The following is a 44279-nucleotide window of genomic DNA, read 5'->3' as shown; positions in this document are numbered from 1 at the left end:
TGGATCAGGCCGCTGAGGGCATGAAAGCCAAGTACACCGTCGCGCTGCCAAAAGCTAGCGCGCTGCATCAGCAGGGTGCTGAGGTCGGGGATGTTGCCGCCGCTGGCCCTAAGGTCTAGGCGCCAGGGCTCGTGCAGGGTTTGGCGGTAGTGCCAGTGGGTGATGTGAAGCAGGGGGTGGTCGGGGCCTAACTCCAGGCCGACTTGGGCTTGGTTGGAGGGGCCAGTCGCGCCCAGTCCTTGCTCCGCTAACTTACTCAGTTGGCTGCGGATACGTGCGCCGAGTTCGGCGGCGGAGTAGGAGGGCTGATTGGGGCGCGAAAGGCTCATGGCTGGGGCACGGGGTTGGCGGGCAGGTTTTGAGATCGAAGGGGCTGACGGGGCCGGGTTTCAAATGGCCCCGCCAGCGTTTGACCTCGCCTTACTTCTTGTCCTTGGGCATTTGCGAGACCAGCGAGAGGCTGACGTCCATGCCTTCGATCTGGAAGTGCGGCATCACAAAGAGCTTGACGCTGAAGAAGCCGGGGTTGTCCTCGATGTCTTCCACCACAACGCGAGCGTCACGCAGGGGGAACTGCGCGCGCACCTCGTCGCTGGGGTCGTTCATCTCGGTCACCAGGCCACGAATCCACTTGGTGAACTCGGCCTCCAGCACCTTGCGGTCCTTGGTCATGCCGATGTTTTCGCGCTGCATCACCTTGAGGTAATGGGCCAGGCGCGAGATCAGCATGATGTAGGGCAGGCGGCTGTTGGCGCGGCTGTTGGCCGTGGCCTCCTTGGTGTCGTAGAGGGCTGGCTTTTGCGCGCTATTGGCGCTGAAGAAGCAGGCGTAGTCGCGGTTTTTGTAGAAGGACAGGGGGATGAAGCCGAGGTTGGCGAACTCGAATTCACGGGTCTCGGGGATCAGCACCTCGGTGGGGATCTTCACCTGTGCGCCGGTGCCCAAGTCGTAGAGGTGGATGGGCAGGTCTTCAACCAGGCCACCGGCACGCGGGCCACGGATCTGCACCGACCAGCCGTTACGTACATAGGAGCGCACCATGTTGGCGGCCAGTGAAAAAGAGGCATGGGTCCACAGGTATTTGCTGTGGTCCGGGCCCTTGACGGCTTCTTCGTAGTTGAAGCTGCGCACCGGCAGGGTCTGCGAGCCATAGGGCAGGCGGGCCAGCACCCTGGGCAGGGTCAGGCCGACATAACGCGAATCTTCGGTGTCACGGAAGGACTTCCATTTGGTGAATTCAACACGTTCCATGTACACGCCGATGTCCTGAATGGAGGCCACCTCATGCATGGTTTCCTTGCCGAAGAAGGCCGGACCCACCGAGGCGAGGAAGGGGCAGTGCGAGGCAGCCGCCACCTTGGAAACATTGCGCATCAGGGTCAGGTCTTGCGGGCTGCGGTCAAAGGTGTAGGCCGAGACCATGGCGGCAAAGGGTTCGCCGCCGGGCTGGTCGTATTCCTGCACATAGGTGTGGTTGTAGAGGCCGCTTTGGATGATCTCGGGCGTGTCTTCGAAGTCCTGGCGCAGATCGTCTTTGGAGACGTCGATCAGCTCGGTCTTGACGTTCTTGCGGTAGTCGCAGCGGTCCACCAGATGCTTGAGGCCGCGCCAGGAGGACTCCACGCGCTGGAATTCATCGTGATGCATGATTTCATCGAGCTGGGTGCTGATGAGCTGGTCGATGCGGGAGATGTGGAAGTCCAGCAAGGCCTTGTCCAGGCGGTCCACATGTTGGGCGGACTTCTGGATGGATTCCAGCAAGACGTTGACGGCGACGGTCAGGCGGTCGTCCAGCGAGGTCTCGCTGAGCTTGTCGTTGTCGGTAAAGGTGTCCAGCCCGGAGGAATTGCTCACCGGCTTGAGGTTGACCTTGCGGAACAGCGATTCGTAAACGGTTTCGGCACCGGGTTTGGCGGCGACGGATGCGGTTTGTGTGGTCATGGGGTTCTCCGTATAGGTGTTTGCTTAGGCTTGGGGTTCGCTGGCGTCAGTGGCGGTGGCTGCCTTGGTGGCCGTTTTTGCGGCGATGGCGTCCAGGTCGCCCTTCAGCGCGGCCAAGGTTTTTTGGTCTTTGACGATGCCTTCGAGTTCGCGGCGCAGGGTGGCGTTATCGAGCAGGTTGGACTTCAAGTCCTTGAGCAGATTGCGCGTGGCCATGAGCTTGGAAAGCTGGGGGATCTTCTTGGCCACTTGCTCGGGGTGGAAGTCCTTCATGTTCTTGAAGTCCAGCTTCACCGGGATCTCACTGCCGTCGCCCGCGATGGTGTCTTTGACGCCAAAGCTGACGCTGGGGTTGAGGTCGGCCAGTACCGCGTCAAAGTTGTTCTTATTGACATTGATCTTGGCGCGTGACTGCACGCTGCCCTTGGTCTTGCCATTGGAGAAGTCGCCGAGAACCAGCATCTTCAAAGGCAATTCAACCTTTTTCTGGGCGCCGCCGGTATGAACGTCAAGCTTGATATTGACGCGTGCTGCTGGGATTTCGGCTTGAAAACTATTGGACATGGTCTTGCTCTCCTCTGTGCTTGACCCGCAGGTCGTGGTTTAAAAATGGGTGATGCGGATGGATGACGTTAGGGTTGGGATGGGGCCGGTTCATGAGCTGTCGAAGTGCGCCGTGGCGCTGGCCTCAGCGCAGTTGCGCACCGTCACATTCACCACCGGGGGCAGGGCGCCGGACAGAAAGCTGGTCCAGCCCAGGCGCATGCCGCCGCGCCGCAGCTGTGCCGGGGGCAGGCCGGCGGTGATGAGCTGGAAGCACAAATCAAATTCGACGTGGGCGCCCAGATAAAGGCGTATCAACGCAGCCAGGTCGTCAAACTCTTTACCGCCAGGCATGCACTCAAAAAAGCGCTTGACCTGCAGGGGCCCGATCACGATGCGCACCTTGCCCGCCGGGTGCAGAACGCGCCGCCCGAGTACCACGTTATTGCCCAGGCACAGCTCGCCGCCACGCGCGTGGGAGGCCAGGTGCGCAACATCGGGCACGCTCACCCAATGAGCCACCAATTGGTCAACCCGCACGTCACGGCTGTCCAGATACTCGGCCACCACGGCGCGCAGGCCTTCGGCATTGCGCACCCGCTGTGAGAAGGGGCCGATATAGGCCAGCAAATGCCCCAGCGGCAGCTTGATTTGCGGCTGTGTGCCGTCCAGCGCAAAGCCGCCCAGGCCCAGCAGGCAGCGCGAGATGCGGTCACTGGCCTGGGCCTGGTACTGCTGGGCATAGCGGTACTTCTTCCAGACCTGGTACTGCAGCAGATAGAGGCGGTGGTTGAAGATGTCCAGGAAGGAGGCCAGCACCTCGCTGCCCGGCGCCTTGCGGGCAATGTCGTCCAGGAAGTGATAGGGCAGGGGTGACTGCACGCCGTAGAGCCCGCCAAAGGTGACGCGCATCTCCGTCCAGGGGGGGTGCCAGGCTGACAACCCCTCGCCGCGCGCTGCGGGGCGGCCAAAGTGGCTGATGTCGGCGGCGGGGTAGCGCAGGGCCGGGTCGGGCAGCACGCGCAGGGGCTCTTGCTGGGGCGTGGTGTCCAGGCCCAGGCGCAGGCCTGAGGGCAGTTTTTGTTCAATCAGGCGCAGCAGCTGAAAGTAGTTGTACTTCCAGAAGGGCAAATGAGGCACAGGGAGGTCTCCGCCGATGCGCAGCTGCAAGCGACCTGTGTTGTTGCCATGCGAGGCGGCACCCGAGTCGTGCCCGGGCGCGGGTACGGTCTTGCTGACGGGGTAGGCGATGCTCATCTCACCCTCACATCACACTCATGGCGCCGATGTCGCATTTCCAGTGCAGCTTGTTGCCGCGCGGCAGCACGTTCAGGGTCAGGTCGGCATAGGCATTGATGGGGACATAGAGGCGGAAGAACTCGCACAGAATGGCGCCGAACAGGCGCAGATCCCCCTCGTCCGCAAAGTGGCTGCCCTGCAGATCGAGCTGGATGGCGTAGCCGCTGATGATGGCGCCCTTGTGCATGCGGTGGCTGCGCTCGCAGCTGAGCTTGCGCACGCCGTCGATGCGGCGCCGGTTCGCCTCTTGCTCGCTCCAGTCGTAGAGGGCCAGCGTGCTGCGCATCACCTCGGCGTCGATCAAGGACATCAGGCTGGGCAGCAGGTGGGAGATCAAGCGCCAATGAAAACGGTCGTCCGTGGGCGGGTACTGCGGCAGGGTGGGGCTGGTGATGTTGTGGCAGCGTTCCAGATCGGGTGAGCCGGCCACGATTTGGGTGATGGTGGCGTCGCGCAAGGCCTTGCGGGGCAGCATGCCGTTGGTGCCGGTCAGGCGTACCGAGAGGGTTTCGCGCGCCGGGTTATCGACGTCAACCTGGGCATGCCCGCCCAAGACCAACCAGGTCTCGTGGTGGCCCGATGCGCCCTGGCGCGGCCGGGCGTGGTAGTAGCGCTCGGGGCTTTCGTCACGGCCCAGGCCGCCCCTGTGCTTGAAGGAGGAGAAGGGCACATAGGGCAGGCGGGCCCCGTCGCTATGGTTGAAGGCCACGACCTCATCGACGCTATAGGTTTCGATCAAAGCGCCTTCACGCAGCAAGGGGTTGAGACGGTACTCGTCACGCGTCATGTCCACCGCAATCGGCTCGGCCTCCAGCTCAAACAGATTCACGATGGGCGTGCAATGCAGGCGTATGTTCTCGGCGTCGAAGCGCATATCGGCCGGCAGGGCCTTGTTGAGCACGCAATCCAGGGTGAAGCGGCGGGTCTCGGCGCTCAAGCTCAGCTCGGCCAAACCCGTCAGATCGATGAAGAGGAATTTTTCGCGGAAGGCGAAGTACTCCTGCAGCAGTTCATAACCCGCAAAAGCCGTGTTGCTGGAGGGCCAAAGCCGCTCCTCGGCGCTGAAGCCCACCTGCTTGAAGCGTGCCGCACCACTCAGCTCGCTGCGGCTGGGCGTGCCGTCCAGAGCGGTGACGGTGATGCGCTCGACAGTGTCCAGCAGATAGTGGCGCAGGCTGAAGGCCACCGGCGCGTCGGCATGCAAAAAAAGGCGCAGCTTTTGAAGGCCCAGCTTGGCCCAGTTGGCCTGCTCTTCCAGCTCGAATTGCAGGCGGATGACGCTGCGCCCGGCCTCATTGATATCGGGCTGGGCATGGACCAGATGGATGGGCGCCAACTCCACCGCCTGAGTGCTGCGGTATTCGCATTGGGTGCCGCTGCTGCCCACCGGGTTGGAGCGCACGCGCAGGCCACGCGCCAGGGTCTGCACCTGCTGCAGCACATGCTTTTTGGGCACGAACTCCTGGATGGCCAGCGAAGGGATCATGCGCATGTAGTTGGGCCACAGCAGGCTCACCACGCCCTCGGTCAACTCGGGCAGGTCGTCCACCAATTTTTGACGCAGCTGTGCGGCAATGAAGGCAAAGCCCTCAAACAGGCGCTCGACATAGGGGTCGGGCGCCGCAAAGCGATCCATATTGAGCGCGGCTGCACGCTCGGGATGCGCTTTGGCAAACTCTTTGCCGGCCTCACGCAGATTGCGCAGCTCGGCTTCGTAATGCTGTTCAAACATAGGGATATCAGGCGTGACTTCGCGCAAAAATAAAATGCCAAAGCCAGGCGAAGGGCAGGACGGGTAGGCAGGGATTCAGCGGCAGATGCCGCCAACGCACGGCGGGTCAGACCGAGCGGTTTGGCCACCCATTCACACTCCTCCTCGATGACAAGAATGACTCCCTAGGTCATTGGTTTGCGTGGAGGTCTGTGCCTCTTTCGCGCCACACCAACAAAAAGCTAGAGCCGCCTTTTGGTGCCAGTGTGGGGCGAATGCTTCGCAACTCGCCCCCCCAGTTTGGAGTGTTTTTCGCGCCTGTGGAGATGCATGTGAACTAGTACCGAGGCCAAGTCACCTGTTTCAATGACACGACCAAACTTGCTGAACAAGTCGCGGGATTTGTGTTCAAGAATGGCTCACAACGCTGCAGGCCTCGCCTGCTTTTTTATTTGGACTTCTCACCTGTTCAACCCTTGGCGCCCAAGCATTCCACAGCTCGAAAACATCAAGCGACAGCCGTGCCAGAGTCTGATGCAGCGATGCGGCTGAGGGCATCGCAGCGGCTCGCGGAGCGCCATATTCTGTGTGTGCAGCTGCGCGCCGCGCATCGGCGCCTCGGGCTTGCGGGGCCGGCGCAGGCCGCGTCATCGGGGGATGCTCTGCTGCTCTCGCGGCTGTGCGCTGCCGAGGCTTTTTTTCGTTTGCGCCTGGCCTTGTGGGAGCTGGATTTCAGCAATGGACAAAGCCTGCCGGAGTTACATGGCGAGCTGCTGGCGGTGCTGCGCGCTTTGCGAAATTGGCAGCATTTGCTGCACCGGCTATTGCGGCGGCGCCCACATTTTTTGCACCCTCAATCAGTGACACAAGGCCTGTGCGAATGGCCTTTTGATCTGAGCGACCCGGGCCATTACCTGGCCTTGTTGCAGCTGTTGGCACTTTGCCGCCTGTTCGGTCAGCACCAGGCTTTGGCTCGCTTGTCTTTGGGCCTGCGGCAGCAGGCAGGCATGGATGGTTTGCTGGCGCGCTTGCTGGGTCTGCCAGGCACTTGGCCCAGGCCACCGGAGCCCTTCGATCAGTTGCTGAACATACCCCTGGGGCCAGGCGACGCGACGCATCTTGCCGAGTCTTTGGCGCGTTATCTCAGCGCAAGAATGCCTGAACGTGCCGGGTCTTGTTTTGAGGTCATGGCCTTGCTGCCCCGGGGCCTTGGTGCAGAGCTGAAATGCCGCTTGCCCAGCCTGCCTTGGCGCTTGCTGCACGCGGCGCACGCAGCGCCTAGGTCCGACAGCGGGCTGTACAGGTCATGGCTGAAATTGCGGCCATTGGCAGATACCAGCCATATCCGAAAATCAGCGAAATCCCGCCAGCAGGCGCGGCGTCATGCCTGGCGATGCAGCATGGCCACGGTGATGTGCCTGGCGGTGAGCCAGCATCAACAAGCCGTGGCCGAGGCGCCCGCGCTGCCCATCAATGCTGGGTATGAAAACTGGGTGGAGCGTGGACTGGCGTCCTGGTATGGGCCGGGCTTTCAGGACAGGGCCACGGCCAATGGCGAACGCTTCGATATGCATGGCTTGACGGCCGCGCATCGCAGCCTGCCCCTGCCCAGCTTTGTGCTGGTACGTAACCTGCGTAATCAACGGCAGGTGGTGGTGGCGGTGAATGACCGTGGCCCCTTCATCGATGGGCGGATTCTTGATTTGTCCTACGCCGCTGCGCGCCAGCTGGGCATGGTGGAGCCGGGTGTGGTGGACGTGGAGATTCGGCGTTTGTCTGAAGACCAACTTCTGCGCATGCAAGACGCCCCAACGCGTGTGAGCTTGTCGAATCCAATGGGTGCCAACACGCTGCCCGTACCAATGCCGCAGTCACTGCCGGATGTGGCCCATCTTGGCGGCTTGGGTCAGTTGGTGCAGACGTCAGGCCGACTTGAAATGCCTGGGGCCCAAGCCTCGCCGGTGGCCGAGATGGGTCAGCCCCCAGCATTGGCGCTCAACCACCTAGGCGGGCTGGCCGGCTTCAATGAAAGCAGCGCTTCGCCGCGCCATGCCGATGCAGCGGCACCCCCGCAGCTTTTGGCCCAGAACCTGCCGTCTGTGGAGCCTCGGCTCATGCCAGCGAGTTTTGAGCTGCCCGCGCATGCGGCGCCTATGGATCTGGCCGTGCCCAGCCATGTGTTGCTGGGCTTGCACAGCACCGAGGCGCCGAGCAGCGCGGCTGCGCCACCAGGGCATCTGCAGGCTTTGCGCAGCTACGCGCCTGGGCTCTTGGGTCTGCTTGGCGGCGGAGCGCGCCCGCTAACGGCGAAGGACGCCGGCCCCGCGTCAATGCCTGGCGCAAGAAGCTTCCGGACTGTAGCCCTGGATTTGCCCTTGCCCATCTTGGATACACAGGCCGAATTGAGTGAGCCGCCGCAGGCGCTGCCGCTGGTCGAAGAAGCTCCGAGCTCGGCCCAAACCCTTCTTAAGACCTGGCCCGAGGTGGATGCGCCAAGCCGCTTATTGGCCGAGCCGGCCCAAGATTTGCCGCTATTAAGTCCACCTGCTGACACGCGGCCGCTGCCATTGAGCAGCGCCTGGCCCGCGCTCACCGAGGTGCGTGCACTCGATGATCTGCCCGAGCCCGGCGTGCTTGCCGATGTGGCGTACCGCTTGCCGCGCCCCCTGCCAGCAAAGCCGCTGCCAGCACCTCGCAAACTCGCAACTCGCGCCGAGGGCCAAGTGAAGCAAACGCCGAAAGTGGAACGCGTTATTGAGGCCGCGCCGGTGGTGGCAGCTCGCCCAGCACCAGAAGCTCCCAAGCCTGTGCTTGCCAAGGTGGAAGCGCCGGCCAAAACAGGTTTGGTGGACACCCTGGTCAAGCTGACCCAAAAGGGTTGGCAGGGCCTGGCGAGCTTGCTGGGTTTTGAGAGCAAGCGCGACAAGGTTTGAATCGATTCGGGGCAGAGGGCCCCGGGCGGAAAAGAAGAATTTTTGGAGGATGAAATCATGTCGGATTCCGAGAGCGGACGCATTTCCAAATTGCTGGGCCATTTGAACAACCACTGCGCCAGGGCCCTGGACGAGGCGGCGGGCTTGGCCATTTCACGCACCCATCACGAGGTGGGCATGGAGCATTGGTTGCTCAAGCTGATGGAGGAGGGCGATGGCGATGTGCCGCAGCTGTTCAAGCATTTCCGCATCGACCCCGACCGGGTCTGGAGTGCGCTGCTCAACAATATCGAGAACCACTATCGCGGCGGCAACCAGGACACGCCCAGTTTTTCCAGCTCCTTGGTCGAGTTGATGGACGAGGCCAGGCGCTTCTGTCTGGTGGACCTGGACAGCACGCAGATCCGCTCAGGTGCCTTGTTATTTGCCATGCTGTCGCTGCGCGGCTATCGCCTGCCGGAAGGCCTGCAACTGCTGGACAACATCCCCCTGGCTGTGCTGCGGCGCGATTTTTTGAGCCTGACCCAGCGCTCAGACGAAAGCCGCAGCGCCCTTGCGCCGGCCACGCCCGCCGCCGTCGAACCCGCCTTGACCAAGGACGCGAGTGAGGCGGCTGAGCCGTCAGGGGCGGCCCATGTGCCCATGAAGACGGCGCGGGTGGCGGCTGCGCTTAACAAGTTCACTGTGGACCTGACGCAAAAAGCCCGCCTGGGCGAGGTGGACCCGGTGTTCGGCCGCGAGCATGAGATACGCCAGCTGATCGACATCCTCTCGCGCCGCCGCAAAAACAACCCCATCCTGGTGGGCGAGCCGGGCGTGGGCAAAACCGCCATCGTCGAAGGCCTGGCCCTGCAAATCGTGCAAGGCGCCGTGCCCGCGAGCTTGAAGGACGTGGAACTGCGCGTGCTGGACCTGGGTTTGCTGCAGGCCGGGGCCAGCATGAAGGGCGAGTTCGAAAGCCGCTTGCGCGGCGTGATCGATGAGGTCAAGGCCTCCAGCGTGCCCATCATGCTGTTCATCGACGAGGCTCACACCCTCATCGGCGCGGGCAATGCCCAGGGCGCTGGCGACGCGGCCAATCTGCTCAAACCGGCCCTGGCGCGCGGCGAGCTGCGCACCATCGCCGCCACCACCTGGAGCGAGTACAAGCAGTACTTTGAGCGCGATGCGGCGCTGGAGCGGCGCTTCCAGATGGTCAAGGTGGACGAGCCCGACGAGGCCGCCGCCACCGGCATGTTGCGTGGGCTCAAGCCCCGCTACGAGGCCTTTCACGGCCTCACCATCACCGACGAGGCCGTGCAGATGGCCGTGCGCCTGTCCATGCGCTTCATCCCGGCCCGGCAGTTGCCGGACAAGGGCGTGGACCTGCTGGATACCGCCAGCGCCCGGGTCAAGATGAGCGCCGCCGTGCCACCTGCGGCCTTGAGTGCATTGGCCGAACAGGCTGCCGGCCTGCTGCGCGAACGCGAAGCCTTGGCGCGTGATTTGAGCCTGGCCCAGGCCAGCAAACCCGAGGCCCTGGAGCAGCGCTTGCTCGACATCAGCGCAAAGCTCGCCGCCATCGAGGCCGAGCAAGCGCGCCTGCAGTCCCAGCTCGATCAGGAGCAGAGTTTGGTGCAGCAGTTGCAGGACTTGGGCGAGGCCTTGCGCACAGCCGCCGAAGGCCCCGCAAGGGCAAACACAGCCGAGCTACGCACCCGCATCCATGCCCTGCGCCAGGACTTGGCCGCCGTGCAGGGCGAGGCGCCGTTGTTGCACTTGGAGGTGGGCGCCCATGTGGTCGCCCAGGTGGTGGCCGATTGGACCGGCATCCCCGCCGGCAAGATGCTCAAAGACGAAATGGCCGGCTTGCTAAGCATCGAGCAGCGCCTGGGTGAGCGTGTGGTTGGGCAAGACGAAGGCCTGGCTCTGATCGCCGAGGGCTTGCGCAATGCGCGCATGGGCTTGCGCAAAAAAGAGGCGCCCCTGGGCGTGTTCCTGCTGGTAGGCCCCTCCGGCGTGGGCAAGACCGAGACCGCGCTGTGCGTGGCCGACGTCTTGTTTGGTGGCGAGCGCAGCGTCATCACCATCAATATGTCGGAGTACCAGGAGGCGCATACCGTCTCCCAGCTCAAGGGCTCGCCGCCCGGTTATGTGGGTTATGGCGAGGGCGGCGTATTGACCGAGGCGGTGCGCCAGCGACCTTATAGCGTGGTACTGCTGGACGAGGTGGAAAAGGCGCATCGCGATGTGATGAATCTGTTCTACCAGGTCTTCGACCGCGGCTTCATGCGCGACGGCGAGGGCCGCGAGATCGACTTCAAGAACACCGTCATCCTGATGACCTCCAATCTGGGCAGCCTGACCCTGATGGCGCATTGGCAGCGCTACGAGGGCGTTAACGCCGAGGTTGCGCTGGAGCAAATCAGGCCCGAGCTGCTGGCCCACTTCCAGCCCGCCTTGCTGGCGCGCATGCAGGTTGTGCCCTATCTGCCGCTGGCCCAGGAGCAGCTCACGCGCATCGTTGGGCTCAAGCTGGGCCGGCTGGCGCAGCGCCTGCAAGAGAGCTGGCAGATCACCCTGCACCACACCGAAGCCCTGGCCTGCTTGCTGGCCGATGGCTGCAACACGCCCGACAGCGGCGCGCGCAGCATAGACCGCCTGATCGAGCAAAGCCTCTTGCCCGCCATCTCACGCGAGCTGCTGCAGCGCCTGTCCAGCGACACCATGCCGGTGGCCATCTTCCTGAGCGCCGACGACGAGGAGGGCATCAATATCGACTACCTTGACACGCCGGACAAAGTGGCCGCGCTACAGCAAGGCTTGCAGGCCCAGGCGGCTGTTCAAATGCAGCGGCGTGCCGAGCGCTTGCAGGCTCAATTGGCCCAGGCCCAGCCCGAGGTGCAAGGCGACACGGCGGGCCTGCTGACATGAACTCCCTGCTGCGCAATGCCACGCCTCATCTGGCCGAGGCCTTGCCCTTTGTCAACGATGAAGGCGTGGCCGGACAGTTGCTGGTGCTCAAGCTGCAGTACCAAATCGCACCAGGCGGTGAATTGCAACTGCTGCCGCAAGCTGAAAGCCTGGCGCATGAAGACCGCTTCGACGAGGACTACCAAGCGCCCGACTTTCTGGCCCATTTGCAGGCTCAGGGCCAGAACTGGGCGCCCCTGCTGCGGCCCGCCGATGTGATGGCGCCGCAGCCAGCCACCAATGTGCTGCTGCTGGGCCATGCTTATGCGCCTAAGGCCGATGGCGTGAAACAGATGGAGCCCTGGTTGGGCGTAGGCCCGGCGGTGTTCCCCATGCGCGTGCATGGCCCCAGGCGCTGGCGCAGCCGCTGGTTTTTGACCCGGCTTTTCACGCTCTTCATCCCGCGCCGCTTCAAGCAGAGGCAAGACGGCCTGGTGACCCGCCTGCCCTTGCTGTGGCAGCATGCTTATGGCGGTTTTGATGCCATGCGTGGCCGCGCGGCGGCGCAGCACTGGGCCTACAACCCTGCAGGCAAGGGCTTCCATGTGGATGCCAAGGCAGCCACCCTCGCGGGCCTGGCCCTGCCGGCCATCGAAGACCCGCGCCAGCCCCTGGCCCGCTGGCAAGACCGCCGCCTGCCCCAATTGCCAGGCGCCTTGAATCCGCTGTGGTCGCCGCGCGCCGCCTTGGGCGGCAGCCGCGACGCGCAATGGCGTGCCACCCAGGCCCCGGCCCGCCCCAGCGATGGCACGGATATGTTTCACAACACCGCCCACCCGGCCCTGCAGTTCAGCCCTCATCTGAAGGGGGGCGAAGCTATTCATGCACAAGGTTTCAGCCAGGACCGGCGCGACCTGGCCTTCGCGCTGCCCCGCCATGAGTTCGCCTTGCACAGCTACCACTACGGCGGCTTTGCCCGCCATGACTTGCCCCTGAATACCGTGTTGCTGGAGCCCGACCGGCGCCGCCTGACCCTGCTTTACCGCGCTTTCATCCCGCAAAAACACCAGGGCCAGGCCTTGCGCCGATTGCTGCTGGGCAGTGCCGAACACCCGGCCGAAATGCGCCCCTGAACCCCCAGCCGCCAAGCACATGAACCCCAAGCCCTCCATCATCCTGAACATTCCCGTGCTGAAGGCCGGCCTGAGCTGCGCGGCCGGCAGCTTGCAAGCCACGTTGGCCGCCCTGGCACCGGGCCAGCCCGCACCGGGGGTAGAAGTCCTTGACGCCTTGGATATGAACGGCGCCGCCCTTGGTGCTTTACCGGCCCTGGCCCTGCGCGGCCAAACGGGCGAGTTGCGCGGCCTGGCGCGGCAGCGCCAGTTGCTGGCCGCAGCCACAACAGACCTATGCCAATGCAGCGGCCTGAGCCTGGCCGAATTGGCCACTCTGCGGGTGTTTGTTGTTCGCCCGGAAAGCAGTGCCCGGCAGGGCGCGGCGCAGGTGGCGTTGGACGAGAGCCTGCTCACCCAGCTGTGGTTTGAGTTGCTGGGCGTCGCAACGGCGCATGGGCAGGCCCAGCAACTGCAGCGCCTGAGCTGCCATGCCCACGCGTTTGAGGCCTTGTCGGCCGCAGCCGCTTATCTGTCAAGTGCAGGGCCAAGTCACAGCGCCGTCACACCCCGCCGTGCCTTGCTGCTGGCCTGCGAGAGCTGGCTGGGGGACGCAGCGCTGGCCTTGTTGGACGATATCGATCAACTCAGCGGCCCGGCCTGTGACGGCGTGGTGCCGGGCGAGGCGGCGGTGCTGCTCTTGCTAGGGCAGGGCGAGCAGGCCACCACCCTGCGTTGCTGCCATGTGCTGGAGCCCGAAGACCGTTGGCAAAACGAGCGTCCCATGGGCAGGGCTTGCAGCGAAATGCTGCTGGCCCTGCAAGACAAGAATGCCACCCAGACCAGCGGCGCGGCAATGGTCTTGAGCGATGCTCATCCCAACCAAGAGGCCATGCGCCGCGAGGCCGAATACCTGCGGCTGCGGCATTGGCCCCATCTGCCCACGGGCTCGCCCGCCGGGCTGGATTGCGCGCCCCTGGGCTATCTGGGCCAGAGCCTGTTCTTGCTGCAACTGGCCTTGCTGAGCCAGCAGCCCGCCCCGCAGCAAACGGCCTGCGCCTACGCGCGCTCTTTGTGGCAGCACAGCTTGATGGCATGGCGCCCGGCGGCGGCCCAGCCGGCCATGGCCACCGCCGCGCAGCGGAGCTTGAGCCATGCCTGACATGAACCCGTCCCTTGACGAAGTTAGCCCTGTTGACCGCTTGGCCCGCATCCTGCCCGAGCTTGAGCGCGCCGCCCGGCAGGCTCAGCGCCATGCCGCAATGGCCAAAACGCCCATTTTGTGGCCCGTGTTGTTTGTTCCCGGCATTGGCGGCAGCCGCCTGGGCTTGCTGGAAGCTCGCACTTGGGCGCAAACCGGCAGCCACGACACCGGCCTGTGGGACCCCGACGATGAGCCGCTGCACCAGCAGCTATACGGCTGGCTGGGTGGCTCTGCTGCGCCCGAGGCGCAGGCCTGGAGCTTGGATTTGGCGGCGCGCTGGCAGGCGCCCGCCCAAGTGCTGCGCGAGCATGAGCCCGCCCAGGTCTTGCGGCTGATGGCGCAGCAGCAGGGCCTGGGGGAGGGCGCTGCTCCGGTGGTTTTACCTGCCTTGCAGCAGCAACTGCGCCAGCGCTACGCCTGTTTGCGCGAGCAAGGCTGGACGGCCTTGCCCGCCCGCTACTGGCCCTTGGCCACACAGCTGTCCGACCGGCTCGGCACCTTGGCCGACCCGCAATTCGCCTTCATCGCCCATGCCCATGCCTGGGACTGGCGCGCGCATCCCCGCCAGGCGGCGGCCGGCCTGGTGCGCCGGATTCAGGCCTTGCTGAGCCAGGCCCATCTGCATCAGCTGGCGTCTTGCGGTACGGATGGCCAGGCCAGATCCTGGCGCTGGCCCGACACGCCTGGCCTGGTGATCGTGGCTGAGAACGCCGGTGTAGACCTGCTGCGCGCGGCCCTACCTCTGTGCCCACCAGCCTCGGTATTGGCCGTCTACGCGGTGGACGAGGTGCGCCCGGCCGGCACCACGACAAACGGCCTGGCTCAAGATGGCAGCCCGGCCTGGTTCGCGGCCTTGTGCGACACCGACACTCCTGCAGCACCCTTGCCCGGTGCCCCCCTTTTGTCGCACGGTTGGCGGCTGTGGCAAGAGACGCTGCAGGCTCAGCGCGGCCCGCGTCTGGCCCTCAACGCCATGTTGCCCGGCCCCTTAAGCCTGCTGCCCCAGGGGCCGGTGGCCACCTGGTTGGACGGCGCCGAGTTTGCCCAGGCCGGCCACGGCTGGGACTTGCTGCGTTGCGGCGGGGCCTGGCAGCCGCTGCAGGGGCAGTTTTGCGCCGATGAAGGCCGGCCCGGCGTCAACCCGCCCCAAGAGGCGACCTGGCAAGCCCAGGCCCAAGCCGCCGCCGAGTTGACCTTGGCACAAAGCCAGGCCTCGACCCAGGACTTTGCGGCCTTGGCCGAGCCGCCACCCTGGATCAGCTGCCAAGCCGGAGCGGCGGCCCCGCCAGTGGCGCGCCTTAGTCTGCAACACGGCATTGCAACGGATGCTTCGGCCTTGACGCAAGGTGAGGGTGTGCAGACCTGGCGCCTGCAACTGCAAACTCAGCCGCAAGAGGGTTTGCCACAGGGCAGCCGCTTGGTCGTCGGCAGCAGCCAACAGCTGTGCGCAGGCATTCAACACCATCTGAGCCAGCAGCTGCTGCGCCAGCCCCCCACACCTTTTGGCCAGGAACTGCGGCCTGCCGTGGCGGCGCGCCTTTCCACTCTTGCAAGGACTGCCTCATCATGAATCACGCCGGCTTCTACGAATTGCTGACAGGTCATTTCGCTGACGGCCGGGCACTGGACAGCGTCTCGGAGCGCAACCATCTGGCCCTGTCCATCGCCGACCACATCGGCCGCCTGCTCAACAGCCGCCAAGGCGCGCTGCGCACCGCGCCCGACTATGGCTTGCCTGACAGCAACCTCATCTACGCCAACCAGCCCGCCGCGCGCGAGCTGCTGCGGGATGCCATTGCCCAAACCATTTTGCGTCATGAACCCCGGGTGGCGGCCGTGCAGGTCAAGGTCAATATTGCGGCCAGCGCAGACTTTCATCATGTCTATCACATCAGCTGCCAGCTCAAGAAAGGCCGCGTGCCGGTTGAGTTAGAGGGCTGGGTGCGCGACGACGGCCAACTGCATCTGCAGCCGCGCTCGGCCGATGCCAACACCTGGAGCGGCGACCATGCTTGATTTTGCTTCTTCCGCCCATGCCCACACCGCCCCCTTCAACATGACTGCCGGCTGACCCTCAGCTGGGCGGCCTGCCAGCTGTTTGCCGGCCGCGCCGCCTTCTCATCATCGGCGCCATGCTGGCCACCATGATGACGGCCAATGTGTTCTTCTGCATCATCCCGGGCCAGCGGCAGGCGGTTGCGGACCTGCGGGCCGCCCGCTTGCCCAGCCCCATTCACGGCCAGCGCGGTAAGCAGCGCAGCGTGCACAACACCTTTTTTGACCTGCCGGTGCTGGTGGCCATGCTCAGCAACCACTACGCCATGCTGTACAGCGCGCGCTGGAACTGGGCCGTGCTGATCGCCTTGATGAGGGTCAGCCGGCATTCATGTAATTTCACGCCAAATCGCCGTCTCCGCAAGGGCTGCATTCTCGCGCTTGAGCTCGCGCTCCAACGCCTTGATGCGCTGGCGATCTTGCTTGGTTTGCGCTGGGCTGGCGCGAGCTTCGTCAGGGCGCGCCAAGGCCTGTGTCGCTGTGCTACGCCACCGCTCTAATTCTTGGGGGTAGACGCCCTTGCTGCAGCACCAAGCGTTCTTGCTGGCGTCGTCCATGGCTGCGGTGCACAGCACAGCGTCAAAGCGCGCTGCCGCGCCCCATATTCGCTCGTTCAGCGGTTTGGCCAAGGCCTCAGCCCGCCAACGCTCCAGCGTCGCCGCCGCGATTCCCATCTCGTCGGCCACGTCGCTCACCGTCGCACTGGAGGGCGGCAGCAGTCTGGCCACGGCTTTGTCTTTAAAGTCTTGCGCGTATCTTCCCAATTCGTTCTCTCATCACCGCCCCAGGGTTTCTTGGTACCGCCCTTGGCAATCTGGGCAGTGCCGTCTATGCCCTGCATGTGCCGGGGCGCTTTGTGCCGCCCAAGGTGCGCAGCTTCATTCAATTCTTGAAGGACGAGATGATCCCGCCGGTGTCCTGGGCGGCCTGAATTTCGACCTCATCCTTGCGAACGCGCACCCAGGGCAGTCATGTCCCTGGAGCCCAGCAGACAGCGCCGCGAATTGCGGTTATTGAACCCACGCGCAGCCGTTTTGGTTTTCTTTTGCGCCGCGCATAGCCGACCTGAAGGACAATCGCATCTATGTGCCCGGCAAGGCCGACGGCTGGCCCGGTCTTACCAGCCTCGCTGGCGGAAGCCTGAACAGCAAAGCCAGTGAAGCCGTGTTCGACGACGTGATGCGGGTAGGTGCGTCGATCAAACAAGGAACGGTCACGTCGTCACTGCCGCTGCGCAAGCTGGCCGCCTATCCCCGGCAGAACAGCATCGCCACCGGTCTTCGGGAACTGGGACGCATCGAACGCAGCCTGCATACGCGCAAGTGGTTGCGTGATCCCGACTATCGGCGCCGGGTCGGCGCTGGCTTGAAAAAGGGGGAATCGAGACACAAGCTGGCACGCGCGTTTTCTTCCACCGGCTGGGCGAAATCCGCGATCGGGCGTTCGAGGATCAGCAGAATCGGGCCAGCGGGCTGAACTTGGTGATGCAAGCCATCAGCCCATGCCAGGGAAGTTCAGGGCTTTGCGGACGGCACCGGAATATCCAACGCAGGGCGACTGACGCGGAAACGATCACGGCTCCGAAGTTCGCAGCGCGCTTATGCGAATTTCGATTGAATGCCAGCGCATTTATGTCGCTTTGGCTTAAAGTGCAAAATTTCCCGTTTCTTGTGGGCCCCCAATTTCTCCGGCGGTTAAGGCCAGAAGTTACATCCTTGGGCCGGATGACCTGGTTTCTGCTGTCGCAGACTGAAGGGCACGATTTGGCAAATGAAGGGAGGCTAAAAGCACCCCTGAAAGTTCGACAATGTGTATTATGTAAAATAACATATTAGACACCGCACCCGTTCTGTGTGTATGGTTCTCAAGATCCCGACTCCCATGTAAGCACAGCGAGAAGGAGCAGTTCATTCATGTCGCAGGACGAGTCTCTCAGGGTGACGCCGATCTTGATCACCGCTTGGCTGGCCTATTGCAGATGTGCCTTGAAGAACGACAAGGTTCGTTGCCAAGCCAGTGCAGCGGATGTAGAGTCAAACCGAGGCGTGGTGTCGTTATTGAAGCCGTGTTGTGTGCCTGCGTATACAAAGGCTTGATACGGCACATGCGCGGCTTTCAATGCGGCTTCGTATGAAGGCCAGCCCGCGTTAATGCGATCGTCCTCACCGGCGTAGTGCAAAAGCAATGGCGCCTTGATTTTGGGGATCTGATCAACGGGAGGCTGCGCGCCGTAGAACGGCACGGCGGCGGCCAATTGAGGCAGTTGGGTGGCTAGATAGTTTGCGATGCTGCCGCCAAAGCAGAACCCCACCACGCCAACGCGTCCATTGCTTTCGGGCAAACCCGCCACGGCTTGCGCGGCGGTGACAAAGTCGGCGCGAATTTTCGGAATGTCCAGAGTGGCGAATAACTCGCGGGCTTTGTCTTCGTCGCCAGGATAGCCGCCCAATGTGGCGAGTGCATCGGGGGCGAAGGCGAGATAGCCTTCAAGCGCCAGGCGCCGGGTGATGTCTTCAATGTGAGGGTTCAGGCCGCGGTTTTCGTGCACGACCAGTATCGTGGGCAGCTTTCCTTTGGCCTGGGCGGGCTGGGCTAACAAGCCCCGCACACGCCCGGACCCCTGGGGTGAATCAAATTCTTGCCAGCGTGTGAGGATGCGCGGGTCGCCCGGCTGGACTTGCTGGGCGGCGGCGAAACGGGGGGTCAAGGCGCTGAGGGTGGCCGCTGCGGCGGCAGCGCTGCCGAGTTTGCGTTGCGCAGAATCGAGAAACATGCGCCGGCTGATATCGCCATGCACAAATTGATCGAACAGCCGAAGAATTTCGGCGGAAAAATCGGCTGCGGTAAGATGGGTCATGGTGCGCTCCGGCAAGTTCAGTGGTTTTGCGCCGACAGTTGTTTCAACACCCCTTCGCGATCTGCTTTGCGTGCGAAGTCTGTGGCGCTCAGGCCTTGCGTGTTGCGCAGGCTAGCGTCGGCACCCGCTTTGAGCAGGACCGGGGTCAGGTCCAAGGCGCCATAGCCTGCGGCCAACATCAGCGGCGTGCTGCCATTGGGTGAGCGTGAATTGATGTCCGCACCTTGAGAAATCAACCATTGCGCAACGCCGTTGTCAGGGCCGCTGCAGGCGTAGTGCAAAGGCGTCCAGCCGTCCTGATTGACGGGCGCGCCCTTTTTGACCAAAGCCTGCACCCAGTCCAGCCGGCCCTTGATGGCGGCAAGCATCAAGGGAGTTTCACCGCTTGGGTTGCGCGCCGCCAGATTCAGTCGTGGATCGTTGAGCAGGCTGCGAAAGGCTTTATCGGCGTCTTCGCGGATGGCTGTAGGCAAAGCGACCCTGCCCCGTTCATCATGACCGTTAGGGTCCACACCATTGACGAGCAGACGGGTGATGGTGCGCCCATCATCCAGTTCGGCCGCGAGCACCAGATCGTCGATCGGCGCAGCCTTGCTGGCTTGGCTAAAGCTGAGGCACAAGAAGAGAGCTAGAGCCGGCCAAGATCGATGATCGCGTGGGTTGAAGCTCATAGTTGCCTTGTTGTTCATTGCAAGCCAAAAAGACGGCGGCAGTTCGCCGTGGTCAGTTGTGCCAGTTCTTCGATCGAGACACCCTTCGCCGAGGCTAGCGCTGCCGCTACATGCGGGACATAGGCGGGGCTATTGAGGCGCCCGCGATAAGGCACCGGCGCGAGATAGGGGCTGTCGGTTTCAATTAGAAGCTTTTCCAGCGGCAACGCGGCGGCAACATCCCGCAAGCTTTGGGCATTACGAAAGCTCAAAATTCCCGAGAAAGAAATGTAGTAGCCCCGCTCAATGGCCGCCAAGGCAATGTCCACGCTCTCGGTGAAGCAGTGAAAGACGCCACCCGCCTGCTCAGCGCCCTCCTCGTCCAGCAGCTTCAAAGTGTCGGCGGCACTGCTGCGGGTGTGGATGACCAGGGGTTTGGCCACTTGTTTGGCAGCGCGGATGTGGGTGCGAAAGCGCTCGCGCTGCCACTCCATGTCGTCAATGCTGCGGCCATTGAGGCGGTAGTAGTCGAGCCCGGTTTCACCAATGGCCACAATCTTTTCAAGGCGGGCGGCCTGAACCAGTTCAGCCACGTTGGGCTCATGCACATCTTCGTTGTCGGGGTGCACGCCCACGGTGGCCCACAACTGCGCGTTGGCGGTGGCCAGGGCATGCACCTGGGGAAATTCTTCCATGGTGGTGCAGATGCAGATGGCTTGGTCCACCTGGGCCGTGGCCATCTCTTGAAGAATTTGCGGCAGTTGCGCGTGAAGCTCCGGAAAGCTCAGGTGGCAATGGGAATCAATGAACATGGACGGCGTCGAGCTCAGGCCAAAACGGCTCAGATGGTTTGCGTGGGTTTGGAGGAGGAAATTTGCGTCCCCAGAATTTCTTCGATCTTCAGCTTGATCAAGCGGCTTTTTTCGTCAGCGGGAAAGCGCACGCCAATCCCTTGAGTCCGCCCGCCGGAGGCATTGGCGGGAGTCAGCCATGCCACTTTGCCGGCGACCGGGTAGCGTTGGTTGTCTTCGGGCAAGGCGAGTAAGAGGTAGACGTCTTCACCCAAGCGATAGTCACGGACGGTGGGAACAAACAGCCCACCATCCGAAAACACGGGCATATAGGCGGCGTACAAGGCGCCTTTTTCACGGAATACCAGTTGAATCACGCTGGGCCTGGGGCCAGTCTGCGCCGTTGCAGATGCGAGGCCACCCACCGCGGTCAGCGCGATTGGCTGGGAGGTCGAAGTCTTGGGGTCGCTCATGCCTTGCAGTGTAGCGAAGGCGCAGACCGGCGCGGCGCAATCCCGGCGTTCAAGGGTCGCGTTTTGTAACGGCGCCTGTAACGGCGACCCTTGGCCCGGTTGACGAAGGCTGGCTGGAGACTACCGCCCCACCCCGTACAGACTCAGGCGTTAGCTCGCCGTGGTGAAGCTTCACGCAACGCCGCTTGCCCTTGCGCGAACAGCGACTCCATCAACAGCCCAGTATTCAGTGGGTGTTCGGCATGCCGGGCCGACTGACGCAGGCTGGCCTCCCACATATGCAAGGGCGCGGCCAGCTTGGGTTGTGGCAACGATGCCTTCGGGAAGTAGGTGGGCTCGGCGCCATGGGTCACGCGCAGCAGGTCGTGGCAGAGCCGTTGCAGGGCATCGATGGCTCGGGCCTGGGGCCAGTCGCTCAGCGCCGCGGCCTCCCCGCGTGCCAGGCGCTGCGGCAATTGCTGCCAGGCGGTCGCGCGCAAACCGGCCTCAAACCAGTCACGCGCCTCCTGAGGGCGGCCACCGGCGGCGGCCAGCAGCACGTCGGCGCCCTCCACGCCTTGCTCTTGCAGCCACTGCAAGCAAGGCGCTTTATCGGGCAAACCCAGCGGCACGGGCTGACAACGGCTGCGGATGGTCGGCAGCAGCGACTCCGAGGCACTGCTGGCCAGGACAAAACGCAAGAGGCCCGCGGGTTCTTCCAGCGTTTTCAGCAAGGCATTAGCGGCCACGGTATTCAACGCTTCCGCCGGGTACACGACAACGACCTTGGCGCGCCCCCGGGCGGAGGTGGCTTGCGCAAAACTGAGCAGGCCGCGGACCGCATCAATCTTGATCTCGCGGCTGGGTTTCGTTTTGGAGGCCTTGGCCTCTCCATCTTTGCCGGGTTCGCTGTCTGCGCCCCAGCCGATTTGTTCGCGCAAGGCCTCGGGCACCAACAGCATGAAATCCGGGTGCGTGTGGGAGCCGAACAACTTGCAACTCGCGCACTGGCCACAGGCCCAGCCCCGTCGTTCACCACTTTGAGTCGGCTGTTCACACAGCCAACTTTGCGCCAGCAACAAGGCCAGGTCAAGTTGCCCAACCCCGGAGGGGCCTTGTACCAACAAGGCGTGTGAGCGAGCCGTCGCCAGCGCCTGGCTCAGCGATTGAGCGAGCCAGGGCAGCGGCAGGGTTTGATCGCTGCTCACCATCCGCGGGCCTCCAGCACGGCTTCGATCTGGGCGGAAACCGCTTCAACACTGAGGCTGGCGTCAATCCGCGCGAATCGTGTGGGCGCGGCTGCGGCCCGGGCGGCATACCCGGCCCGAACCTTGTTGAAGAATTCAAGATCTTGCTGCTCGAAGCGATCGGCCTCCCGGGCTGCGGCACGGCGCTGCGCAGCCAACTCCGCCGGCAGGTCGAACCACAGGGTCAGATCGGGCTGGCGCCCCTGCTGTACCCATTGCTCCAGCGCGGCGAGCACGCTCAGCTCCATGCCCCGCCCGCCCCCCTGATAGGCGAAAGTCGCATCGGTGAAACGGTCGCAGAGCACAGTTTTGCCCGAACTCAAGGCAGGCTCAATCACCTGACGCAAATGGTCACGGCGACCAGCAAACACCAGCAATGCCTCCGTCAATTCATCCATGCCGCTGTGCAGAAGCAGCCCGCGCAGTGTCTCGGCGAGCGGCGTACCACCTGGTTCACGCGTGTTCACCACGTCGGCGCCGCGCTGCTGCAAACGCGCACTCAGGCTGGCGATATGGGTGGATTTTCCGGCGCCGTCAATGCCTTCAATACTGATGAATCTGCCGATGTTCTTGCTGCTCAATGGACTGCTCACTTGCCGCGCTGGAATTTGTTGACGGCACGATTATGCGCGGCCAGGTCCTCACTGAACTGACTGGTGCCGTCGCCCCGCGCTACAAAATAAAGTGCCTTGCTGCTGGCGGGGTGCAATGCCGCCGCCAGAGAAGCCTTGCCGGGCATGGAAATTGGCGTCGGCGGCAGCCCGCCGCGGGTGTAAGTATTGAACGGGGTGTCCGTCAGCAGATCGCGTTTGCGCAGGTTGCCGTTGAATTGCTCGCCCATGCCATAAATGACAGTGGGGTCCGTCTGCAGGGGCATGCCCAGACGCAGGCGGTTGATGAACACGGCGGCCACCAAACTACGGTCTTGAGCGGCGCCGGTTTCTTTTTCAATGATAGACGCCAGTGTCAGCGCCTCGTCTGGCGTTTTCAAAGGCAAGCTCTCGCTGCGGCCCTGCCATGCGGCGTCGAGCTGTTTTTGCATGGCCTTCATCGCTCGTTTGAGCACCGTCAGGTCGCTAACGCCTTTGCTGTACGCATAGGTGTCCGGAAAAAAACGGCCCTCAGGTGCCAGCCCCGGGGCGCCCAACGCGGCCATCAATTCAGCATCGTTGAGCTGGGCACTGGTGGCGCGCAGGGCGGGCGCATGGGCCAGCGCCGTCCTCACCTGGCGAAAGTTCCAGCCCTCGATCAGGCGCAACTGCTCCAGTACTTCGTCGCCGCGTACCATCTTTGCCAAGAGATCTCGCGGGGTCGCACCCGTGTGAATTTCGTAACTGCCGGCACGAATTTGGCGCGATTGCCCGGACCAGCGAAACCACTGGTACAGCAGCCGAGCATCTTCCTGCACACCGGCATTGACCCAGGCCTGAGACACCTCCCGCGGCGGCGAGCCTGCCTCAATGGACAACTCCACTGACGGCGCCGCCAAGTGCATGGGCTGCTGCAACCACCAAGCAAATCCGGCCGCCGCCAACGCGGCCAGCACCAAGGGGGTGACGATCAAGATTTGCAGAATTCGGGTCAACCAATGTTTCATGCGTGCGCGGATTCCGCTCTATTTGTCTGTAATTTCAGACGTCCATTTTCGGGGCTTCGGCGACGAAGCCGGGCGCTGATGATAATCAAGCCCATGAACAGCCTTGCCACGACCTCCGACTCTCTTCTGGCGCCCGGCGCCCTGCCCCTGGATGACTGGGGTGTCATTCGCGCCGAGGGCGCTGATGCCGCCAAATTTTTGCACGGCCAGCTGACCCAAGATTTCGAACTGCTGGGCGCCCAGCACGCTCGCTTGGCGGGTTATTGCTCCGCCAAAGGCCGCTTGCTGGCCACGCTGATCGCCTGGAAGGCCAGCCCGGAAACCTTGTACCTCGTTCTTCCCAAAGAACTGCTCCCGTCGATTCTCAAACGGCTCTCCATGTTTGTCATGCGCGCCAAATGCAAGCTCACGGACGCCAGCGGCGACCTGCGCGTTTGGGGCCTCGCGGGGCTCGCACCTGAATTGCAGGATGTCGGTGCAAGCCTGACTCAGCGCTGGTCACGGGGTGAAACCGCCGCGGGTGCTTGCATCATCCGCCTGCCGGACAGTGCGATTGCAGAGCATGCCGAGCCTCGGTTTCTTTTGATCCAGAACGCCGAGGCTCCCGCACCGGATCTGCGTCCGCTGGCCCCGGATGTATGGCAGTGGCGCAGTGTTCAAAGCGGCTTGGCGTGGGTCAGCTTGGCCACCAGCGAAGCATTTGTGCCGCAGATGATCAACCTTGAGCTGCTGGACGGTGTGAACTTCAAAAAAGGTTGCTACCCCGGGCAAGAGGTAGTTGCCCGCAGCCAGTACCGAGGGACTTTGAAGCGACGCACCCAGCTCTTCGAATTACCGACGCCGGCGCAGCCGCCGGTGCCCGGCCAAGAGATTTTCCACAGTGATGATCCCGATCAGCCGGCCGGTTTGGTGGCCAATGTGGCCCAGCGGGCTGGGCAGAGCCTGCTGCTGGCTGAAGTCAAAATTGCCGCGCTGGCATCGGGTGAGTTGCGCCTGGGCGCATCCGACGGCCCTGCGCTACTGCACCGTCCCCTCCCCTACGAGATACCGCTCAACTCCGAAGTATGAGGGGCTCACCAGATGAATTCGGGTGAAAAGGCCGAAGTGCCGACCTGGGAGAAAACGGCCGATGAGCTGTACGTCTACTACAAGCTCAGCGCCGAGCAACTGGCACCAGCATGGGCCGCATTTGAAGCCCTTGTGGCGAGCTTGCCAGCCCCAATGAATCGCCCTCGACTGCTGTGCCAAACCGCCAGCGCGGAGGGCCTTGAGGGTTCAGCTGGCGCCACCTGGATGGAAATTCACACTGGCGAGCATGCGCATGAAGTGGCAGCCTTGATGGCCGCCAAGCTTCAGGGCCTGATCACGGGTGAACGCCACTGCGAGAGTTTCAGAGCCCTGCGGGGCCCTGTGCTCACAGGTTCTTGACCATCTCGACATGCCCAATGCCGGCCTCTTCAAAAACAGGCCCCCGTTGAACAAAGCCCGCACGGGTGTAAAAGCCTGCCGCTGACAACTGCGCGTGCAGCAGTACCTCGCGATAGCCCATGGCCTTGCCCTGGCGCATCAAGGCTTCAAGCACCTCCCGCCCCACCCGGCTGCCACGCATCACGCTCAACACTGCCATGCGCCCGATTTTTGCAACACCGGGCACATGGGGCAGCAAACGGCCTGTAGCTAACGCCTTGCCAAAGCGGTTGAATGCCACGGCATGCAGGCAAGTGGCGTCGGCGGCGTCCCATTCCATTTCAGCGGGAATCTTCTGCTCCTGCACGAATACCGCCTGGCGAATGGCCCCGGCGTGGTCGCCCAACTCCGCCCAAGATCCCAGTTGCACCTGCACAACGGGTTCGCCGGCTTCAAATCCTTCAATCACCGCACGCAAGCTGGCCGGAATGGTCGCCGGCCGTTGGCTTGCCGGGTCAGCAAACACATAGATCAACTCGCCGTGCACCAGCAACTCGTCGCCACGAAATACCGCAGCAATGATCTGCATGGAACTGTTGCCCAGCCGCTCGCACCGAATTGCGACGTCGAGCTGATCGTCATAACGTGCAGAGCCCAGGTACTCCAGCGTAGCTTTTCGAACGAAGAAATCACCGCCCAGACCCACCATGGTTTCGGTATACGGCAAGGCCAGCGCCCGCCAGTAGGCGCCCACGGCGGTGTCGAAGTAGCTCAGGTAGTGGGCGTTGAAGACAATTTGCTGGGCGTCAATTTCGGCCCAGCGCACCCGCAGTCGTTCAGCAAAGCGAAAGTTGTGTCGTTTCATGGTCAATTCATTTTGAAAGTTTGACGGAACAGGCGCGTCAGGACCGCAGCGCGGCCCGAAGTGCCTGGGCGCAGAAGTCCATGGCGGTCATCGCTTCGGGGATGGCCCGGCCCATCTTGATGAAATCGTGGGTGACGCCCCGCACCAACTCCAGCTGAACCGGATTGCCTTGGGCGCGCAAAAGATCGGCGTAGGCCAGGCCTTCATCCACCAGCGGGTCGCACTCCGCCAGCAGCACGGCGGCGGGTGCCAGATCACTGTGGTCGGGCGCTTCCATCGGTGCGAAGCGCCAGTCTCGCCGGTGATTGCGCGTGATGTAGTGGTCGAAAAACCAGCTAATCGACGCCGCGTCGAGCAAGAAGCCATTGGCAAATAGTTTGTGGGAGGCCGTGTCGGCATGGGCCGCCGTGCCCGGCGTGATCAGCACTTGCAGCGCCAAAGACAGGCCCGCATCACGCGCCATCAACGCACACACGGCCGCGAGCGTGCCGCCCGCGCTGTCTCCGCCGACGGCAAGACGTGTACCGTCGAGGCCCAGCGTTTGGGCATGGGATGCCAACCATTGCAGGGCGGCCCAAGCGTCGTCCGAGGCCGCCGGAAACGGATGCTCCGGGGCCAGTCGGTAATCCAAGGACACCACCGCTGCGCCGCTGCGCAAAGCCAATTGTCGACACAGGCTGTCGTGTGTTTCCAGGCCGCCGATGGTGAATCCGCCACCATGAAGATAGAGCAGCACTGGCAGCACCGCTTCGCTGGGCGCGTACAGGCGCGCCGCCATACCACCGCCAGGCCCGGGGATTTGCAGCGCTTGAACACGCGCAATCGGTGCACGCGGCAAATCAAGAATTTCCGCGCCCATCAAGTAGGCAATGCGCGCCTGAGTGGGGCTCAAAGCATGGAACGCCGGGCGATTGGCGCGCTGTATGCGACTCAACACACCGGCCATGCGCGGTGTCAACAAGGTGCTAGGCAATCCGGGTCTCCGTCACGTACTCTGGCAAGTACGGCAGTTTGCCAGAGCGCATGCACGATTTGCAGAATGCTGAAGACTGAAGACTGAAGACTGAAGACTGAATGCAAAGAGCGTACCGCACAGTGCAACATGACAATGACAGCGAAAGGATGACCATGGCCTTGATCCAGTACCTGACCCAGATTCAGCTTGATTTTGGCGCCGCCGCCTTGTTGCCCCAGGAATGTCAGCGGGTGGGGATGCAGCGGCCATTGATCATCACCGATGCGGGTGTCCGCGCTGCTGGCGTGCTTGATCTGGCCTTGGCGGCTTGGGGTGATGCCCCGCCGCCTGTCTTCGACCAAACCCCATCCAACCCCACCGAGGCCGCCGTGAGGCAAGCGGTGGCGATGCTCCAGCGCACTGATTGCGACGGGCTGGTCGCCATCGGCGGAGGCTCCAGCATGGACTTGGCCAAGGGGGTTGCAATTGCCGCCACCCACCCCGGTCCACTGAAAACTTATGCCACCATCGAGGGCGGCAGCAGTCTGATCACGCAGAGCGTCTTGCCCGTGATTGCCGTGCCCACCACAGCGGGCACCGGCAGCGAGGTGGCTCGCGGCGCCATTCTCATCGTGGACGATGGGCGCAAACTGGGTTTCCACAATTGGGTCTTGCTGCCCAAATCAGCGGTGTGCGACCCCGAGTTGACCCTGGGCCTGCCCCCCAGTTTGACGGCCGCTACCGGGATGGACGCCATCGCCCATTGCCTTGAAACGTTCATGTCGGCGGCGGTAAATCCGCCTGCCGACGGCATTGCGTTGGACGGCCTGCGCCGCGGTTGGGCACATATTGAGCGTGCCACTCAAAATGGCCAAGACCGTGAAGCGCGCTGGCAGATGATGAGTTGCAGCATGCAAGGCGCAATGGCCTTCCAGAAGGGCTTGGGTTGCGTCCATTCGCTCAGTCACAGCCTGGGCGGTGTAAGCCCGCGGCTGCATCACGGTACATTGAATGCCGTTTTTCTGCCCGCCGTGGTACGTTTCAACGCAGCGGCACCCAGCATGATTCAGGAGCAGCGGCTCACCCGCATGGCACACGCCATGGGCCTGTCGGGTTGTGGGGCCGACGGCGAAGAAATCGCACAAGCCATCACCGTGCTGAACCTTCGCTTGGGGCTGCCGTCTGGGCTGGGCGCCATGGGCGTCGACGCTTCGGTGTTTGAACGTGTGATCGATGGCGCACTGCTTGACCACTGCCACAAGACCAACCCACGCCTCGCCAGCCGCGAGGACTATCGCGCGATGTTGATGCAGGCCATGTAGACCGTATGTTGCGCGCGATGCGTCGTGGCGGCGATGACCTTCGTACTCACGAAAAAAGGCCCGACGCAGAAGCGCCAGGCCTTGAAATATTTCTGTCGTCCCACTGTCGGTGCAGGGCGGCAAGCCGCCCTGCACGAACTCAACCGTGCTTCTTGTCGAAGAATTGCTCGTCTTCAGTCGAGCCCTTCAGGGCTGCGGTCGAAGCTTCGCGCTCGATGGTGGTGGTCACTGCGTCGAAATAACCCGTGCCCACTTCGCGCTGGTGCTTCACGGCGGTGAAGCCCTTCTCGGCGGCGGCGAATTCAGCTTCTTGCAGTTCCACGAACGCGCTCATATTGTTGCGAGCGTAGCCGTAGGCCAGGTTGAACATGGAGTAGTTCAGGCTGTGGAAGCCGGCCAGCGTGATGAACTGGAACTTGTAGCCCATGGCGCCCAACTCGCGCTGGAACTTTGCGATGGTGGCATCGTCCAGGTTCTTCTTCCAGTTGAAGGAAGGCGAGCAGTTGTAGGCCAGCAACTTACCGGGGAACTTGGCGTGGATCGCGTCAGCGAAGGCCTTGGCGAAAGCCAGGTCAGGCTTGCCAGTTTCGCACCAGATCATGTCGGCCACTTCGGCGTAAGCCAGGCCACGGCTGATGGCTTGCTCCAGACCGTTGCGGGTACGGTAAAAACCTTCGACGGTGCGCTCGCCGGTGCAGAAAGGCTTGTCGTTGTCGTCGATGTCGCTGGTGACCAGGTCACCGGCTTCAGCGTCGGTACGGGCCAGCAGCACAGTGGGCGTGCCCATCACGTCGGCAGCCAGGCGAGCCGCGTTCAGTTTGGCGACGGCGTCACGGGTGGGCACCAGCACCTTGCCGCCCATGTGGCCGCACTTCTTGGCAGCCGCCAATTGGTCTTCGAAGTGAACGCCTGCAGCGCCAGCTTCGATCATGGACTTCATCAACTCGAAGGCGTTCAGAACGCCGCCAAAGCCGGCTTCAGCATCGGCCACGATGGGGGCGAAGAAGTCGGTGTCGTTCTTGCCTTCGCTCCATTGAATTTCGTCAGCGCGCTTGAACGTGGCGTTGATCTTCTTGACAACCTTAGGCACCGAGTCCACCGAGTACAGCGACTGGTCGGGGTACATCTCGCCATTGCTGTTGGCATCGCCAGCGACTTGCCAGCCAGACAGGTAGATGGCCTTCAGGCCGGCCTTGACTTGCTGCATGGCTTGGTTGCCGGTCAGCGCACCCAGGGCGTTGATGAAGGGCTCGGTGTTGACCAGGTTCCACAGCTTTTCGGCGCCACGTTGGGCCAGCGTGTGTTCGATCTTCAGCGAACCGCGCAGTCGCACCACGTCAGCGGCGGTGTAGCCGCGCTTGATGCCCTTCCAACGGGGATTTTCGGCCCAGTCTTTTTCGAGGGCGGCGATTTGTTGTTCGCGGGTCAGATTCGTCGACATGAAGTTCTCCTGCAAGTTGAAAAGGGTTCACCAGAAACCAAGTCACCGTTGCCCTGGGGGGCTGAACCGCTTGGCTTGACCTCCCGCTGGGGAGTTTCAGTGCGTTTGCTGTTCCGGCGCTGTGGCTCAAGATTAGTCCTGTTCGCGCTTCATGGGAAGACTTATGTCTTATATAAGACTCAATTTGTTTTCATTTAAAATCAACAACTTAGATTGAGAATTTCTGATTATGAAATCACATTCACCATAATGAGAAAAAATGTCGCAGCGCAGCATCAGTTGAATTCACGATATGAAAACACTGTTTCGTATCGTGGAAAGTGGGTCGAAAGTTCGAGCGGCGTACCCGAGGAAGCGAGTTACAGCTGCGTCTGGAGCCGCCACAACGGTCTTGAGACACTCAAAGCCCGCCAATGAAATAACGCTTCAAGCCAGCCAGGCACATCTCCACGGCGATAGCGGTCAGCACCAGGCCCATCAGCTTTTCAAGTGCGGAGATCACCGAATCGCCCAGAATGCGACGGATGCGGTCGGCCAGCAGCAAGGTCAGACCCGACACCATCATGGCAGCGGTCAAGGCACCGATCCATTCCATGATGCGCTCGGGCTGGCGCGACGCGAGCAGCAAGACGGTGGCCATGGCGGACGGGCCCGCCAGCAGCGGCACGGCGAGCGGGAAGATCAAGGGCTCCCGGCCGGCCTCCAGGCCATAGGCCGCTTCACTGGAAGTGCCAAAAATCATGCGGATGGCGATGATCAGCAGAATCACGCCGCCGGCCACCTCCAGCGAGCGTTCGGACAAATGCATCACGCGCAAGAAACTGTCGCCGAGAAACATAAAGGCAAACAGCACCACGAAGGCAATGCCAACCTCTCGGCCAGCCACCCAGCTACGCCGCTCGGGCGAGACGGAGCGCATGATGGGGATGAAGATGGGGAGGCTACCCAGCGGGTCGAGAACCAGCAAAAGCAGGATGAAGGCGGAGAGAAAACTGTGATCCATGGGCGGGATTGTCGCTGCCCTGGCCACCGCCCTGTCTACCGCCTAGAGCGCTACCCAGAATGCACTCCTCAGCCCCGGGGATGATGGGCCGCGTGAATGGCCTTGAGACGCTCCCGCGCCACGTGGGTGTAAATCTGCGTGGTCGACAGGTCGGCATGCCCCAGCAGCAATTGCACTACGCGCAGATCGGCGCCGTGGTTCAGCAAATGGGTCGCAAAGGCGTGGCGCAAGGTGTGGGGCGACAGCGGGCTGGTGATGCCTGCTGCGGCCGAGTGCTTCTTGACAAGCGTCCAGAACATCTGGCGTGTCATGCCCTCGCCTCGCCCTGTGACAAAGAGTTCGCCGCTGCTTTGCCCTTTAAGCAGTTCGCTGCGTGCATATTGCAAATACCGCATCAACCAACCATGGGCCTCTTCACCAAAAGGCACCAAGCGCTCTTTGCTGCCTTTGCCGGTGACGCGAAGTACCGCCTCCTTGAAGCTCACATGCACCGACTTCAAGGTCACCAGCTCACTCACCCGCAAGCCACTGGCATACATCAGCTCCAACATAGCGCGGTCGCGCAATCCCAGTGCGGTGTCTACGTCAGGGGCATGCAGCAAAGCCTCGACCTGAGCCTGCGTCAGCGTCTTGATATTGCGCACCTGGGCTTTGGCATTCGCCAGGCGCAAGGTCGGATCCTGCACGATGGCCTGCACAGCGCCCTGGCTGCGCAGCGCCCACCGAAAGTAACGCTTGAAGACACTCAGCCGGCGATTGGCGCTGGTGGTCTTGCCCGCGTGCCGCGCGTTGGCGTAAGCCAGCAAATCCGGTTCGCTGCACTGGTCGAGCATCAGGGGCCGAGGCGACAAGGCGGCCAGCCAATCGGCCAGCAGGTTCAGGTCACGGCGATAGGCATCCAACGTGTTGGGGGACAAACCGTCCTCCAGCCACAAGGCTTCGATGAAAGCGTCAATGCGGGCCTCGCTGGCCAGCCGCTCTGGCAGCAAGGCCAACATGGGAGGGGCGGACACCTCAAACGGCGCCCCATCAGCGCGCTTCACCAAGGCGGCACTTTTCGGCTTGGACAACTGCAAATCTTTCAACTTAGATCGTCAACCCGGTCTTAGCCTTTGACAGGCAAGCCCAACAAGCCTGCCTTCAAGTCATCGTCCACCGGCAGGTCGCCGATGAAGCAGCGCAAGAATGCATTGTAGAAATCAACACCCGGGATGCTGGGGCCCCATTGCTTGCCGTTGACGAACAACAAGGTGCCTTGATCCGGCAGGTAGTCGACGTTGACGATGTCTTTTTTGCGAACCTTTCCCACCGCTTGCAGGGCCTCATTGAAGGTGGCCACACGATCCGCCAGGGCGTGGCGCTCGGCCTCGCTGCTGTTTCGCTCAACCCCCACCTTGACCGCCTTGACGAATTCTTCCGCCGGGATCGAGTTGAGCCCCAACGGCACGCTGACGCTGATGTCCAAGGTCATGCGCATTTGCAGGCGTTTGGGCCCGGGCATGGCCATCACGCCGGCCAAGGTATTGGATTTGCCACTCAGGTAGAGGCCAGCCGCGTAAGCCCTGAATACTTTGCCGGCCCGCTTGCCGACGCCGTTCAGCACCAGCTCGCCACCAGCCAGACGCAGGGTGTCGTCAAACACCTGGTCTTCATACTTCATGGCCCAGGCGGGTGCGGGCATTGCCAGCCAGCTGCCGGCCACGGCAGAAACGCCAAACGCCAGGGCTTGGCGGCGGCTCAAACCCGAGCTTTGCCGGAAAAGATTACGGGACGACATGAAGGGGAACTCCTCGGATGATCAGATGCCACACCATAACGTCTGACGCGGGCAGTTGGACGACAGCCGCGATTCCGCGAGCCCGTGAACCCCATGCTGCGCCGCCCTGGCGTGCCTTGCTGGCACACTGTGCACCATGTTTGATGTATTGCTTCTGCTCCCTGATTTTCTCTTGATTCTGGTCGGCTACGTGCTGTGCCGCTACACCAGCCTGAACCGACCGGTTTGGGAGTCGGCCGAGCGCTTGGTGTACTACCTGCTGTTCCCCGTCTTGCTGTTCAACTCTATTGTGCGTACGCCCTTGCATCTGGGCGCCACGGCGAGTTTGGGTCTGGCTGGCGTCGCCACGGTGTCTTGCGGCATCGGCCTGGCCTATTTATTGCGGCTGTGGCCGGGTGTGGATGCCCGCAACCAAGCGTCGGGGGCGCAATGCGCCTTTCGGTTCAACTCTTTCATTGCGCTTGCGGTGGCGGAGCGCATGCTGGGCGCACAGGGTGTTGCCTGGGTCGCCCTGCTGATTGCCCTGTGCGTGCCCATTTGCAATGTGGCAGCCGTGTGGCCGCTGGCTCGCCATGGCGGCCACGGCCTGCTGCGGGAATTGATGCGCAACCCCTTGATCTTGAGCACCTTGGCGGGTTTGGCTGCCAATGTGTTGGGCTTGAAGTTTCCTGAACTTGCAACGCTGACCCTGCATCGCATCGGGCAGGCTGCACTGCCGCTGGGCTTGATGGCCGTTGGCGCCGGGCTGCGGGTGGGCGCGCTCAAGGATGCGCCCGGGCTGGCAACCGCCCTGCTGCTGATCCGGCATCTCGTGACGCCCTTGATCGCGCTGGTTTTTGCGCTCATGCTGAACCTGCCCGCAGAGCAACGCCTGCTGTTGCTGATTTTTTCCACCCTCCCCACCGCCTCCAGCTGCTATGTACTGGCCATGCGCATGGGCGGCAACGGCGCGTTTGTGGCCGGGCTGGTGACCCTGTCGACCTTGATTGCCATGTTGGCCATGCCGTTGAGCTTGCTGATGCTGCGTCTGGTGGGCTGACCCATTCGGTTGACACGTTAGGCTGACACGTTAGGCCAACGCCTCTCCGGTAAGGAAATATGGTGAAGAGCCAGCGGCCAAGGCCCAGACGATGTGCTCGGCGAGCAAGGGGCTGGCCTGGGGCAAAGCTGCCACCAGGGTCGCCCGCATCTCAGCGTCGTCTTGCCAACGCAGGGCATTGCCCATGGCGACCGCCAGATTGCGCCGCCACCGCTCATGGCCTATGCGGCGAATGGCCGACCCTTCGGTTCGTTTCAGGAATTCGGCCTCGTCCCAAGCCCACAGTTGAAGCAGCTTGGGTTGCTGAAAGCCCGCCCTGGCGTCGAAATCATCCACCACCGCCCTGCGGGCAAACTTGTTCCACGGGCACACCAACTGGCAGTCGTCGCAGCCGTAAATGCGGTTGCCCATCAGGGGGCGCATTTCTTCGGGGATCGCCCCCTCGTGCTCAATGGTCAGATAAGAAATACAACGCCGCGCGTCCACCCGGTACGGGGCAACGATGGCCCGGGTCGGGCAGACGTCGATGCAGGCCTGGCATTGGCCGCAATGGCCGGTGACGGGCTCGCTCAGGGGAAGCGGCAGATCCAGATAGATTTCGCCCAGAAAAAACATCGAGCCCGCTTCCCGGTGCAGGGTCAGGGTGTGTTTGCCCCGCCAACCAATGCCGGAGCGGGCCGCCAACTCCACCTCAAGCACCGGGGCGGAATCGGTGAACACGCGATAGCCCAGCGGGCCGATCGCAGCGGCCAACCGGTCCGCCAATTTTTGCAACCGGCTGCGCAATACCTTGTGATAGTCCCGCCCCCGCGCATAGATCGATACCTGTGCGGCGTGCGGGTCGCCCAAACGCTGCCACTCGACGGTCTGCCACGTTGACGCCGCGGTTGCTACGTCTTGCGCCCCATCGGGTGCTGGCGTGGCGTCGGACGCGTCGAGATGGCGCGGCAGGTAGTCCATGCGGGCCGTTAGCACGCGCAGGGTCCCGGGCACCAACTCGGCGGGCCTTGCCCGCTTTAGGCCATGGGCTTGCATATAGTGCATCGTGCCGTGGAATCCGGCCTGCAGCCAAGCCAACAAGCCCGGCTCGGCGGTGGATAAATCGATATCGGCCACGCCAATCTGTGAGAATCCCAATTCATGCGCCCAGTCTCGTAGCTGGTCCAGCAGGGCTAGGCCATCTCTTTCATTCAACGTTCGTGGAGCTTGCGTCATTTGCGCATTCTAGAAACCCGCCTTCAGCACTGGCCCGATGAGGCCGCAACCCAGGCCTTTTGCGAGCAATGGGCCCGGGTCTTGGTGCAACATCCCTCACTGATGAATGCCAGCATTGAGCTGCACGGCACCCTGGGCGCAGGCAAAACCAGCCTGGTGCGACACCTGCTGCGCGCACTGGGTGTGCAAGGCCGCATCAAAAGCCCAAGTTACGCCGTGATGGAGAGTTATGCGCTAGATGCGAATCACGGCGCTGCGCTGGTCAGCCATTTCGATTTTTACCGTTTCGATGATCCCAGGGAGTGGGAAGACGCAGGCTTTCGCGATGTGTTTGCGGCCCCCGGCCTTAAGCTCAGTGAATGGCCCGAAAAGGCGGCGGGCATGCTTCCCCTGCCTGACCTGCAAATTTGCATTGAAGTAGCAGACGACGACAGCCGGCAAGTCAAACTGCACGCGGGAACAGCCCCCGGCGTCGAGCTTTTGAACCGACTGATAGGGGGCTTGGCTTGAGCCGCAAAACTTGCACGGCGGCCGGCGTCGCCCAGCGTCGTTTGGCGCTGAAAACCATGGGGAGCTTGGTCTTGGTGTTGCGCACCAGCCAGGCAGTTGCTACACCTACCAGCAAGAACAGCAAGGTCGCCGGGGATGGCAGCCTGGCCCCTCGCGCCAAACCGCTTGCTACACCGGTCGCGGTGGCCCAACCCGCCGTCAAGGCGGCATCAAGCGCCGGCCCTGCGGCCAGCGCCCCCACGAGTGGCAATATCAATATCGTCGCGGTTCGGGTTTGGCCGGCTGATGAATACACGCGGGTCACGCTGGAGTCTGACAAGCCCTTGGTGGCGCAGCACTTTTTGGTGGAGGGCCCCGACAGGCTGGTGATCGATATCGAAGGCCTTGAACTCAGCGCCGGTTTGCGTGAGTTGCTGGGCAAGGTCAAACCGGATGATCCCTTCATCGCGGGCGTTCGCGTGGGTCAAAACCGCCCGCGGGTGGTGCGCATCGTGCTGGATTTGAAGCAGGCAGCGGCGCCGCAAATCTTCACGCTGGCGCCTGTGGCGGCCTACCAGCACCGGCTGGTGTTTGACCTCTATCCCAAAGTTGAAGCGGATCCCCTGCTGGCCCTGATTCGAGAAAAAGAAAAGGCCGAGTCAGAAGCCGCGAAGTCGGTGCAAGACGCCCTGGGCGAGTTGATTGCACGCATCGACAAGCCACGCTCGGTCGTGGCCGCGCCAGCGCCGCCACCGCAGGTTTCGGTATCGGTATCGAAGCCGAATGCAGCCCTGCCTGGAGGCGGCAACGCGGCGGTAACCGCAGCAGCGAGTGCGGCTGGACCATCGGCTGCGTCGAAAAACCCCCTGCCCTCTTCGCAACAGACCCCCGTGCCGGTGCCGCCCTTGCCGGTTCCTGCCGTGCCTACGGCAGCGGAAATCAGCTTGGCGCAGGCCAAATTGGACCGCCTCATCGTGATCGCCCTGGACCCTGGCCATGGCGGCGAAGACCCGGGGGCCATCGGCCCCTCAGGCCTGCGGGAAAAGGACGTGGTGCTGGAAGTGGCGCTACAGCTGCGCGACCGGCTCAACGCCAACCCTAACATCCGCGTCATGCTGACCCGCGATGCTGACTTTTTCGTGCCCTTGCAGGAGCGGGTGCGCAAGGCCCGCCGCGTTCAAGCGGACCTGTTTGTGTCGATTCATGCCGACGCCTTTGTGACGCCTGCGGCGCGCGGCGCCTCCGTATTTGCACTGAGCGACGGGGCCGCCAGCAGCCAAACCGCCCGTTGGATAGCCAATAAAGAAAACGCGGCCGACCTGGTGGGCGGCGCCAACATCAACACCGGCGCCGTGAAAGACGCCAACGTGTTGAAGGCGCTGCTGGACATGAGCACGGCCGCGCAGATCAAAGACAGCCTCAAGCTGGGCTCAGAGGTTTTGGGGCAAATGGGGCGCGTCGGCAATTTGCACAAACGGGCGGTCGAGCAAGCCGGCTTCGCGGTGCTGAAAGCGCCAGATGTGCCGTCCATCCTGGTGGAAACGGCCTTCATCTCCAACCCGGAGGAGGAAACCAAGCTTCGTGATCCGGACTACCAGAACAAGCTGGTGGCGGCACTTGCCACGGGCATTGCCCGTTACTTCGCCAAAAACCCGCCGCTGTCGAGGCATCGCCCGCTGACTTGATGCAGCCTGAGACGCCGCTCAGCCCGCTTGCTTTTTCTTGCTCGCCCGCCAGCCGCCAACAATCGCGATCAACCCCGGCACGATGATCATGGCCCAGATGATTTTCTCCAGATTGCCTTTGACCCAGGAGATATTGCCAAACAGATAACCCGTGATCGTGATGGCCCCCACCCACAGGACCGCGCCGCCGATGTTGTAGCTGCTGAACTTTTTTCGGTCCATGGCTGCAACACCCGCCACAAAGGGCGCGAAGGTGCGCACAAAAGGCATGAAGCGAGCAATCACGATGGTGATGCCGCCATGGCGCTCGTAAAACTCGTGCGCGGTGTCAAAGGCGCGTTTGTTGAACAACCTCGACTGTTCCCACCTGAATACCTTGGGACCAAAATGACGGCCCAGCAAGTAGTTGCATTGGTCGCCCAGCACGGCGGCCAGCAGCAACAAGCCCAGGGACAGTGGCAGATTCATCAAGCCGGCGCCGCACAAGGCGCCGACGACGAACAGCAGCGAGTCCCCCGGCAAAATCGGCATCACCACCAGGCCTGTTTCCACAAAAATGATCAGAAACAGCAGGGCGTACACCCAAATGCCATAGGCCTGAACAAAGTCGGCAATGTGCCGATCCACGTGGACGATGAAGTCGATGAGAAAGCTGATGAGTTCCATGGCGGCGGATTATGGCTGTTGACGATGACCATCCACCGACGGAAACCGCTGTGAGGTTCTTACAATAGCCAGATGGATGTTTCCTTTTCCGCCGTTTCCGAAGTCGCTGGCGCCGTGCCGCAGCGGCGTTCCATCCGCGAACTCCCCGATGAACTAATCAGTCAGATCGCCGCAGGCGAAGTGGTGGAGCGTCCCGCATCGGTGGTGCGCGAATTGGTGGACAACGCGCTGGACGCAGGCGCCTCGCAGATTCAAGTCAAATTGATGGCTGGCGGCGTGCGCGCCATTGCGGTGGAAGATGACGGCCTGGGCATTCCGCTTGAAGAATTGCCCCTGGCCTTGAAACGCCACGCCACCAGCAAGATCCGCAGCTTGGATGAACTGGAATCGGTGCACACCATGGGCTTTCGTGGCGAGGCGCTGGCGGCCATTTCTTCGGTGGCTGAAATGGCGGTTTCCAGCCGTTTCGAGGGCGCACTCCATGCGCATCGCCTGGATGCACGCTCGGGCGAACTGCAGCCTGCGGCGCGGTCACGAGGCACCAGCGTCGAGGTTCGGGAGCTGTTTTTCAGCACGCCGGCGCGCCGAAAATTTCTGAAAACCGACGCGACGGAGTTGGCGCACTGTGTCGAGTCAGTGCGCCGCCACGCCTTGGCCCGCCCCGATGTGGGCTTCACCGTCTGGCACGAAGGCAAATTGGTGGAGCAATGGCGCCAAGCCAATTCAGACACCCGCCTCAAAGACGTCCTGGGCGACGCCTTCATGGCGGAAAGCCGGCCTGTGTATGCCGAGTCCGGGCCCTTGCGAATCTACGGCCGGGCCGGTTTGCCCGAAGCAGCCCGCAGCCGCGCAGACATGCAGTACGTCTATGTGAATGGCCGTTATGTGCGCGACAAACTGATCGCACACGGCATTCGGGCCGCCTATGAAGATGTGCTGCACGGCCACCGGCAGCCCTGCTACGTGCTGTTCATCGAGATCGCCCCCGACCGGGTGGATGTGAATGTCCATCCCACCAAGATCGAAGTGCGCTTTCGGGATGGTCGTGAGGTGCATCAAAAGGTGCGCTACGCCGTGCAAGACGCGCTGGCCCTGTCGCGCAGTCGCGAGACGGCACCTGCTGGCGTGAGCGATGGGCGCGCCGGCGCCGATGTACTGGTGGCTCAAAACGCTGCCGCCAATGTGCCGGGCGTGCGGCCCTCCCCCGGTAACCCGCCCGCCTGGTTTGGTGCGCACGCCGCTGGCGAACCCGAGGCACCCGACTACGGCACGCGCGCTCCTGCCGGTGATTTTGCGTGGCGTGCGCCCATTCACAACAGCCAGCAGGCGCAACTGGGCCTCGCTGAAGTTGCCACCTTGTACGGCGGACAAGACTTTGCGCGACCGCAGCCGAATCCTGGCTCTGCGGTGGGCGCCTTGTCGTCAGCGCAGCCCCGGCGGGATGGCGCAAGCGCCTTGCCCGACCACGCTTGGCCACTGGGTCGTGCCATCGCGCAGATTCAGGGCGTGTACGTGCTGGCGGAAAATGCGCTAGGGCTCGTGATCGTTGACATGCACGCGGCGCATGAACGCGTGGTGTACGAGCGGCTGAAAGCTAGCCTGGGCGCCGCTGACATTGAGTCCCAACCGCTGTTGATTCCGGTCACGTTTGCGGCGACCGCCCAAGAAATTGCAACGGCTGAAGCCCACAGCGCCACACTCACCCGTTTGGGCTTGGATGTTGCGCCCCTGTCCGCCAAAGTGCTGGCGGTGCGGGCACGGCCGGCCGCACTTGCGGGTGGCGATGTGGTTGACTTGGTACGCCACGTGCTGGCGGAGTTGTCGCAGTTCGATGCCAGTCATGCCATCGAGCGCGCGCAGCATGAAATATTGGCCACCATGGCCTGCCACGGTGCGGTGCGCGCCAATCGTCAGCTGAACCTGGACGAGATGAACGCACTGCTGCGCGACATGGAACGGACGGAGCGCGCCGATCAATGCAATCACGGCCGCCCTACTTGGCGCCAATTGACGATGCGCGAGTTGGATGCCCTTTTCTTGCGCGGACGTTGAACCCGGCCCTGGCCGAGTTCAACCGTTCGCTTGATTTTTTGATGGAAACCCCGGAGGCGTCATGGCCACTTTGAAATTGAATAAAAAGAAGAATGCAGGCCCACCCGGTTCCAGCAATCGCAATGCGGACGGCGAACGCCGCGCGCCCATTCGAGGCAAAGGACTGTCTCGCCCGCGCCAAAGCCTGGAGCGTGTTCAAGCCGAGCGGCAAGAACGCCAGGCCCAGTACGAGCAAGGCCGCGCCAGGCCCGGTGACCGCAGCCCCGCGCGTGGGCCAGATCGCTCTGAGGGCCCGCGAGGCCCGCACACACATGGCGGCCCGCGAGGCCCGCACGCACCTGGCGGCCCACGAGGTCAGCAAGTACACGGCGGCCCACGCCATGCACCGCGCCACGGCAGTGGTGGTGGTGGTGCCGGCGGTGGACGAGATGAAGCCCCCCGATTTGACGACCACCGCCCGGCACGCCGGGACGGGGGCGAAGGCTGGCAAGATCGCTCGGGTAGTTACGGCGATGCCCGCGGACCACGCCGTGACGCCGGTCAGGGCCAAGGCGGCGCACGTGACGGCCGCCCCGGCTACGAGTCACGCGGGCCGCAAGGTGCTTTCTCGGGGCGCGATAGCCGAGACAGCCGCGATTCACGCGATACCCGTCACTCAGGCCCTGCCCGCCGCGACGAGGCACCTCGTTACGAAGACCGCCGCAGCGGCCCTCAGGGTGGGCCGCGCCATGACCATCGCGCCGATAACCGGTACGACCCACGCCGTGCTGGCGCGCCTGTGCGGGATAACCGTTATGCCGGACGCGCTGACGGCCAGGGTTTTTCGCAGCCACGACAAGACGCGCGCGATCCACGCGATCCACGCGACAACCGAGGCCATTGGGACTCGCGCGATGGCGGTGATGCACGGGATTCGCGCACCGGCTTTGCGCCACGGGGCGACGCTCGCTCGGCGCAGAACGCGCCGTTTGACGCGCGCCGAGACGGCCATCGCGATCAGCGGCAAGACCAACGTCGCGCCAGCGGCCCGCGCACCGATGGCCCCCGCCAAGATGGCCCTCGTTTCAATGAGGCGCGCCGCAGCGGCCCTCACAGCGATAGCCGCCCTGCCCGCCCGCACTTTCAGTCCGCCGGCCCCGCTGCTGGCGCATCGCGTGGCCCCAGTGCCGCTGAGCGTGCCGGTGAAAAGCTGCCCGACTATCTGCGCGAAGCCGCCGCCAAATTGCGCCGCCAACTGGGCGATGAAGATGACCACGACGGTGAAGACGATGACCGCGCCCATCATGGCGACGCCAACAGCGAGGGCCTGCGCCTGTCCAAGCAAATGGGTTTGCTGGGCATGGCCTCGCGGCGCGAAGCAGACGAGTGGATTGCAGCCGGCTGGGTACGCGTTGATGGTAAGTTAGCTGTTTTGGGCCAGCGGGTCAGCCCGGACGCCAAGATCGAGATCGATCCGCTTGCCAATAAAGAGCAAGCCAAGCGCGTCACGATTCTGCTGCACAAGCCGATGGGCTATGTATCCGGCCAAGCCGAAGACGGCTACGAAAACGCGTCAGTGCTGGTGAAGTCTGAAAACCATTGGTCTGAAGATCCCTCGGGCATCAAGTACCACATCGGCCACAGCCGCGGTCTGGCGCCTGCGGGCCGCCTGGACATTGACTCGACCGGCCTGCTGGTGCTGACGCAAGATGGCCGCATTGCCAAATTGCTGATCGGTGAAGATTCGACCATTGAAAAAGAGTACCTGGTGCGGGTGGAATACCACGGCCGTGACGGCGTGAAGAGCGAAACCGGGCGTTTGCCCGATGCCGACCTCGCCTTGCTCAACCATGGCCTCGAGTTGGACGGCGTCCAATTGAAACCCGCCAAGGTCAGCTGGCAAAACGAGGATCAGTTGCGATTCGTGCTGCGCGAGGGCCGCAAGCGCCAGATTCGCCGCATGTGCGAGCAAGTGGGGCTCAAAGTGGTGGGGCTCAAACGGGTGCGCATTGGTCGCATCAACCTGGGCCACCTGCCTGCCGGGCAATGGCGCTTCTTGAGTGCGTGGGAGCGATTCGATTGAGTCCCCGCCCCGCTGCTGCGAGTCGCTGAGCGACTCGCAGCAGTGTGTTGATCACCCCGCGTCGCCGCGTCGCCGCCTTACCGCATCATTGCGCAAGCCATGCCCCCTTCTTTCACAACCCCCATCTGCCTTGCTGGCCCCACGGGTAGCGGCAAGACGGCGTGCGCCCTGGCGATAGCCGAGGTGCTGCCGGTGGAAATCATCAGCGTTGATTCGGCGCTGGTGTACCGCGGCATGGACATCGGCACCGCCAAGCCCAACGCGGCTGAGTTGGCGGCGGTGCCTCACCACTTGATCGACATCATCGAGCCCACCGCTGCGTACTCGGCAGCGCAGTTCGTCTTGGCGGCGCGTGAGTTGGCGCAGCAAATCATGTCCCGGGGCCGGTTGCCTTTGCTGGTGGGCGGCACCATGCTGTACTTCAAAGCCTTGTTTGAGGGCCTGAGCGATATGCCGCCCGCCGACGAAGCCTTGCGGCTGCGCCTGGACGCCCGAGCGGCACAAATCGGCTGGCCCGCCATGCATGCTGAACTGGCTCGGCTCGACCCCGTCACGGCAGCGCGTTTGGCGCCAGGCGATTCGCAACGCATTCAGCGTGCGTTGGAGGTGTGCGAGTTAGCGGGCCGCCCCATGAGCGAGTTACACCTCACGCGCAGCGAAGGGGTGGACTGGCCCTTGATTTCGCTGGAACCCACGCACCGCGGCTGGTTGCATGAGCGCCTGGGCCTGCGATTCGCCCATATGCTGGAGGCCGGCCTCATCGACGAAGTGCGCCACCTGCGCGCACGCGGCGATTTGAACCCCGACTTGCCCTCCATGCGCTGTGTCGGCTACCGCCAAACCTGGGAGGCCTTGGACAGCGGCGACTTCTCCCAACTCCAAGAGCGCGGCAGTGCCGCCACGCGGCAACTCGCCAAACGGCAATTGACCTGGCTGCGCAGCATGCCGCAACGCCAGGTGATTGCTTGCGACGACCCGCAGGCCCAGCTCTATACCCTGGCCGCCCTTCAGCGCCTGCTGAAGGCGTGACTCCGCAATGGCGCAGCCCCAGACCGAGCGGTGAAAGTCAAATCGTTGGCAGGCGAGTGCGCACGCAGTTGCGCCCTGCGCTCAAGGCCATGTCCAAGGCAATCTGGGTGTCACCAATCAGCTGGGCCAAGGTCAAGTGACTGGGCTGTAAAGTGCCCACACCCAAACTGGCACTGACGGGCATATGGTGACTGTTCCAGGCGAAGTCCAGCCGTTCAACCCGCTCTCGAATGCGATTGGCCACGTCTACCGCGCCCAGGGGGTCTGTATGTGGCAGCAGCAGGATGAATTCGTCAAAACTTTGGCGCGCCAGCATATCGCCCTGACGAAGAATTTCTTCACTCGCCTCCGCGATTTGGCGCATGAGTATTTCAGCGCAAGTTTGACCAAATAAATCGATGACCTTGCGCATCGAGTCCACCTTCAGCAGAACCAGCGCGCAATCTGTGCGGTGCCGCCGGGCGAGCGAACATTCACGCTCGGCCAAGCTCAAAAAATAGCGCCGGTTGAACACCCCTGTGTGCGGATCCAAGGTGGCGTTGCGGCGCAACTGGTTGAAGGAGCGACCGCTGAAGTCGAGCAAGGCCAGGAAGGCATGCCCAAACCCCGCCCCTAAAACAAGCGCGCAAACGCCAGCGCACAACGAAGCGATGGCACGATCACCCCGCCCCAGCAGGGAGATGACCAGTTGCGACAAACCCACCGACACCAGGACGAGCACCAGGCAAAAAATCACCAGTGCGGGCCAACGCCCCAGACGCTGCACGCCATTGTTCAGGGCCGCCAGCCCGCGCGGGAGGTCCAACTCGTCACGCATCCCCATCAGCCTCCATCATTGCAGAACGGCAATTGCATCATGCCTTTCATCGTGCCGACGCAGTGCCACTGCCAGAAGGCAAAAGTTACCGGAAGTTGGCCCAATTTACCCACAAGCTAATGACACTGGTGACCACGCAAAATGCGTGGCGGGATCAGCCGCCAGCGCTGTTTCACAAAATTTCCCGCAAGAGCTGCACCACATCGCTCAGCCGCGGCACCATCCGGTCGATGCTTTCTTCCCGTGTCAGTGGCTGCATGGGCAAGGTGGTGCCGATAGCACCCAGGCAATTGCCCTTGCGGTCCTTGACGGCCATGGCAATGCCACGCAAGCCCATGGTGAATTGCTGCTCAGTCACCCAAAAGCCCAAAGCCCTGGCCGCGTGCACACTGCGCAGAAATTCCGCGGGGGTGCTGACGCTATTGGGCGTGAAGGCGCTGAATTCATGATTCTTGATCCACTCCTCCAGCCAGGCATCGGACATGGTCGAGAGTATGGCCAAGCCAGGCGTCACCACATGGGCGGGCAGGCGCGCACCCACTTGAAAGCCGATGGAGATCATGCGGGGGTTGTTGCTGCGCACCACGTAGACCACCTCATGCCCATCAAGCACGCTGAAGTTGAAGTTCTCCTGACATTCAGCTGAAAGCCTTTGTAAAAAGGGCTGCACCAGGCGCGGCATGCGGCCGGCGTTCAAATAGCTTTGCCCCAGGCGCAGCACACGGGGTGACAGCCAAAAGCGCTTGCCGTCACTCAAGGCGTAGCCGAAATGCACCAGGCTCAGCAGATAACGGCGCGCGGCGGTGCGGGTGATGCCGACGCGTTCGGCCGCTTCAGAGGCGGTCAGGCGGGGATGGTCTTCGTCAAAAGCTTCAATGATTTGCAAGCCCTTGCCCAAGCCATCAATGACGTCGCGACGTTGAATCTCCATGGAAGCTCCTGGCCTGTGCAGGCCGCCCAGGGACTATCCCGAGGTTCGCCGCAAGATCGCGCCAATCGCGCGATTATCGCGCAAACCATTGAGGCATGGCTTGTTGCGCACGTGAGCCGTGCCTATCGTTCGGTTCAGGTTGCAAAGCATCCTTTCCAACGACTACAACAGGAGACCGATATGTCCATTTCCTTCAAGCTGATGGGTGCCACCTGCGCGCTCGCAGCCACGTTTGCGGCT

The 44279-nt window shown here is 62.8% G+C and carries 38 protein-coding genes and 3 pseudogenes (1 of these 41 only partly in view); 18 read left to right on the top strand and 23 right to left on the bottom strand.

What is annotated here, in order from left to right; genetic code table 11:
• From PRZ01_RS08935 to tssF, 5 genes are all read right to left on the bottom strand, one after another.
• On the bottom strand, window positions 1-329 hold a 329-nt coding region (locus PRZ01_RS08935; protein ID WP_273596416.1), incomplete at its 3' end, for a hypothetical protein.
• 91 nt (window positions 330-420) lie between these two features.
• The gene (tssC, locus tag PRZ01_RS08930; protein WP_273596415.1) at window positions 421-1941 is read right to left on the bottom strand and encodes a type VI secretion system contractile sheath large subunit; all 1521 of its coding nucleotides are present in this window, start codon (window positions 1939-1941) and stop codon (window positions 421-423) included.
• A gap of 24 nt (window positions 1942-1965) precedes the next feature.
• The gene (gene tssB / locus PRZ01_RS08925; protein WP_273596414.1) at window positions 1966-2505 is read right to left on the bottom strand and encodes a type VI secretion system contractile sheath small subunit; all 540 of its coding nucleotides are present in this window, start codon (window positions 2503-2505) and stop codon (window positions 1966-1968) included.
• A 90-nt stretch (window positions 2506-2595) separates the two neighbouring features.
• The gene (gene tssG, locus PRZ01_RS08920; protein ID WP_273596413.1) at window positions 2596-3741 is read right to left on the bottom strand and encodes a type VI secretion system baseplate subunit TssG; all 1146 of its coding nucleotides are present in this window, start codon (window positions 3739-3741) and stop codon (window positions 2596-2598) included.
• 7 nt (window positions 3742-3748) lie between these two features.
• A complete protein-coding gene (gene tssF / locus PRZ01_RS08915) occupies window positions 3749-5515 on the bottom strand; it encodes a type VI secretion system baseplate subunit TssF (protein WP_273596412.1) in 1767 nt (588 codons plus the stop codon).
• Between the two features lie 521 nt (window positions 5516-6036).
• Between tssF and PRZ01_RS08910 the strand changes: the two genes are divergently transcribed.
• The 7 genes and pseudogenes from PRZ01_RS08910 to PRZ01_RS08880 form a co-directional block, all read left to right on the top strand.
• Window positions 6037-8427, top strand: coding sequence for a septal ring lytic transglycosylase RlpA family protein (locus PRZ01_RS08910; protein ID WP_273596411.1), 2391 nt, complete (start codon window positions 6037-6039; stop codon window positions 8425-8427).
• A gap of 57 nt (window positions 8428-8484) precedes the next feature.
• Entirely contained in the window at window positions 8485-11340 is a 2856-nt protein-coding gene (gene tssH, locus PRZ01_RS08905; RefSeq protein WP_273596410.1) for a type VI secretion system ATPase TssH, read from the top strand.
• Window positions 11337-12452, top strand: a complete 1116-nt coding sequence (locus tag PRZ01_RS08900) for a DUF2169 family type VI secretion system accessory protein (RefSeq protein ID WP_273596409.1) — start codon at window positions 11337-11339, stop codon at window positions 12450-12452. The genes tssH and PRZ01_RS08900 overlap by 4 nt, the downstream gene beginning before the upstream one ends.
• A 19-nt stretch (window positions 12453-12471) precedes the next feature.
• Window positions 12472-13593 carry a hypothetical protein gene (locus tag PRZ01_RS08895; protein WP_273596408.1) on the top strand — a complete coding sequence of 374 codons (1122 nt, stop codon included), beginning with the start codon at window positions 12472-12474 and terminating at the stop codon, window positions 13591-13593.
• A gap of 1 nt (window position 13594) precedes the next feature.
• Window positions 13595-15205, top strand: coding sequence for a hypothetical protein (locus PRZ01_RS08890; protein ID WP_273596407.1), 1611 nt, complete (start codon window positions 13595-13597; stop codon window positions 15203-15205).
• Entirely contained in the window at window positions 15202-15651 is a 450-nt protein-coding gene (tssE, locus tag PRZ01_RS08885) for a type VI secretion system baseplate subunit TssE (protein WP_273596406.1), read from the top strand. The genes PRZ01_RS08890 and tssE overlap by 4 nt, the downstream gene beginning before the upstream one ends.
• A gap of 69 nt (window positions 15652-15720) precedes the next feature.
• Window positions 15721-16004 (top strand): annotated as a pseudogene (locus PRZ01_RS08880) (urate hydroxylase PuuD); the annotation flags it as partial.
• 36 nt (window positions 16005-16040) lie between these two features.
• Here the strand turns inward: PRZ01_RS08880 and PRZ01_RS08875 are convergent.
• A pseudogene (locus PRZ01_RS08875) lies at window positions 16041-16454 on the bottom strand (transposase); the annotation flags it as partial.
• Between the two features lie 274 nt (window positions 16455-16728).
• Between PRZ01_RS08875 and PRZ01_RS08870 the strand changes: the two are divergent.
• Window positions 16729-17186: pseudogene (locus PRZ01_RS08870) on the top strand (Tn3 family transposase); the annotation flags it as partial.
• Window positions 17187-17659: 473 nt separating this feature from the next.
• On the opposite strand, the gene PRZ01_RS08865 reads toward PRZ01_RS08870, so the two are convergent.
• The 7 genes from PRZ01_RS08865 to mltG form a co-directional block, all read right to left on the bottom strand.
• On the bottom strand, window positions 17660-18547 hold the full coding sequence (locus tag PRZ01_RS08865; RefSeq protein WP_273596405.1) for a dienelactone hydrolase family protein: 888 nt from the start codon (window positions 18545-18547) through the stop codon (window positions 17660-17662).
• 17 nt (window positions 18548-18564) lie between these two features.
• Window positions 18565-19167 carry an ankyrin repeat domain-containing protein gene (locus PRZ01_RS08860; RefSeq protein ID WP_273596404.1) on the bottom strand — a complete coding sequence of 201 codons (603 nt, stop codon included), beginning with the start codon at window positions 19165-19167 and terminating at the stop codon, window positions 18565-18567.
• Window positions 19168-19232: 65 nt separating this feature from the next.
• Entirely contained in the window at window positions 19233-20009 is a 777-nt protein-coding gene (locus PRZ01_RS08855) for a TatD family hydrolase (RefSeq protein ID WP_273596403.1), read from the bottom strand.
• Between the two features lie 29 nt (window positions 20010-20038).
• A complete protein-coding gene (locus tag PRZ01_RS08850) occupies window positions 20039-20461 on the bottom strand; it encodes a PilZ domain-containing protein (protein ID WP_273596402.1) in 423 nt (140 codons plus the stop codon).
• 143 nt (window positions 20462-20604) lie between these two features.
• Window positions 20605-21651: a DNA polymerase III subunit delta' gene (gene holB / locus PRZ01_RS08845; RefSeq protein WP_273596401.1), complete on the bottom strand. Its 1047-nt coding sequence runs from the start codon at window positions 21649-21651 to the stop codon at window positions 20605-20607.
• Window positions 21645-22280 carry a dTMP kinase gene (gene tmk / locus PRZ01_RS08840; protein WP_273596400.1) on the bottom strand — a complete coding sequence of 212 codons (636 nt, stop codon included), beginning with the start codon at window positions 22278-22280 and terminating at the stop codon, window positions 21645-21647. Before tmk ends, holB begins: the two co-directional genes overlap by 7 nt.
• The gene (gene mltG / locus PRZ01_RS08835) at window positions 22277-23284 is read right to left on the bottom strand and encodes an endolytic transglycosylase MltG (RefSeq protein WP_273596399.1); all 1008 of its coding nucleotides are present in this window, start codon (window positions 23282-23284) and stop codon (window positions 22277-22279) included. The genes tmk and mltG overlap by 4 nt, the downstream gene beginning before the upstream one ends.
• 93 nt (window positions 23285-23377) lie before the next feature.
• Between mltG and ygfZ the strand changes: the two genes are divergently transcribed.
• Window positions 23378-24352 (top strand): CAF17-like 4Fe-4S cluster assembly/insertion protein YgfZ, encoded by a 975-nt coding sequence (gene ygfZ / locus PRZ01_RS08830; protein WP_273596398.1) that lies wholly within the window; start codon window positions 23378-23380, stop codon window positions 24350-24352.
• A gap of 12 nt (window positions 24353-24364) precedes the next feature.
• Window positions 24365-24712 (top strand): DUF4936 family protein, encoded by a 348-nt coding sequence (locus PRZ01_RS08825; protein WP_273596397.1) that lies wholly within the window; start codon window positions 24365-24367, stop codon window positions 24710-24712.
• Here the strand turns inward: PRZ01_RS08825 and PRZ01_RS08820 are convergent.
• Entirely contained in the window at window positions 24699-25556 is an 858-nt protein-coding gene (locus PRZ01_RS08820) for a YbgC/FadM family acyl-CoA thioesterase (protein ID WP_273596396.1), read from the bottom strand. The genes PRZ01_RS08825 and PRZ01_RS08820 overlap by 14 nt on opposite strands.
• 37 nt (window positions 25557-25593) lie before the next feature.
• On the bottom strand, window positions 25594-26502 hold the full coding sequence (locus PRZ01_RS08815; protein ID WP_273596434.1) for an alpha/beta hydrolase: 909 nt from the start codon (window positions 26500-26502) through the stop codon (window positions 25594-25596).
• Window positions 26503-26684: 182 nt separating this feature from the next.
• Here PRZ01_RS08815 and PRZ01_RS08810 point away from each other — a divergent pair, with 182 nt between their 5' ends.
• On the top strand, window positions 26685-27833 hold the full coding sequence (locus tag PRZ01_RS08810) for an iron-containing alcohol dehydrogenase (protein WP_273596395.1): 1149 nt from the start codon (window positions 26685-26687) through the stop codon (window positions 27831-27833).
• A 139-nt stretch (window positions 27834-27972) separates the two neighbouring features.
• Here PRZ01_RS08810 and aceA read toward each other — a convergent pair whose 3' ends face one another.
• The 4 genes from aceA to PRZ01_RS08790 form a co-directional block, all read right to left on the bottom strand.
• Entirely contained in the window at window positions 27973-29274 is a 1302-nt protein-coding gene (gene aceA, locus PRZ01_RS08805; protein ID WP_409993824.1) for an isocitrate lyase, read from the bottom strand.
• Between the two features lie 400 nt (window positions 29275-29674).
• Window positions 29675-30277 carry a MarC family protein gene (locus tag PRZ01_RS08800; protein ID WP_273596394.1) on the bottom strand — a complete coding sequence of 201 codons (603 nt, stop codon included), beginning with the start codon at window positions 30275-30277 and terminating at the stop codon, window positions 29675-29677.
• 68 nt (window positions 30278-30345) lie between these two features.
• Window positions 30346-31275, bottom strand: a complete 930-nt coding sequence (gene xerD / locus PRZ01_RS08795; RefSeq protein ID WP_273596432.1) for a site-specific tyrosine recombinase XerD — start codon at window positions 31273-31275, stop codon at window positions 30346-30348.
• Between the two features lie 107 nt (window positions 31276-31382).
• Window positions 31383-32054, bottom strand: coding sequence for a chalcone isomerase family protein (locus tag PRZ01_RS08790; protein ID WP_273596393.1), 672 nt, complete (start codon window positions 32052-32054; stop codon window positions 31383-31385).
• A 136-nt stretch (window positions 32055-32190) separates the two neighbouring features.
• On the opposite strand from PRZ01_RS08790, the gene PRZ01_RS08785 reads away from it, so the two are divergent.
• The gene (locus PRZ01_RS08785) at window positions 32191-33093 is read left to right on the top strand and encodes an AEC family transporter (RefSeq protein WP_273596392.1); all 903 of its coding nucleotides are present in this window, start codon (window positions 32191-32193) and stop codon (window positions 33091-33093) included.
• 30 nt (window positions 33094-33123) lie between these two features.
• Here PRZ01_RS08785 and queG read toward each other — a convergent pair whose 3' ends face one another.
• On the bottom strand, window positions 33124-34308 hold the full coding sequence (queG, locus tag PRZ01_RS08780; RefSeq protein ID WP_273596391.1) for a tRNA epoxyqueuosine(34) reductase QueG: 1185 nt from the start codon (window positions 34306-34308) through the stop codon (window positions 33124-33126).
• Between queG and tsaE the strand changes: the two genes are divergently transcribed.
• Both tsaE and PRZ01_RS08770 read left to right on the top strand, forming a co-directional pair.
• Entirely contained in the window at window positions 34309-34818 is a 510-nt protein-coding gene (gene tsaE / locus PRZ01_RS08775; RefSeq protein WP_273596390.1) for a tRNA (adenosine(37)-N6)-threonylcarbamoyltransferase complex ATPase subunit type 1 TsaE, read from the top strand.
• Window positions 34815-36482 (top strand): N-acetylmuramoyl-L-alanine amidase, encoded by a 1668-nt coding sequence (locus tag PRZ01_RS08770; protein ID WP_273596389.1) that lies wholly within the window; start codon window positions 34815-34817, stop codon window positions 36480-36482. Before tsaE ends, PRZ01_RS08770 begins: the two co-directional genes overlap by 4 nt.
• Window positions 36483-36500: 18 nt before the next feature.
• Here PRZ01_RS08770 and PRZ01_RS08765 read toward each other — a convergent pair whose 3' ends face one another.
• Window positions 36501-37148 (bottom strand): DedA family protein, encoded by a 648-nt coding sequence (locus PRZ01_RS08765; RefSeq protein ID WP_273596388.1) that lies wholly within the window; start codon window positions 37146-37148, stop codon window positions 36501-36503.
• 72 nt (window positions 37149-37220) lie between these two features.
• On the opposite strand from PRZ01_RS08765, the gene mutL reads away from it, so the two are divergent.
• The 3 genes from mutL to miaA all read left to right on the top strand — a co-directional run bounded on the left by mutL (window position 37221) and on the right by miaA (window position 42291).
• Complete coding sequence (gene mutL, locus PRZ01_RS08760; RefSeq protein ID WP_273596387.1) at window positions 37221-39200, top strand: DNA mismatch repair endonuclease MutL; 1980 nt, start codon at window positions 37221-37223, stop codon at window positions 39198-39200.
• A gap of 61 nt (window positions 39201-39261) precedes the next feature.
• Window positions 39262-41262 (top strand): pseudouridine synthase, encoded by a 2001-nt coding sequence (locus PRZ01_RS08755; RefSeq protein WP_273596386.1) that lies wholly within the window; start codon window positions 39262-39264, stop codon window positions 41260-41262.
• Window positions 41263-41361: 99 nt separating this feature from the next.
• Window positions 41362-42291 (top strand): tRNA (adenosine(37)-N6)-dimethylallyltransferase MiaA, encoded by a 930-nt coding sequence (miaA, locus tag PRZ01_RS08750; protein WP_273596385.1) that lies wholly within the window; start codon window positions 41362-41364, stop codon window positions 42289-42291.
• Between the two features lie 37 nt (window positions 42292-42328).
• Here the strand turns inward: miaA and PRZ01_RS08745 are convergent, their stop codons facing one another.
• Both PRZ01_RS08745 and PRZ01_RS08740 read right to left on the bottom strand, forming a co-directional pair.
• Window positions 42329-43114: a GGDEF domain-containing protein gene (locus tag PRZ01_RS08745; RefSeq protein ID WP_273596384.1), complete on the bottom strand. Its 786-nt coding sequence runs from the start codon at window positions 43112-43114 to the stop codon at window positions 42329-42331.
• A gap of 166 nt (window positions 43115-43280) precedes the next feature.
• Window positions 43281-44039 carry an IclR family transcriptional regulator domain-containing protein gene (locus PRZ01_RS08740; protein ID WP_273596383.1) on the bottom strand — a complete coding sequence of 253 codons (759 nt, stop codon included), beginning with the start codon at window positions 44037-44039 and terminating at the stop codon, window positions 43281-43283.
• 180 nt (window positions 44040-44219) lie between these two features.
• Here PRZ01_RS08740 and PRZ01_RS08735 point away from each other — a divergent pair, with 180 nt between their 5' ends.
• Window positions 44220-44279, top strand: the 5' end (the start) of a protein-coding gene (locus PRZ01_RS08735; RefSeq protein WP_273596382.1) for a porin. Its footprint extends 1056 nt past the window's final position; the window shows 60 of its 1116 coding nt (coding positions 1-60); its start codon is at window positions 44220-44222; its stop codon lies off the right edge, out of view.

Source organism: Roseateles koreensis, assembly GCF_028595305.1.
GTDB lineage: Bacteria > Pseudomonadota > Gammaproteobacteria > Burkholderiales > Burkholderiaceae_C > Paucibacter_A > Paucibacter_A koreensis.
This window is presented reverse-complemented; position numbering and strand designations above follow the sequence as displayed.

Coding starts and splice junctions, on each gene's coding strand:
- tssC (WP_273596415.1), bottom strand. CDS start 1,941: ATGACCACACAAACCGCATCCGTCGCCGCCAAACCCGGTGCCGAAACC.
- tssB (WP_273596414.1), bottom strand. CDS start 2,505: ATGTCCAATAGTTTTCAAGCCGAAATCCCAGCAGCACGCGTCAATATC.
- tssG (WP_273596413.1), bottom strand. CDS start 3,741: ATGAGCATCGCCTACCCCGTCAGCAAGACCGTACCCGCGCCCGGGCAC.
- tssF (WP_273596412.1), bottom strand. CDS start 5,515: ATGTTTGAACAGCATTACGAAGCCGAGCTGCGCAATCTGCGTGAGGCC.
- PRZ01_RS08910 (WP_273596411.1), top strand. CDS start 6,037: ATGCGGCTGAGGGCATCGCAGCGGCTCGCGGAGCGCCATATTCTGTGT.
- tssH (WP_273596410.1), top strand. CDS start 8,485: ATGTCGGATTCCGAGAGCGGACGCATTTCCAAATTGCTGGGCCATTTG.
- PRZ01_RS08900 (WP_273596409.1), top strand. CDS start 11,337: ATGAACTCCCTGCTGCGCAATGCCACGCCTCATCTGGCCGAGGCCTTG.
- PRZ01_RS08895 (WP_273596408.1), top strand. CDS start 12,472: ATGAACCCCAAGCCCTCCATCATCCTGAACATTCCCGTGCTGAAGGCC.
- PRZ01_RS08890 (WP_273596407.1), top strand. CDS start 13,595: ATGAACCCGTCCCTTGACGAAGTTAGCCCTGTTGACCGCTTGGCCCGC.
- tssE (WP_273596406.1), top strand. CDS start 15,202: ATGAATCACGCCGGCTTCTACGAATTGCTGACAGGTCATTTCGCTGAC.
- PRZ01_RS08865 (WP_273596405.1), bottom strand. CDS start 18,547: ATGACCCATCTTACCGCAGCCGATTTTTCCGCCGAAATTCTTCGGCTG.
- PRZ01_RS08855 (WP_273596403.1), bottom strand. CDS start 20,009: ATGTTCATTGATTCCCATTGCCACCTGAGCTTTCCGGAGCTTCACGCG.
- PRZ01_RS08850 (WP_273596402.1), bottom strand. CDS start 20,461: ATGAGCGACCCCAAGACTTCGACCTCCCAGCCAATCGCGCTGACCGCG.
- holB (WP_273596401.1), bottom strand. CDS start 21,651: ATGGTGAGCAGCGATCAAACCCTGCCGCTGCCCTGGCTCGCTCAATCG.
- mltG (WP_273596399.1), bottom strand. CDS start 23,284: ATGAAACATTGGTTGACCCGAATTCTGCAAATCTTGATCGTCACCCCC.
- ygfZ (WP_273596398.1), top strand. CDS start 23,378: ATGAACAGCCTTGCCACGACCTCCGACTCTCTTCTGGCGCCCGGCGCC.
- PRZ01_RS08825 (WP_273596397.1), top strand. CDS start 24,365: ATGAATTCGGGTGAAAAGGCCGAAGTGCCGACCTGGGAGAAAACGGCC.
- PRZ01_RS08820 (WP_273596396.1), bottom strand. CDS start 25,556: ATGAAACGACACAACTTTCGCTTTGCTGAACGACTGCGGGTGCGCTGG.
- PRZ01_RS08815 (WP_273596434.1), bottom strand. CDS start 26,502: ATGGCCGGTGTGTTGAGTCGCATACAGCGCGCCAATCGCCCGGCGTTC.
- PRZ01_RS08810 (WP_273596395.1), top strand. CDS start 26,685: ATGGCCTTGATCCAGTACCTGACCCAGATTCAGCTTGATTTTGGCGCC.
- aceA (WP_409993824.1), bottom strand. CDS start 29,274: ATGTCGACGAATCTGACCCGCGAACAACAAATCGCCGCCCTCGAAAAA.
- PRZ01_RS08800 (WP_273596394.1), bottom strand. CDS start 30,277: ATGGATCACAGTTTTCTCTCCGCCTTCATCCTGCTTTTGCTGGTTCTC.
- xerD (WP_273596432.1), bottom strand. CDS start 31,275: ATGTTGGCCTTGCTGCCAGAGCGGCTGGCCAGCGAGGCCCGCATTGAC.
- PRZ01_RS08790 (WP_273596393.1), bottom strand. CDS start 32,054: ATGTCGTCCCGTAATCTTTTCCGGCAAAGCTCGGGTTTGAGCCGCCGC.
- PRZ01_RS08785 (WP_273596392.1), top strand. CDS start 32,191: ATGTTTGATGTATTGCTTCTGCTCCCTGATTTTCTCTTGATTCTGGTC.
- queG (WP_273596391.1), bottom strand. CDS start 34,308: ATGACGCAAGCTCCACGAACGTTGAATGAAAGAGATGGCCTAGCCCTG.
- PRZ01_RS08765 (WP_273596388.1), bottom strand. CDS start 37,148: ATGGAACTCATCAGCTTTCTCATCGACTTCATCGTCCACGTGGATCGG.
- mutL (WP_273596387.1), top strand. CDS start 37,221: ATGGATGTTTCCTTTTCCGCCGTTTCCGAAGTCGCTGGCGCCGTGCCG.
- PRZ01_RS08755 (WP_273596386.1), top strand. CDS start 39,262: ATGGCCACTTTGAAATTGAATAAAAAGAAGAATGCAGGCCCACCCGGT.
- miaA (WP_273596385.1), top strand. CDS start 41,362: ATGCCCCCTTCTTTCACAACCCCCATCTGCCTTGCTGGCCCCACGGGT.
- PRZ01_RS08745 (WP_273596384.1), bottom strand. CDS start 43,114: ATGGGGATGCGTGACGAGTTGGACCTCCCGCGCGGGCTGGCGGCCCTG.
- PRZ01_RS08740 (WP_273596383.1), bottom strand. CDS start 44,039: ATGGAGATTCAACGTCGCGACGTCATTGATGGCTTGGGCAAGGGCTTG.